This is a genomic window from Burkholderia sp. Ap-955 (genome assembly GCF_011753045.1).
Taxonomy (GTDB): Bacteria; Pseudomonadota; Gammaproteobacteria; order Burkholderiales; family Burkholderiaceae; genus Burkholderia; species Burkholderia lata_D.
In genome coordinates this window covers 1-57671 of record NZ_VWWH01000012.1, presented here as the reverse complement: position 1 = coordinate 57671, position 57671 = coordinate 1, and the positions used below count along the sequence as shown (strand labels likewise).

Annotated in this window: 51 protein-coding genes and 3 pseudogenes (1 of these 54 running past the window's edge); 18 read left to right on the top strand and 36 right to left on the bottom strand. The window is 63.9% G+C overall.

Annotated features, from left to right (window positions below; all coding sequences use genetic code 11):
• From F3J15_RS09775 to F3J15_RS09755, 5 genes and pseudogenes are all read left to right on the top strand, one after another.
• Positions 1-315, top strand: partial view of a hypothetical protein gene (locus F3J15_RS09775; protein WP_166890231.1) — the 3' portion only. Its footprint begins 9 nt before the window's first position; the window shows 315 of its 324 coding nt (coding positions 10-324); its start codon lies off the left edge, out of view; its stop codon occupies positions 313-315.
• Between the two features lie 30 nt (positions 316-345).
• Entirely contained in the window at positions 346-777 is a 432-nt protein-coding gene (locus F3J15_RS09770) for a chromate resistance protein ChrB domain-containing protein (RefSeq protein WP_166890228.1), read from the top strand.
• On the top strand, positions 767-2029 hold the full coding sequence (locus F3J15_RS09765; RefSeq protein ID WP_240158771.1) for an MFS transporter: 1263 nt from the start codon (positions 767-769) through the stop codon (positions 2027-2029). Before F3J15_RS09770 ends, F3J15_RS09765 begins: the two co-directional genes overlap by 11 nt.
• Before the next feature lie 33 nt (positions 2030-2062).
• Positions 2063-2230, top strand: a pseudogene (locus F3J15_RS09760) (DUF1259 domain-containing protein); the annotation flags it as partial.
• Positions 2231-2329: 99 nt separating this feature from the next.
• Positions 2330-3370 carry a YncE family protein gene (locus F3J15_RS09755; protein ID WP_166890222.1) on the top strand — a complete coding sequence of 347 codons (1041 nt, stop codon included), beginning with the start codon at positions 2330-2332 and terminating at the stop codon, positions 3368-3370.
• Positions 3371-3613: 243 nt separating this feature from the next.
• Here F3J15_RS09755 and F3J15_RS09750 read toward each other — a convergent pair whose 3' ends face one another.
• Genes F3J15_RS09750 through F3J15_RS09740 form a run of 3 tightly spaced genes read right to left on the bottom strand, consistent with a single transcriptional unit; the run spans position 3614 to position 5370 of the window.
• The gene (locus F3J15_RS09750) at positions 3614-3799 is read right to left on the bottom strand and encodes a DUF1289 domain-containing protein (RefSeq protein ID WP_205190757.1); all 186 of its coding nucleotides are present in this window, start codon (positions 3797-3799) and stop codon (positions 3614-3616) included.
• A gap of 2 nt (positions 3800-3801) precedes the next feature.
• The gene (gene dmeF, locus F3J15_RS09745) at positions 3802-5085 is read right to left on the bottom strand and encodes a CDF family Co(II)/Ni(II) efflux transporter DmeF (protein WP_166890219.1); all 1284 of its coding nucleotides are present in this window, start codon (positions 5083-5085) and stop codon (positions 3802-3804) included.
• 12 nt (positions 5086-5097) lie between these two features.
• Positions 5098-5370, bottom strand: a complete 273-nt coding sequence (locus F3J15_RS09740; protein WP_089448796.1) for a metal/formaldehyde-sensitive transcriptional repressor — start codon at positions 5368-5370, stop codon at positions 5098-5100.
• Positions 5371-5754: 384 nt separating this feature from the next.
• Between F3J15_RS09740 and F3J15_RS09735 the strand changes: the two genes are divergently transcribed.
• Positions 5755-6171, top strand: coding sequence for a plastocyanin/azurin family copper-binding protein (locus F3J15_RS09735; RefSeq protein WP_166890201.1), 417 nt, complete (start codon positions 5755-5757; stop codon positions 6169-6171).
• A 190-nt stretch (positions 6172-6361) separates the two neighbouring features.
• Here F3J15_RS09735 and F3J15_RS09730 read toward each other — a convergent pair whose 3' ends face one another.
• The 12 genes from F3J15_RS09730 to F3J15_RS09675 form a co-directional block, all read right to left on the bottom strand.
• Entirely contained in the window at positions 6362-7822 is a 1461-nt protein-coding gene (locus F3J15_RS09730) for an amino acid racemase (RefSeq protein ID WP_166890198.1), read from the bottom strand.
• Positions 7819-9093: a dicarboxylate/amino acid:cation symporter gene (locus F3J15_RS09725; RefSeq protein ID WP_166890195.1), complete on the bottom strand. Its 1275-nt coding sequence runs from the start codon at positions 9091-9093 to the stop codon at positions 7819-7821. Before F3J15_RS09725 ends, F3J15_RS09730 begins: the two co-directional genes overlap by 4 nt.
• A gap of 183 nt (positions 9094-9276) precedes the next feature.
• A complete protein-coding gene (locus F3J15_RS09720; RefSeq protein WP_166890191.1) occupies positions 9277-10191 on the bottom strand; it encodes a LysR substrate-binding domain-containing protein in 915 nt (304 codons plus the stop codon).
• Positions 10192-10424: 233 nt separating this feature from the next.
• A complete protein-coding gene (locus F3J15_RS09715; RefSeq protein WP_089448799.1) occupies positions 10425-10745 on the bottom strand; it encodes a high-potential iron-sulfur protein in 321 nt (106 codons plus the stop codon).
• A gap of 141 nt (positions 10746-10886) precedes the next feature.
• Complete coding sequence (locus F3J15_RS09710; protein WP_069249680.1) at positions 10887-11228, bottom strand: cytochrome C oxidase subunit IV family protein; 342 nt, start codon at positions 11226-11228, stop codon at positions 10887-10889.
• A gap of 7 nt (positions 11229-11235) precedes the next feature.
• The gene (locus tag F3J15_RS09705; RefSeq protein WP_166890188.1) at positions 11236-11955 is read right to left on the bottom strand and encodes a heme-copper oxidase subunit III family protein; all 720 of its coding nucleotides are present in this window, start codon (positions 11953-11955) and stop codon (positions 11236-11238) included.
• The gene (locus F3J15_RS09700; protein WP_166890185.1) at positions 11952-12563 is read right to left on the bottom strand and encodes a cytochrome c oxidase subunit 3; all 612 of its coding nucleotides are present in this window, start codon (positions 12561-12563) and stop codon (positions 11952-11954) included. The genes F3J15_RS09705 and F3J15_RS09700 overlap by 4 nt, the downstream gene beginning before the upstream one ends.
• A complete protein-coding gene (gene ctaD / locus F3J15_RS09695) occupies positions 12560-14320 on the bottom strand; it encodes a cytochrome c oxidase subunit I (protein ID WP_166890182.1) in 1761 nt (586 codons plus the stop codon). Before ctaD ends, F3J15_RS09700 begins: the two co-directional genes overlap by 4 nt.
• 31 nt (positions 14321-14351) lie before the next feature.
• Positions 14352-15500, bottom strand: coding sequence for a cytochrome c oxidase subunit II (locus F3J15_RS09690; protein WP_089448802.1), 1149 nt, complete (start codon positions 15498-15500; stop codon positions 14352-14354).
• 104 nt (positions 15501-15604) lie between these two features.
• Entirely contained in the window at positions 15605-16120 is a 516-nt protein-coding gene (locus F3J15_RS09685; protein WP_069249685.1) for a hypothetical protein, read from the bottom strand.
• 216 nt (positions 16121-16336) lie between these two features.
• On the bottom strand, positions 16337-16846 hold the full coding sequence (locus F3J15_RS09680; protein ID WP_069249686.1) for a DUF1269 domain-containing protein: 510 nt from the start codon (positions 16844-16846) through the stop codon (positions 16337-16339).
• 204 nt (positions 16847-17050) lie between these two features.
• A complete protein-coding gene (locus F3J15_RS09675) occupies positions 17051-17266 on the bottom strand; it encodes a DUF3820 family protein (protein WP_011350052.1) in 216 nt (71 codons plus the stop codon).
• 123 nt (positions 17267-17389) lie between these two features.
• Between F3J15_RS09675 and F3J15_RS09670 the strand changes: the two genes are divergently transcribed.
• Complete coding sequence (locus tag F3J15_RS09670; protein ID WP_069250279.1) at positions 17390-17578, top strand: hypothetical protein; 189 nt, start codon at positions 17390-17392, stop codon at positions 17576-17578.
• A gap of 265 nt (positions 17579-17843) precedes the next feature.
• On the opposite strand, the gene F3J15_RS09665 is transcribed toward F3J15_RS09670, so the two are convergent.
• Together F3J15_RS09665 and F3J15_RS09660 are read right to left on the bottom strand one after the other, a co-directional pair.
• Entirely contained in the window at positions 17844-18185 is a 342-nt protein-coding gene (locus F3J15_RS09665) for a hypothetical protein (protein WP_166890179.1), read from the bottom strand.
• A gap of 335 nt (positions 18186-18520) precedes the next feature.
• Positions 18521-19387, bottom strand: coding sequence for a LysR family transcriptional regulator (locus F3J15_RS09660; protein ID WP_166890176.1), 867 nt, complete (start codon positions 19385-19387; stop codon positions 18521-18523).
• 154 nt (positions 19388-19541) lie between these two features.
• On the opposite strand from F3J15_RS09660, the gene F3J15_RS09655 reads away from it, so the two are divergent.
• The 3 genes from F3J15_RS09655 (at position 19542) to F3J15_RS09645 (ending at position 22234) form a co-directional block, all read left to right on the top strand.
• A complete protein-coding gene (locus tag F3J15_RS09655; RefSeq protein WP_345891490.1) occupies positions 19542-20573 on the top strand; it encodes an NAD(P)H-quinone oxidoreductase in 1032 nt (343 codons plus the stop codon).
• Positions 20574-20625: 52 nt separating this feature from the next.
• Positions 20626-21273 carry a flavin reductase family protein gene (locus F3J15_RS09650; protein WP_069249689.1) on the top strand — a complete coding sequence of 216 codons (648 nt, stop codon included), beginning with the start codon at positions 20626-20628 and terminating at the stop codon, positions 21271-21273.
• 157 nt (positions 21274-21430) lie between these two features.
• The gene (locus F3J15_RS09645) at positions 21431-22234 is read left to right on the top strand and encodes a hypothetical protein (RefSeq protein WP_166890173.1); all 804 of its coding nucleotides are present in this window, start codon (positions 21431-21433) and stop codon (positions 22232-22234) included.
• A gap of 369 nt (positions 22235-22603) precedes the next feature.
• Here F3J15_RS09645 and F3J15_RS09640 read toward each other — a convergent pair whose 3' ends face one another.
• From F3J15_RS09640 to F3J15_RS09630, 3 genes are all read right to left on the bottom strand, one after another.
• Complete coding sequence (locus tag F3J15_RS09640; RefSeq protein WP_166890170.1) at positions 22604-23113, bottom strand: flavin reductase family protein; 510 nt, start codon at positions 23111-23113, stop codon at positions 22604-22606.
• A 139-nt stretch (positions 23114-23252) separates the two neighbouring features.
• Positions 23253-24281 (bottom strand): methionine synthase, encoded by a 1029-nt coding sequence (locus F3J15_RS09635; RefSeq protein WP_166890395.1) that lies wholly within the window; start codon positions 24279-24281, stop codon positions 23253-23255.
• A gap of 26 nt (positions 24282-24307) precedes the next feature.
• Positions 24308-25294 (bottom strand): DUF1852 domain-containing protein, encoded by a 987-nt coding sequence (locus F3J15_RS09630; RefSeq protein WP_166890398.1) that lies wholly within the window; start codon positions 25292-25294, stop codon positions 24308-24310.
• A gap of 304 nt (positions 25295-25598) precedes the next feature.
• Between F3J15_RS09630 and F3J15_RS09625 the strand changes: the two genes are divergently transcribed.
• A complete protein-coding gene (locus F3J15_RS09625) occupies positions 25599-26507 on the top strand; it encodes a LysR family transcriptional regulator (protein ID WP_166890167.1) in 909 nt (302 codons plus the stop codon).
• 408 nt (positions 26508-26915) lie between these two features.
• Here F3J15_RS09625 and F3J15_RS09620 read toward each other — a convergent pair whose 3' ends face one another.
• Both F3J15_RS09620 and F3J15_RS09615 read right to left on the bottom strand, forming a co-directional pair.
• Positions 26916-27578 carry an OmpA family protein gene (locus tag F3J15_RS09620; RefSeq protein WP_089448807.1) on the bottom strand — a complete coding sequence of 221 codons (663 nt, stop codon included), beginning with the start codon at positions 27576-27578 and terminating at the stop codon, positions 26916-26918.
• A gap of 125 nt (positions 27579-27703) precedes the next feature.
• Positions 27704-32344: a YadA-like family protein gene (locus F3J15_RS09615; protein WP_166890165.1), complete on the bottom strand. Its 4641-nt coding sequence runs from the start codon at positions 32342-32344 to the stop codon at positions 27704-27706.
• Positions 32345-33786: 1442 nt separating this feature from the next.
• On the opposite strand from F3J15_RS09615, the gene F3J15_RS09610 reads away from it, so the two are divergent.
• Together F3J15_RS09610 and F3J15_RS09605 are read left to right on the top strand one after the other, a co-directional pair.
• Positions 33787-34623 (top strand): response regulator, encoded by an 837-nt coding sequence (locus tag F3J15_RS09610; RefSeq protein ID WP_166890162.1) that lies wholly within the window; start codon positions 33787-33789, stop codon positions 34621-34623.
• Complete coding sequence (locus F3J15_RS09605; RefSeq protein WP_166890159.1) at positions 34616-36964, top strand: sensor histidine kinase; 2349 nt, start codon at positions 34616-34618, stop codon at positions 36962-36964. The genes F3J15_RS09610 and F3J15_RS09605 overlap by 8 nt, the downstream gene beginning before the upstream one ends.
• Before the next feature lie 135 nt (positions 36965-37099).
• Here the strand turns inward: F3J15_RS09605 and yjfF are convergent, their stop codons facing one another.
• From yjfF to F3J15_RS09575, 6 genes are all read right to left on the bottom strand, one after another.
• Positions 37100-38188 (bottom strand): galactofuranose ABC transporter, permease protein YjfF, encoded by a 1089-nt coding sequence (gene yjfF / locus F3J15_RS09600; protein ID WP_166890157.1) that lies wholly within the window; start codon positions 38186-38188, stop codon positions 37100-37102.
• Positions 38185-39225, bottom strand: a complete 1041-nt coding sequence (locus F3J15_RS09595; protein ID WP_166890154.1) for an ABC transporter permease — start codon at positions 39223-39225, stop codon at positions 38185-38187. Before F3J15_RS09595 ends, yjfF begins: the two co-directional genes overlap by 4 nt.
• On the bottom strand, positions 39222-40736 hold the full coding sequence (locus F3J15_RS09590) for a sugar ABC transporter ATP-binding protein (protein WP_166890151.1): 1515 nt from the start codon (positions 40734-40736) through the stop codon (positions 39222-39224). The genes F3J15_RS09595 and F3J15_RS09590 overlap by 4 nt, the downstream gene beginning before the upstream one ends.
• Positions 40737-40810: 74 nt before the next feature.
• Positions 40811-41773, bottom strand: a complete 963-nt coding sequence (locus F3J15_RS09585) for an ABC transporter substrate-binding protein (RefSeq protein WP_089448813.1) — start codon at positions 41771-41773, stop codon at positions 40811-40813.
• A 214-nt stretch (positions 41774-41987) separates the two neighbouring features.
• On the bottom strand, positions 41988-42143 hold the full coding sequence (locus tag F3J15_RS09580; protein ID WP_166890149.1) for a hypothetical protein: 156 nt from the start codon (positions 42141-42143) through the stop codon (positions 41988-41990).
• Positions 42116-43102 carry a serine hydrolase gene (locus F3J15_RS09575; protein ID WP_205190755.1) on the bottom strand — a complete coding sequence of 329 codons (987 nt, stop codon included), beginning with the start codon at positions 43100-43102 and terminating at the stop codon, positions 42116-42118. The genes F3J15_RS09580 and F3J15_RS09575 overlap by 28 nt, the downstream gene beginning before the upstream one ends.
• Before the next feature lie 367 nt (positions 43103-43469).
• Between F3J15_RS09575 and F3J15_RS09570 the strand changes: the two genes are divergently transcribed.
• A complete protein-coding gene (locus F3J15_RS09570; protein ID WP_166890145.1) occupies positions 43470-44516 on the top strand; it encodes a DNA topoisomerase IB in 1047 nt (348 codons plus the stop codon).
• Positions 44517-44661: 145 nt separating this feature from the next.
• On the opposite strand, the gene F3J15_RS09565 is transcribed toward F3J15_RS09570, so the two are convergent.
• Complete coding sequence (locus tag F3J15_RS09565; RefSeq protein WP_166890143.1) at positions 44662-45117, bottom strand: hypothetical protein; 456 nt, start codon at positions 45115-45117, stop codon at positions 44662-44664.
• Positions 45118-45162: 45 nt separating this feature from the next.
• On the opposite strand from F3J15_RS09565, the gene F3J15_RS09560 reads away from it, so the two are divergent.
• The gene (locus F3J15_RS09560; protein WP_166890141.1) at positions 45163-45453 is read left to right on the top strand and encodes a hypothetical protein; all 291 of its coding nucleotides are present in this window, start codon (positions 45163-45165) and stop codon (positions 45451-45453) included.
• 308 nt (positions 45454-45761) lie between these two features.
• Positions 45762-47231 (top strand): glycine betaine/L-proline transporter ProP, encoded by a 1470-nt coding sequence (gene proP, locus F3J15_RS09555; protein WP_166890139.1) that lies wholly within the window; start codon positions 45762-45764, stop codon positions 47229-47231.
• A 77-nt stretch (positions 47232-47308) separates the two neighbouring features.
• Here the strand turns inward: proP and F3J15_RS09550 are convergent.
• The 5 genes and pseudogenes from F3J15_RS09550 to F3J15_RS09530 all read right to left on the bottom strand — a co-directional run.
• Positions 47309-47701: pseudogene (locus F3J15_RS09550) on the bottom strand (alpha/beta hydrolase); the annotation flags it as partial.
• Between the two features lie 201 nt (positions 47702-47902).
• Positions 47903-49255 carry a TRAP transporter large permease gene (locus tag F3J15_RS09545; protein ID WP_166890137.1) on the bottom strand — a complete coding sequence of 451 codons (1353 nt, stop codon included), beginning with the start codon at positions 49253-49255 and terminating at the stop codon, positions 47903-47905.
• Positions 49256-49259: 4 nt separating this feature from the next.
• Positions 49260-49832: a TRAP transporter small permease gene (locus F3J15_RS09540; RefSeq protein WP_166890135.1), complete on the bottom strand. Its 573-nt coding sequence runs from the start codon at positions 49830-49832 to the stop codon at positions 49260-49262.
• Positions 49829-50815 (bottom strand): TRAP transporter substrate-binding protein, encoded by a 987-nt coding sequence (locus F3J15_RS09535; protein ID WP_166890133.1) that lies wholly within the window; start codon positions 50813-50815, stop codon positions 49829-49831. Before F3J15_RS09535 ends, F3J15_RS09540 begins: the two co-directional genes overlap by 4 nt.
• Positions 50816-51507: 692 nt before the next feature.
• A complete protein-coding gene (locus F3J15_RS09530) occupies positions 51508-52725 on the bottom strand; it encodes an FAD-binding oxidoreductase (protein WP_166890131.1) in 1218 nt (405 codons plus the stop codon).
• 558 nt (positions 52726-53283) lie between these two features.
• Between F3J15_RS09530 and F3J15_RS09525 the strand changes: the two genes are divergently transcribed.
• Positions 53284-53862: a DUF4337 domain-containing protein gene (locus F3J15_RS09525; RefSeq protein ID WP_166890128.1), complete on the top strand. Its 579-nt coding sequence runs from the start codon at positions 53284-53286 to the stop codon at positions 53860-53862.
• A 173-nt stretch (positions 53863-54035) separates the two neighbouring features.
• Here the strand turns inward: F3J15_RS09525 and F3J15_RS09520 are convergent, their stop codons facing one another.
• The gene (locus F3J15_RS09520; protein ID WP_240159240.1) at positions 54036-55244 is read right to left on the bottom strand and encodes a Shedu immune nuclease family protein; all 1209 of its coding nucleotides are present in this window, start codon (positions 55242-55244) and stop codon (positions 54036-54038) included.
• A gap of 267 nt (positions 55245-55511) precedes the next feature.
• On the opposite strand from F3J15_RS09520, the pseudogene F3J15_RS09515 reads away from it, so the two are divergent.
• Positions 55512-56139: pseudogene (locus tag F3J15_RS09515) on the top strand (tyrosine-type recombinase/integrase).
• A gap of 127 nt (positions 56140-56266) precedes the next feature.
• On the opposite strand, the gene F3J15_RS09510 reads toward F3J15_RS09515, so the two are convergent.
• Positions 56267-57130, bottom strand: coding sequence for a short-chain dehydrogenase (locus tag F3J15_RS09510; protein ID WP_166890125.1), 864 nt, complete (start codon positions 57128-57130; stop codon positions 56267-56269).
• Positions 57131-57671: the final 541 nt, after the last annotated feature.

Genomic DNA, 57671 nt, shown 5'->3' with positions numbered 1-57671 from the left:
TTTGGCGGGATGGTCCCGGTCGCGATGGCATTTGCCCTGTCCGTTGCGCTATCCGGTTGTGACAGAAGCGCGTCCGATCAGGGGGCCGGCGAGACCGTCACGCTTGAGCACTTGCCAGCGCCGGTGAGAACGACAATCGAGCGTCAACGGGAAGGCGGCAGCGTCGGTGTGATTCAACGGCGCTCGAAGAACGGCGAGTCGCGGTATGTCGTGACGATTGTGCAAGGCGGCCAGGAGCAACGCTTGATTCTGGCCGAGGGCGGCAAGCTCGTCAGCAGCCGTCCGGCCGGTGACGATGAAGAGGACGACGACTGACGATTCAGCCGTGCAGACAGGAGAGGCGCCATGAAGTGGATTACACGGGAACGTCCGAAAATCGATCGCATCGCCTGTCCGTGGCTCATCGCCCGGTTCATTGATGATGCCCCTGAATTTCTCTATGTGCCCGGTGCAGATGTGCTGCGCATCGCCGGCGAAACGGGTGCGATCCCCTACGACGTACCCGGTGTTGAGCTCGGCCACCACGGCGAACACTGCAGCTTTGATGCGTTTCTCGACAAGTACGCGCTTCGCGACCCCGCGCTGCTCAAGCTCGCCGAGATCGTGCGGGGTGCGGACACAAACAGGTTCGATCTTGCCCCGGAGGCAACCGGCTTGTATGCGATTTCCATCGGGCTGTCGGGAAATTTCGCCGACGATCACGAGCAGCTGCGGCACGGGATGGTGATGTACGACGCGCTTTATACGTGGTGCCGACGTGATGCACATGCCTGGTGAGCGTCCGGCCGTGTCGCACGCGGTTCGCCTTTCGCGCTGGCTGATGCCGGCTGGCGTAGAGCGCACGGCATGGATTCTTCTCGTCAGTCGCGGCCTGCGAGGCTTCTGCGACGGCTTCATTGCGGTACTGCTGCCGGCTTACCTGCTCTTGCTCGGCTTCGCGCAAATCGACGTCGGGCTGATCAGTACCGCGACGTTGGCGGGTTCGGCCGTGGCGACAATCGCCGCCGGCATGGTCGCCAGCCGCTTTCCGTCACGCCGGATGCTGACGCTGGCCGCCGTTTTGATGGCTGCCACCGGCATCGGCTTTGCCGGCTTGTCGACGCTTTGGCCGCTGCTCATCGTGGCCTTCGTTGGCACACTCAATCCGAGCTCGGGCGATGTCAGCCTGTTCCTGCCGCTCGAACAGGCGAGACTCGCCGAAGCGGCGAACGGCAATGCGCGGACCGCATTGTTCGCGCGCTACAGCCTGATCGGCGCGGTATCGGCCGCGCTGGGTTCGCTCGCAGCTGGCCTGCCGCTGTGGCTCGCTTCGCACGCAGGCATCTCGCTCCTCGAGGCAATGCGCGCGATGTTTCTCCTGTACGCGGTGACGGGGATCGCGGTCGCCGCGTTGTACCGCCGGCTGCCGATCACGGAATCGCGCCGGGCGACGGCCGCTCCGCCGCTTGGACCGTCCCGGCGGATCGTCACGCGTCTGGCGCTGCTGTTCAGCATCGACGCGTTCGCCGGCGGACTCGTCGTCAATTCGTTGCTGTCGCTCTGGCTGATGCAGCGCTTCGGCCTGTCGATTGGCGCGGCCGGGCAATTCTTCTTCTGGTCCGGCTTGCTCTCCGCCGGTTCCCAGCTCGTCGCCGCGCCGCTGTCGCGCAGGGTCGGCCTGTTGAACACGATGGTGTTCACGCACATCCCGTCGAGCCTCTGCCTGATCGGTGCGGCCTTTGCGTCAACGCTGCCGGCGACGCTGGCGCTCCTGCTGATGCGCAGCGCGTTGTCGCAGATGGATGTGCCGACGCGCACTGCCTACGTGATGGCTGTGGTCACGCCGGCGGAACGCCCTGCCGCGGCCAGCTTTACGTCAGTGCCGCGCAGTCTTGCGGCCGCTGTCGCGCCAACGCTGGCGGGAAGCCTGTTCGGACTCGGGTGGCTCGGCGTGCCCCTGGTCGCATGTGGCGCATTGAAGATCGCCTACGACCTGTCGTTGCTTGCCGCGTTCCGTCACATCAAACCCGACGAAGGGGCCAAGCCGTAGCCGGGCGGAATCGCGAGGTTCCGTCGCGGGGAGCCGCTCGAAGCAATCTTCGGTTCGAAAGGCCAGACGAACAACGGGATGTTCAAGGTCGTGATCGGCAAGCCGTCAAGCATGCATGGCGTCAAAATCGGCAACGAGATGGGCGTCAACACGTGGGCAGCGTTCGCCGGGGCGGACGACGAGGCGGTGGTAGACGGCGACGCACAGGCAGCTGTCGCGCATTGACCGTCGGAATTGAGCAGTACCGCCGCGCTCGGCTTGAGCCGATTGCGGCGGTGATGGTTGTCGCAGGATCGAGTGATGAAACATCTCCGGAATTCACGCCTTGGCCTGCTTCTGCTGGTCGGGCTTTCAGTGTTGCTCTCCGTGGCGGGCCTCGTTGTCTACCGCGCCCATTCGGAGGCAGCCGATCTCTCGCTTGGCAGTCTGCCGTTGAAGCACGTTGCGGATGTCCCATTGCCCGGACGGACGACACGGTTCGACTACGCCAGCCTGGACACGAGTCGCAACCTGCTGTTTATCGCGCATCTCGGTGACGGGGAGATCGTGGTATTCGATACGCGCGCGTCGCGCGTGATTGCCCGGATCGGCGACGTTTCGTCGGTGCATGGTGTTCTCGCTGTTCCCGAGCTCTCGCGTGTGTACGCATCGGCGACCGGTACTAACGAGATCGTCGCAATCGACGCCTCGACGTTGAAAATCGTCGCGCGTATGCCAGGCGGGCGCTATCCCGATGGGATGGCTTATGCGCCAGACGTGAGCAAGCTCTACGTGTCCGACGAATACGGGGAAACGGAAACTGTCATCGATGTACGAACCAATCAGCGCGTTGCAACGATTCCGCTTGACGGCGAGGCCGGAAATACGCAATACGATCCGGTCTCCCGGCACATCTTCGTGAACGTCCAGACGCGCCGTCAGCTCGTCGAGATCGATCCGGCGACCAACCGGATCGTGGGGCGCTTCGATCTGCCTGGCGCCAAAGGCAATCACGGTTTGTTGATCGATCCGCGTGAGCGTCTCGCCTTCATCGCATGCGAAGGCAACGACAGGCTGCTCACCTTTAGCATGCGCTCGAAGCAGGTCATCCAGTCGTTCGCTGTTGGCGGCGAACCCGACGTGCTGGCATTCGACTCGACACTATCAACGCTCTACGTGGCAGGCGAGGATGGTGTCGTTTCACAATTTCGCTTCAAGGCGGGTACCGGCGAAAAAATCGGCGAGGGCCGCCTCGGGCCGAATGCGCATATCGTCGCAGTCGACCCGGCCACACACCGGTCGTACTTCCCCCTGAAAAGCGTTGACGGGAAACCAGTGCTGCGTGTGATGGAACCTGGATAAGCGCGACAGTGGCCCCGGACGAGGCATGACGCCCAGACAAAAGGAATCTGATTTTCCGGGATATTCTTTGAAGGGTGGACTGAACACCTTGTCGCGCCTAGATCACGCTATCCCGGCAAAAAATGCATTGAAATCAAGGGGAGGCCTGGTGGGAAGAATTGACGAGGTGCCGGCCACGTCGACCGGCCGATGGCCGCGTGACGACGGCACTTGCTGAAATAGTCAAACCCAGCGCAACTGCGTTCAGTCGGTTGTCGTCCGGGGCAGCTTTGCCTGCCGTCGAGCCCGATCATTCACGATCTGGTGACGCCGATGATCCGTCATCTTCTTCCACCCGCGGGCTTCGTCCCGCGTGCGCAGGCACGCCACGCAGTAGCCGGTCCTGCCGTCGAACGAGCACACTTCGACGCAAGGCGATTTGACCGCCATCCTCAGTGCCCCCTCACGGCGGGCACGACTTCGACGGTCACGTGCGACAGATCCTCGAAGCGCTGAAGCAGGCCGTGATAGAAGCGCGAATCCCGTGCCGCGTCGTCGGTCGAGACGGACACGACCGCGCTCATGTGCCCCGGTCCGAGGCGCCAGACGTGCAGATCGTTGATCCTGTCGCCGTTGCCTTCGATGGCCGTGCGCACGTTGTCCGCGAGCCGACGGTCCGGATTCATGTCGAGCAGAACACGGCCCGTGTCGCGCATCAGGCCATACGACCAGTTCGCAATCACCAGCGCACCGATAATGCCGGCGAGCGGATCCATCCAGACCCAGCCGAACGCCCGCGCGAGCAGCAGGCCGATGATCGTCAGAACGGAGACTGCCGCATCGGCAATCACGTGAATGTAGGCGGAGCGGATGTTGTGATCTCGTGTTGCCGCAGCGGACGTACCGTGATCATGTTCTTCGAACGCGAGTTCATGCTCGCGGTCGTTCAACCGGACGATGGCCTTGAATGCGTGGGGTTCGGGGATCGCGTCGACCGACTCCAGATAACCACCCCGGTTTTCCATCGCGAATGTTTGCCGGGTACCGTCCGGACGGATCGTCGTCACCGACACGGCTTTCGCATCGACGAGCGTCGTATCGCGTGTGGCAGGCGTCACACGGAACACGGGCGGAACCCCCTCCTCGAACACCGACACGAGGAATGCGCCCTGCCGATCGACGATCGTGTGCACGTCCTCTTCGTGCGCGTGATCGTCGTGACCGCCATGAGCGTGCCCGTGATGATGGCCGTGACCATGACCGTGGCCATGGTGACCACCGCTCAGCAGCCAGACGCTCGCGATGTTGACGAGCAGGCCGGCCACAGCAATTGGAATCGCTTCGCCGAAATGGATCGGCACCGGGGCGAGCAAGCGTGCGATCGCCTCATACCCGATCAGCAGCGCGATCATCGCGAGCACGATCGCGCTCGTGAAGCCAGCCAGATCACCAAGCTTCCCCGTGCCGAACACGAATCGCGGGTCGCTCGCATGCTTGCGTGCATAGGTGTACGCAAGCGCAGCAATCAGCATTGCGCCAGCGTGCGTCGACATGTGCAGCCCGTCGGCGATGAGCGCCAACGAGCCGAAGATCGAGCCGCCGACAATCTCGGCCACCATCATCGCCGCGCACAGCCCGATCACCATCCAGGTCCTGCGCTCGTTTTCCGCGTGCGCGGCGCCCAGGAAAATATGGTCGTGCCCCGCACCAAACGCGGCATCCTTGAATTCGCTCATCGCTGCACTCGATTACTTGAAATAGCTGTGAACGACTTCGATCAGCTGTTCGGTCGCGCTGCCTTCGTCCTCGTGCCCCTCGGCATCGACGAGGTGGCTGCGGATGTGATCCTCGAGCACGACCGCGAGCAGCCCGTTCATCGCGCCGCGGCTGCTCGTGATGCGTTGCAGGATTTCATTGCAGCCGCGCTCCTCTTCCAGTGCGCGCTCGATGGCTTCAACCTGCCCCTTGATGCGGCGCACGCGATTCAGCAGCTTCTGCTTTTCCTTGACGGTGTGGCTCATGATGGCTCCTTCATATAGCGGGGGGGAGTATATTCCAATACCCGATTCCATATAGGGAGGAGGGGTATATGTCGGGATAACGCAAGATTGGCGCCGAGAGGCCGGATCGGCCGATGACGCGCCACATTGCAGCAGAGACCGCGTAGCGCAAGCCGGCGTGCACGATCGGCCGGCGACGTTCCTGTGTTGCAAGAACGCCCCACGCAAAGGACGCTTGACCGACCCCGGGAATAAACGCCTCACAGCGCACGTTTACAGCACGTACCGCCCCAGGAAAGCATTCATGCCGTCGCACTGGCAGGGGTATCTGCGTGCGCGGCATATCACATGCGGCATTCGCCGAACGCCTGGCGGGCGCAGTGTCTCGTTGCACAGGGAGCCGTCATGAACACCACTTACCGAATCGCCATCCTCGCCGGCGTGACTGCGCTCGGCATGACCTCGCCTGCCAGCCGGGCAGAGCAAACCGTCAACGCGACGTTGCTGTCGAGCGCGATCCAGCTCGAGACACACAACGTGAAAGCGGGTCGCGTCACGCTTGATGTCAGGAATGCCGCGGACAACAACATGGAGCACGAACTCGTCCTGCTCAGGACCGATCTCGCGGATGATGCACTCCCTGTCCGCAAAGGCCAAGTGCTGGAGCGCAAGTTGAAAAAGATCGGCGAAGTCGAAGACATCGCACCGGGCAAGAGCAAACGCGCGTCATTCACGCTCGTGCCCGGACGCTACGCGCTGATCTGCAACAAACCGGGACACTATGCGGCCGGCATGCATACCGTGCTTGTCGTCACGCCGTGAATCGCCTGGCCGAACCGAAGGCGCCTGATACCGATGCCGTGCGTGCGGAAAAGAAGACTTCGCCACGTCGCGCGGCGTGTGCGTCGTCGACGTGGACACCGCTTCACGTCATCCATCGGCGCGTCCTCTGCGTCACGCCGATCGATCGGCGCCCGCGCACAGGTCCGCGATTCGTCACACGGAAACCGGCTCAGCCGGCCGCCGCCATCGCATGGGCAACGCACGTCCGGGCCAGCACGTCGGTCGGGTCGACCAGCGTTGCCCGACTGCCGTTCCGCGTCACGTATTCGCCGCCGGGCAGCAGGATCGGCAATTCGGTACACCCGAGCACGATCACGTTCACGCCTTCGGCAATCAGCGCATCGATTGCGGCACCGATGTCGTCCTCGCACTGTCCGGTCGTGAAGCCGGCCTTGACACCGTGCGTTCCGTAGATCGCTTCCATCACGCGCGCCTGCAAGGCCGGCGCCGGTGCGACCTGGCGGAGTCCTTGCGATTCCAGCGCCTTCCTGTACACACCGCTTTCGATCGTGCCGGACGTCGCCAATACGCCGACATCGCGGAGCCCCGGATACGTGTCGCGCAAATGGGCGACCGTCACCGTCAGCATGTTGACGATCGGAATGCCGAGGGTCGGCTGGATCCGTTCGACGAAGGCATGCGCGGTGTTGCACGGAATCGCGATGATATCGGCGTCGCCCGCTTCGAGCCGCTTGCAGGTCGCGTACAAGGCGATCGTCGGGTCCGTGCCGCTACCCACCAGGTTCTCCGTCCGGTCCGGAATCTGCGGATTCTGCTCGACCAGCAGCTTGATATGGTCCTGGTCGCGCGCCGCCGGCGTGTTGCGCACGATCTTGTCCAGGAAATCGACCGTCGCGGCCGGGCCCACGCCGCCGACCACGCCGATCTTGAACGTCGATGCACGGGAGCCGAGCGGCGCCGATACCGCGTACTGCGCGTAGGCGAGATTCGAATCGATCAACGGCACCGGCAACGGGCCGATTTCGTCCGCGACCAGCGCAATCTCGGTGAGCCCCGGGACGATGACCTGCACGCCCTGATCGACCAGATCCTCACAGGCTCGGCGCAACAACTCGACCGGCCGACCTCGAAGCGTGCCGCGCTTGATGCCGTCGGCACCGTAGACGGCTTCGGTCACGAGATCGACGCCATCGTACGAACGCGGATAGACGATGTCGAATGGCGGCGACGGGAAATACGCATCGAAAAGCCGTTTGTCCCGCACGTAATCGGAAGCGAGTACGCCAATGCGCGTCGCGCCGGGATACTTGCGTTGCACATGGCTGCGAACGGCTTCGACGATATCCACGATAGGCAGCCGCGTATTCGCCTTCAGCTCGTCGATGAACGTGTGGCTCAGAAAGCACGGGAGCACGACCGTCGTCACGCCACGCTGCTCGAACGCCCGGATCATGTCGAACACGTACAGCTTGCGTTCGATGGTCGCCGCACTGCCCGACCCCGCGCCATTGAACGGGTATTGCTCGAAAATCGCTTCGATATGCTCATCGTCGGAAGACGCCGGCGTCGCCTTCACCATCTTGAAGAACACGTCGGCACTCCCCAGCGGCCCGAGACCGCCGACCACGCCGAATTTTCGCCGGGTGTTCACGCTGTCCGTGCCCATCATGCATTCAGCTCCGGCTCGTCGAATACGGCGGCGTTCGACTTCACCGCTCGCCGGCCCTCCCACTTCGCGATCACGGCCGTCGCCACGCTGTTGCCGATCACGTTCGTCATCGTGCGCCCCATGTCGAGGATCTGGTCGATCGCGAGGACCATCGCGACGCCGGCCACCGGCAGATGGAACATCGGCGCGACCGCCGCGACCACGACCACCGAGCCGCGCGGCACGCTCGCCATTCCCTTGCTGCTCAACATCAGCACCAGCAGCATGAACACCTGCTCCGACAGCGGCATGTGCACGCCGAACGCCTGGGCGATGAAGATGGCGGCAAACGCCTGATACATCATCGAACCGTCGAGGTTGAATGCGTAACCCAGCGGCAACGTGAAGCCCACCACCTTCTTGTCGACGCCGAACCGCTCGAGCTGCTCGGTCAGGCGCGGATAGGCGGCCTCGCTACTCGCGGTCGAGAAGGCGATCAGCGCGGGTTCGCGCACGGCCTTCAGCAGGCTCACGACGCGTCGCCCGAGAAACGCATAGCCGGCGCCGATCAGCAGCATCCAGAGGACGAGCAAGCCGAGATAGAACGCGCCGATCAGCTTTCCATACGTGTAGATCACGTCGAGCCCGCGCAGCGTGACCGACGATGCGATCGCACCGAATACGCCGAGCGGCGCCGCGCGCATCACGTAATTCGTCAGGCGCAGCATCACCGGCACCATCCCGTCGATCGACTGGATCACGACGCCGACGCGCCTGTCGTGCTTCAGCGTACTCAGCGCGACGCCGAGAAAGACCGAGAACACCAGGATCTGCAGGATGTCGTTGCGCGCCATCGCGTCGAGCAGGCTGGTCGGGAACGCATGCGTGATCACGTCCCGGGCGTTCAGCGCGGCCGTGTTCAAGCCGGTATTGACCTCGCCGGCGGTTTCCGTGAGGTTCAGGCCGGCGCCCGGCTGCAGTACGTTGGCCATGACGAGGCCCAGACTCAGCGAAATCAGCGACGCGCAGATGAACCACCCGATCGAGCGCAGGCCAATGCGCCCGACGTCCTCGCCGCTGTCCATGCCGGCCAGGCCGGACACGAGCGTCACGAACACCAGCGGCGCGATGATCATCTTGATCAGGCGCAGGAAGATGTCGGTGACGATCGAGAAATAGCCGGCAATCGCCTTGAGCGTGCCCGGGTCCGCGATGTGGGTGTGGCAGAGATAGCCGGCGACGACTCCGAGAATCATGCCGACTGCGATGCTTAAGGTAAGGCGATTTTTCATGTCCATCCGTCCGTGGTGGCACCCGTCCGCCGGAAGGCGGACCGCCGCTGCGATGAAGGCAGCGCGACGCGGGTCATGCGTCACACTTGCCGTTGGAACGAATGGTAGGGACCGTCGATAAAACCGTGATGCCGGTGCAACATGGCGGTATGCGAGTGCCGCATAAGGCGGGAAAACCCTGACTCAGCCGAGCCGCGAAGGCGCCGCGCGCAGGTGCTGCCAGAGGGTGTCCAGGAATTCACTGCGATTCGACCCATCGCGATACACGCGCAGTTCGACGTCGAGGTTCCAGGCCGCCGGGCCGGCCGGCACGAGTTCGCCGGCCGCCAGTTCCGCTGCGATCGCGCTCCGGGGCAGCCACGCGACACCCTCGCCTTCCATCACGAGTTTCTTCAGCACCTCGGCCATGTCGGATTCGTAGTGCAGTTGCAAGGCCGGTGCATCCGGTGCGCGACCGAGCAGCAGCGCGAGGCATCGCCCGAAGTAGCTGGTCTCCGTATAGGAGATCAGCGGCAGCGGATGCTGCTTCGTCCCGGGAAGGCGAAAGGCCGGCGCCGATCGACGGTCGGGCCTGCATGCCGGCATCAACGTATCGAGGCCCACGGTCAGGTGTTCGTATTTCACCGGATCGAGATGGAGCGGCAGTTCCGGATGGTGATACGCAAACATGAGCTCGCAGTTGCCGTTGACGAGCATCAGGATCGAATCGTGGACGTTGGTCGGAATGACGCGCGCCCGCACTTCGCCGAAATGCGGCGCGAGCGCCTTGAGCCAGGCCGGCAGGAAACTCAGCGCGATCGTGTGGCCCGCGGCGATCTGCAGGCTCTTGCCGGCGATCCGCTGCTCGGTGCGGATGATGGCACGCGTGTCGAACAGGCGGCTGAGCACGTCTTCGGCCGTCTCGCGGAACAGGCGGCCCGCCGGCGTCAGCACCGGCGGAAAGCTGCTGCGATCGATCAGTTCGGCCCCGATCCACTGTTCGAGCGACTGGATGCGGCGGCTGAAACCCGACTGCGTGACGTTGCGGAACTCCGCTGCCCGGGAAAAGCTTTGATATTGAGCGAGGGCGAGGAAATCCTCGATCCATTTGATTTCCATGTTGGCCTTGGAGGATCGCGGTGGGATCGGCCTGCGCGTCACCGAAGTCAGGGGGATGCGCGGGCCGGCGGACGCTCACATTGTATGTGCTCGATCCGGCGCCTCGCGTCGGCGTTTGCCATGGCGCCCGTGGCCGACCTGAACGTCGTCGTTCTGCATCGTCGCTGACGGGACGATGTTCGCGGGCGACAACGGCGTTTCGGCGGGACGGCCGCCAGCCCGTCCCGCCCTTGCTACGCCTTCTTCGTATAACTGTTGCACCAGCCTTTCGCACTGACCTGCTTGCCGCCGAAAACGGCGCACGCCCCCGTCGCGGCGCCGGCCTTGCCCTGGAAGAACTGGCAATTCGCACAGGTGTCGCCCGCGTGGAACTTCGGGTATTTCGCGTGATCGACCCGGCCGGCATCCGCCTTGTAGCCGAGCGCCTGGGCATTGGCATCGGTTTCCTGCACGACGCCGGCCCCGGCATCCGCCGCCGTCGCGCGGCGTCCAACGGCGAGCGAGGAGGCGAGCACGGAGGTGACTGCAATGAAACGTCGACGTGAAAATTTCATGGAATCCTCCCTTCAGGTTTGCATGAACGGATGTCCGGGAAGCGCCGTTCCCCGATGAAGGAACGCCGTCTGCTCCGAATCGGCGCCGGTCGATCGCGCAGGCATCGCGCCCATCACGCCGACGCACGATCGACGACGGAATCAGCGAAAGAACAACGCCCGCATCCCGAACGTGTGATGCGCTTCCGCCGCCATCAGCACCATGAGCACGAGCAGGCACAGCGGCGGGATCAGGATCGCGTACACGAGCGCCAGCCGCTCCCACATCATGTGCATGAAGATCGACACGATGAGCCCGGCCTTCGCGATCATCAGCACGACGATCAGTACCCAGCGCATCAGGCCCTGCACGTTGAAGTAGTCGACCAGGTACGACAACGTGCTCAGCACGAACAGCAGGCCCCAGATCTTCAGGTAGAGGCCGATCGGATGCTGCTGGCCGTGCGCGGCGTCGGGTCGATCGGCGGGATCGATGTGCTCCATGGCTGCCTCACCACAAATAGAACAGCGCGAAGATGAACACCCATACCAGGTCGACGAAGTGCCAGTACAGCCCGGCGATCTCGACGATCTGGAAGTTGCCGTGTTCGGTGAATCCCGGCTGCCGGATCTTGCGCGCGATCAGCAGCAGGTAGATCACGCCGCAGGTCACGTGAAAGCCGTGGAAGCCGGTGATCGTGAAGAAGCACGCGCCGAACTGCGCGGCGCCCAGCGGGTTGCCCCAGGGCCGGATACCTTCGTGGACGATCAGCTTGGTCCATTCGAGAGCCTGCATCGACACGAAGCTCGCGCCCAGCAGCGCCGTCGCGAGCAGCAGCGCGCCGGCGCGCCTGGCGTTGCGCCGGTAGCCGAAGTTGACCGCCATCGCCATGGTGCCGCTGCTGGTGATCAGGATGAACGTCATGATGGCAATCAGCAGCAACGGCACATCCAGGCCGCCCACCGTGAGCCCGAACACCTTCGACGTGTCGGGCCACGGCGCCGTGGTCGACATGCGCACCGACATGTAGCCGATCAGGAAGCTGCTGAAGACGAAGGTGTCCGACAGCAGGAAGATCCACATCATCGCCTTGCCCCACGGCACCCGGAAGGCTTCGCGGTCGGACGCCCAGTCCGTGACGATGCCGCGCCAGCCGTCGGGCCGCGCGTCGACGGTCGGCACCGCGGACGATTCGGCAGCGGATTCGGTGTGGACGGTGGGCGCTTTCATGGCGCGGCTCCGTATAGCGGCCCGCAGACGGCCGCGACGATTCCGGGGGTCAACCACCACATCGCCGCCAGCAGCACGAGCCAGACTGCGAGCAGGAAATGCCAGTACAGCGCGCACAGCGCGATGGACCGTTGGGCCCGGAACGGGTCCGCGCGCCGGAGCGGCGCGATCGTCACGCCCCACGCCACCAACCCGCCCAGCACATGCAATCCGTGCAGGCCGGTCAACAGGTAGAGGAAGCTGTTGGACGGATTGACGGTGACGGTCTGCCCGGCCGCCGACAGCATGTGCCACGCAACCAGTTGCCCGATCACGAACACGGCCGCCAGTACGCCGCCGGATACCAGCCACACCGTGCGGTATGGGCCTATCCGCCGGGCTCGCTGCATCGCGATGCTGGCCAGCGCCAGCGCGCCGGTGTTCCACCATAGCAACGCCGGATGCGGGATCGGTTGCCAGTCGGGTTCGCGCATGCGCATCGCATAAGCGAGCAGCAGCAGCGAAAACAACGTCGTCGCCACCGCCATGAACACGACCAGGCCGGTGCGGCCCGCATTCGGCAAACCGGGTGGCGCATCGGGAACGAACGGGCGCGGCAGCGTGGTCATTTGTGTGTCTCGCCGGGGTGGAGCGTCGGGTGGGCCGCTTCGGGCTCGGGCACCGTCGCGGGCGGCTGGTTTTGCGGCACGAAGTCTTCCTCCTGCCCCGGCGGACTGTATTCGTATGCCCAGCGGTAGACGACGGGAAGCGTGGGGCCCCAGTTGCCGTGCACGGGCGGCGTTTGCGGCGTCTGCCATTCGAGCGTGGTGGCCCGCCACGGGTTGCCGTCCGCACGCCGGCCGTGGCGGAGGCTCCACGCGAGGTTGAACAGGAACAGCAGCTGTGCCGCCCCGACGATCAGCGCGACGATCGTGATGAACGTGTTGAGCGTCTGCGCCGAATGCGGAATGAAGCTGTAGCCCTGATACGCGTAATACCGCCGCGGCATGCCCAGGACGCCGAGATAGTGCATCGGGAAGTAGATCGCGTAGGTGCCGACGAAGGTGATCCAGAAGTGCGCGCGCCCGAGCGTGTCGTCGAGCAGGCGGCCCGTCACCTTCGGATACCAGTGATACAGGCCGCCGAACACCACCAGGATCGGCGACACGGCCATCACCATATGAAAGTGCGCGACCACGAAGTAAGTGTTCGACAGCGGGATATCCACGCTCACGTTGCCGAGGTAGAGCCCGGTCAGCCCGCCCAGCACGAAGGTGCTGACGAAGCCGATCGCGAACAGCATCGGCACGGTCAGGTGGATATCGCCGCGCCACAGCGTCAGCACCCAGTTGTAGACCTTGAGGGCGGTCGGGACGGCGATGATGAGCGTCGTGGTGGCGAAGAAGAAACCGAAGTACGGATTCATGCCGGCGATGAACATGTGGTGCGCCCACACCACGAAGCTCAGCGCGCCGATGATCACGATCGCCCACACCATCATCCGGTAGCCGAAGATGCTCTTGCGCGCGTGCGTGCTGATCAGATCCGACGCGATGCCGAAGGCCGGCAGCGCGACAATGTAGACCTCCGGATGCCCGAAGAACCAGAACAGGTGCTGGAACAGCAGCGGGCTGCCGCCGGCATGCTTGAGCGTCTGCCCCATCGACACCACGGCCGGGATGAAGAAACTGGTGCCGAGCGTCCGGTCGAACAGCATCATCACCGCCGACACGAACAGCGCCGGAAACGCCAGCAGCGCCATGATGGTCGCGATGAAGATGCCCCATACCGTGAGCGGCATGCGCATCAGCGTCATGCCGCGCGTGCGTGCCTGCAGCGTGGTGGTCACGTAGTTCAGGCCGCCCATCGTGGCCGCGACGATGAAGATCGCCAGCGACACGAGCATCAGCACGATGCCCCATTCCACGCCCGGCGTGCCCGGCAGGATCGCCTGCGGCGGATACAGCGTCCAGCCCGCGCCGGTCGGCCCGCCCGGCACGAAGAAGCTCGCCACCAGCACCAGCACGGCCAGCAGGTAGACCCAGTAGCTCAGCATGTTGAGAAACGGGAACACCATGTCGCGCGCGCCGAGCATCAGCGGGATCAGGTAGTTGCCGAAGCCGCCCAGGAACAGCGCCGTCAGCAGGTAGATCACCATGATCATCCCGTGCATGGTGACGAACTGGTAGTAGTGGTTCGCGTCGATGAACGAAAACTTGCCCGGAAAGCCGAGCTGCAGCCGCATCAGGTCTGACAATACGAGGCCGACCAGGCCGATCGCGATGGCCGTCAGTGCGTACTGCACGGCGATGACCTTGTGGTCCTGGCTCCACACGTAGCGGGTCCAGAAGCTGTGCGGGACGTGGTCGGTGTGCGCGTAGGTCATGGCGTGTGCTCCGTCTGATTCGTCCGTTCCGCTAGGGCTGGGCCGCGGTGCCGGCGGGCGTCCCGCCTTGCGCCTTGATATAGGCCACCAGCGCGGTCAGTTCCTGCTCGCTCAGGTCGAAGTGCGGCATGATCGGCGAGAAGCCCTTCACGACACGGGCCGTCGGATTGCGGATGAACGCGCGCAGATAGGCTTCGTCCACCTTCGCGGTGCTGCCGTCGGCCATCGTTTCGGTCTTGCCGTACAGGCCCTTCCAGGTCGGGCCCACGAGCGGGCTGCCGTCCACGGTGTGGCAGGCGACGCAGCCCTTGGCCGCCGCGAGCGTCTTGCCCAGGTTGGCCAGCGCCTGCGCGCTGCCGCCCGCCGCGGCCGGCGCGGCCTGCACGTGGGCCATCTGCTGCTGCGCGAACGTGGTCTGCTGCGCCAGCCAGCGCGAGAACGCGGCTTCGTCTTCCACCACCACCACGCCGCGCATGCCGGCGTGCCCGATCCCGCAGAGCTGCGCGCACAGGATGTCGTAGCGCCCTGCCTTGGTCGGCGTGAACCAGAAGGTGGTCACCATGCCCGGCACGATGTTCATCCGCGCCCGGAACGGCGGAACGTAGAAGTCGTGCAGCACGTCGCGCGACCGTGTCAGGACCTGGACCGGCCGGTTGAGCGGCAGGTGCACCTCGGGACTTTCGATCAGGTAGTTGTCACGGCCGTTCGGGTCGGCGGGGTTCAGGCCGAACGGGTTGTCGTTGCTGATGTAGCGCACGTCGGTCGTGCCCAGCTTGCCGCCGGGCCCGGCGAAGCGGAAGCGCCATTGCCATTGCTGACCGAGCACCTCCATCTGCAGTACGTTGCGCGGCGGCCGGATGTAGTCCGCGTAGACGAACAGGCCCGGCGCGAGCAACGCCGCCACGCCGACGATGGTCAGGCCGATCAGCCACCATTCCAGTTTCCGGTTGTGCGGTTCGTAGGCCGCCCGGTGCCCGCTGCGGTGGCGATAGCGCACCAGGGCGACCACGATGAACAGATTGATGGCGATGAAGAATGCGCCGGTGATGACGAGCGTGATCGTCAGCATGTCGTCCATGCGCACCCAGTTCGACGCGATCGGCGTGATCCACCACGGGCTGGCAAAGTGAAACCCCACCGCCAGCACGATGATCAGGACCAGGGCAATCGCAAGGACCATAGGCCGCCTCGCTGCATGTCACTCACCGGCGCCGCCGACGCCCGGTTCCATATCGCCCGCGGACGCCGCGTGTTCACGCTCGGCGCGGCGGGAAACGCGATGTGTCAGTCGTCCGCGTTCTGCTTGCGCAATCGCTCCAGCCTGCCGTAGGTGATGGCCGCAACCACGCCGAACAACAGGTTCGCCAGCAAGGGCCCGGAACCGCGCTCGGAGACGAACCACGGGAACACGGCCGTCATTACGTAGAAGTTCCACCCATACGCGACGATCCCGAACGCCAGCCCGATCGCGGCTTCCATGCCCACGCTCGAATCGAGGCGGAAAGGCGCCATGATCGCGGCGAGCATCATCCCCATGATCGCGCCGAGCACGTAGTGCAACAGCAGCGCCATCGCCACGATTTCGAGGTTGAATTGCGTCATCTGGCCGAGCGCGCTGCGGCCCATCACCATCGCCGCGATCTTGTGGGTCGGTTGCCACGGGCTCGAGCCGAGCACCAGGGTCGACCAGATGAATTCCAGCGCGATCACCAGCGCGCCGCCCGCGAGACCGGCCACGGCAGCGGCAACCCAGTCGGGCGTACGACGCTCCCAATGGTGCGATTGAATGTGCAGTTCCATACGACCTCCTTGTTGACGCTTCGACGTCGGCGCTTCGGTTCCAAAGGCGTCACGCGCGTCGGGCCTGCGTCGCCTGCGCGATTCGGCATGGCGGACAGGGTTGCCTACGCAACGTGTGCACGACCCGCTCCACGCGCGGCCCGCGGTCGCGGCCGCACGCTCGACGAAGCGCGACGATGCAACCGGGTGTCGGGCAGGCCGGCTTGCTGTCGCGCGTCAGGGGAAGATCGGTGACGTAGGTTCGGCGCCTTCCAGGTCCGCCTTCGGAAAATGCTGAGCGACCATCTCTTCGATTTCCTGCTCTCGCAATGCCGGCACGTCGGCCATGATCAGGATCTGGCCTGCCTGGATCGCCTCGCGAAATCGCTGGAGTCGCGCGTTCGGTTCCGAGATGCCGATCATCGCGGCGGTCCACGCCCCGAAACCCGCACCGGCCAACGTCAATCCGACGACGGCACCGCCCGCGATCACGAGCTCCGCCGGAGGAAATACGAGCGCGACGAGGCCGATCAGCGCACCGGCCGCGCCGCCGAGCGCGACGCCGCGCTCGAGTGCATGCACGACATCGCTGCTTTGCAGCAACGATGCTTCGGGCAACTGATCGAGTGTGACGCTGTGGTCGGCGAGCACGTGGATATGGCGCCAGACGATGCGTGCGCGCAATAGATCATCGACGATGGCCTTCGCCATCTGGGTATCAGGTACGAGGAAATAAAGGCGTCTCATGTTGGCACCCCTTTTCTTGCCATCAACGCGTCCACAATGTTTTCTATTCTATGTCAGCATCGGCGACGCGCTAGGTGCATGCGCGCCACGGACGCGGTCGCATGCGGGCATTCGGCGCGCGTGGCAGGTGGGGTTGAAGCACGGTGGTGATCGTCGATCACGATCGATCGATGCGGGGCCCCGGACATTCGCCCCCGATGGGCGCTATCCGCGTTTGCGCAACGGCGCCAGCAAGTCCCGCAGGCCGTTGTGGTCGATCTCGTGCATCAGCGCGAGCTGCCGGCCGATTTCGCCGCGCGGAAACCCTTCGCGCGCCAGCCAATTGAGGTAAGGCCCGGGCAGGTCGGCAATCAGCCGGCCTTTGTATTTCCCGAAGGGCATGGTGACGGTGACGAGGTGTTCGAGGTCTGGATTTTGCATGCGGGTATTGTGCATGGCTTTTCGGTCCTGTCGCAGACCTCGCGAAAAGGACTCAGCGAACTGCCTGCGCCCCTTTTCTCGCCTGCTAGACTGGAATTCCCCCTGCACACGATGGAGGGAATCATGTTGTCCGTCTACGTCGTGAAGACCGGCGAGCAGTTCCTCTGCACCGCCGAGGATGGCGATATCGGCATGGCGCCGGCAGTCGAGGATGCCACGTCGTTTGGTTCGTATGAGGAAGCGGAAAAGGCGGCGCACGTGCATGCCGACCCCGGATACGAAATCGTCGCCGTCTGCGTGATCAGGCACTGACAGGGCGCCCGCTGTCGGGCGCCCTGCGACGAGATGCGGCTCGCAGTTCCGCCGGCGCCATGCGACATGGGTGGCGCGATGGGCTTTGCCCGGAATTTCCCGGGAACGGATTGCGTGTCGGGATTCTCACGAGGAAATCGCCGCGCGCGTCGGCAGTCCCGCCGTGTGCGCTCCGACGCAACGCGCCTTTCCTGAAACGCGTGGCATCCGGCGCGCATTCCCCGTATGGGGCGCGGCGAGGACTCGGAGCGTCGTTGCTCCGCTTTTATCGTCTGGGCCCTTTCATGCCCTCCGACTCCATGGCCGCATGCCACTCCTCATTCGCCTCGATCGGGTCCATCGCTTCGTCGACCGAGGCCGTCGCGCGCTCGGCGGCCGCTCTGGCTTCGTCTGCCGGGGAGGCAAAATCATCGTCGCCTTCGCGATCGCCATCGCTGTCACCGTCGCCCGGGGGATGCAGCATGTCCTTGAGCATCGCGCTCAGCTCCGACGTGTCCCATGGCAGCCCACGCCGGATCCGATCCTTGATGTAGTGCCTCACTTCCGCGTCCTGCTCCACGGTCAGCGGCAGCCCTCGGAAGGTGCTTTGGGGGCCAGCGTCGATCATCGCTTTCTCCTGTTTCTAGGGCATTTTCAGTGTACTCGCCATTGCGAGCACGTGAGCAGCGATTACGATGCGCTTGCGGCGGATCAAACGTGTGGGCTCGGCGGGCTGCGCTTGCGGCCAAGCATGGGGCGCCGCCCCTCGCATCGGGCGGCATTCGTCCAACGACGGACATCCCGCCTTGCACTGAGACGGACATGTGTGCGTCCGCTCCGCCCGCATAACGGGCTGTCTTGTGCCGATAAACTCAATTGGGGCGTAGGCCTTGATTGCCGCTTATCCGGTCGTTCAGGGGGAAGAAGTGACAACCTCCACCGCCACGAGCAGGGTATTCGCTGCTATCCGCCGAACGCAACGACGATCTCGTCGATCGTCACGCGGATGCGCGCCGTATGCCGCAGATCCTGATGCGTGACGAGCCAAACCTCATACGACGCGTCGTTTGTACGGTCCGGCCAGATCCGTACAAGGCCGTCTCGTTCGCCCATCGGCACGGGTATCTCGCTGATGCCGAGCCCTGCCTTGAGTGCCGCGCGCAACGTCAGGTTCGTGTTCAGCCGTGCGACGATGCGGCCGTCCGTCAGCGGTTCCCCGACGAACGCCGGCACCCGCGCCTTGGCGAAATACGGCTGGTAGACGACGAGATCATGCCCGGCGAACCGCTCGCCCGGCACCGGTTCGCCATGGCGCCGCACATAGTCGGGCGACGCGAACAGCCCCACTTCCCAGCGCGCCAGGCGGCGGGCGAGCAGATCTGGATTTCGGGGCTTGACGGTCCGGATCGCGATGTCGGCTTCGCGCTTCGCGAGATTGAGGAGCAGGCTCGTCGTGTCGAGCATCACCGATACGTCCGGATGCTTCGCATGCAGGCGCTCGAGGGCCGGCATCACGAACTCGTGGGCCAGCGCATCCGTCGTCGATAGCTTCACCTCGCCGGCGAGCCGCTTGTCCACGCCTTGCGTGTGGCGCACGAGATCGTGTGCGGACTGCTCCATCGCCTCGGCTGCACGGATCGCGATCCTGCCGACCGGCGTGAGCTCATAGCCGTTCGACGTACGCAGGAACAGCGTCGCGCCGAGCGCGTGCTCGAGCGCCGCAAGCCTGCGGCCCACCGTGGCCTGATCGATGTCGAGCGCGCGGGCGGCGGCCCGCAAGGTCCTTTCCCGATGGAGCGCGACGAAGATGCGCGCGTCGTCCCAGTTCATGTCGCCCCCGGCGTGATGCAAATTTGCATCATACGTCCAGCAATTCGCTGCACGTCAAGCGCAGGCTGCGCGACTACACTTTTTTCAACCGATGCGGCGATTCGGCGGGTCGCTCGAATCCGCGGCGCATCCGGCATTTTAAAAGGATGAAGTTGTGTCACACGATACGAAAGGCATTCCCGCGGCGATGACCGCGATCGACATTACGCGACCGGGCGGCCCGGATGTGCTGGCACCCGTGCAGCGTCCTGTTCCCGCGCCGGCCGACGACGAAGTGCTGATCCGCATTCATGCGGCCGGCGTGAACGGTCCTGACGTGCTGCAGCGCAAAGGGTTGTACGATCCGCCACCGGGCGCGTCGGACATTCCCGGGCTCGAAGTCGCGGGCAAAATCGTGTCCGTCGGGCGCGATGTGACCCGGTTCGCGGTCGGCGATCTCGTCTGCGCGCTGGTGCCGGGGGGCGGCTATGCGGAGTACGCCGTCGCGCACGAGAGCAACACGCTCGCGGTTCCCGATGGTCTCACGATGGTCGAGGCGGCCGCGATCCCCGAAACCTTTCTGACGGTATGGCTGAACCTGTTCCAGCGCGGCAAGTTCAAGGCCGGCGAAAGCGTGCTGATCCATGGCGGCGCCTCGGGGATCGGCACCACGGCGACGATGCTCGCGAAGGCGTTCGGCGCCTCGAAGATCATCACGACGGTCGGCTCCGACGCGCACCGCACCGCAAGCATCGCGCTCGGTGCCGATGTCGCGGTTAACTACCGCAACGAGGATTTCGTCGAGGAAGTCATGCGCGCGACGGAGGGGCGCGGCGTCGACGTGGTGGTCGATATCGTCGCCGGTGACTACGTCGCGCGGAATTACGCGGCGGCCGCGATGAACGGCCGCATCGTGCAGATCGGCGTGATCAAGGGGCCCGCGCCAGCACTCGACCTGTTCCCGATGCTGGTGAAGCGCCTCACGCACATCGGCTCGACGCTGCGCTCGCGCACGCACGAGGAAAAGGCGGAGCTGATCGAGGATCTCAAGCGATCGGTGTGGCCGCACATCCGGCGTGGCGCGGTGAAGCCCCTGATCTATCGGACCTTCGATCTCGACGATGCGCGCGGCGCGCATGCTCTGATGGACTCGGGCACGCATATCGGCAAGATCGTGCTGACGACCCGGGCGGCAGGCGTAGACTGACGCGCAGCTCCGGCCACCTGACTTGCCATTACTCACCTCTCCGCTCAAAACCATGACTGATGCACGCTACCACTACTACGAACCGTCACAAGGCCATGGATTGCCGCACGATCCATTCAATTCGATTGTCGGTCCAAGGCCCGTCGGATGGATTTCCACGCGCGGCAGCAACGGCATGCTGAATCTCGCGCCATACAGCTTTTTCAACGCCTTCAACTACCATCCGCCGATCATCGGCTTCTCGAGCATCGACGCGAAGGACAGCCTACGCAACGTGCAAGAAACGGGGGAGTTTGTGTGGAACCTCACCACACGCGATCTCGCCGAAAAGATGAATGCAACGTGCGCAATGGTGCCTTACGAAGTTGACGAGTTTGAAGTGGCCGGGCTGACCCCCGCTCCGTCTCGGCAAGTCGCCGTTCCACGCGTGGCGGAGAGCGGTGTCAACTTCGAATGCAAGCTCACCGATGTGATCCAGCTTCGCGATCACAAAGGCACGCCTGTCACCACATGGCTCGTGCTGGGAGAAGTCGTGGCTGTTCACATTCGCCAGGACTTGCTTAAAGACGGCACCTTCGACACCTTCGGCGCAGGCATCATTCTTCGGGCAGGCGGCCCATCGGCCTATGCGCTCGTCGCACCCGAGAGTCGATTCGATATTGGGCGCCCGCCCGGGGCGAATCCCCCCGTCGCACGATGACGGAGGATGGCGCAGTCGGCTCGTGAAGGGCCGTTGGACCTCGGAAGCTGCGTTGACTTGATCGCGGGCCAAGCGGCTGTTGAGGGTCGAAAGTGCCTGTTCGCCGAGCCTGACAGCAGACGTTCGGAACTATACTGGGCAACCAGAGGAGGCTTCCATGACCGATCACGACAGACTGCATCCACTCCGTCCGCTCCTGAAAAATTGGGTTTGGGAGCATGGTCGAATCGGGACTCGCTATCTGGACTGCGTTGATGGCGAAATCAGGTTTGACGAGGGCAAGAAGTCGCATTTCGCGGCCGAGAAATATATCTATGTGCCCCTTGGCAAGGGCGCTGAAGGCGATGCATCTGCGGAGGGGCCTGCGATCCACGACGCTGGACTTGCGCGGTTTTTGCGGGCCGCGCAGTTGGGTACGCCGGAGGAAGCCGGTTCTGTAGCGGATGTCCAGCGCGCAGTGCAGGACTGCGTGGAGATTGGCCTGTTCAGCGCATATCAATGGGAGGCTCGAAAGGCGTTTGCCCGATACGCGCAGGAACCCATGTTCGATGACGAGATCCGCGCGGCGGTTGTCGATGACATCCGGCGTATTTACGCCGGCATGCGGGAGCAACTAGCGCTGTACGATTTCAGTGTGCTCCACGGCTTGCCCATGCCGCTGCTTATCGGCGACACGCCCTTCATCGACTGGCGCGTGCGTGCCAGTCCGGCGCTTCCGTTTGTATCGCTCCCGCTGGGACCTTACTGCCTGCTGGTAGGCGCGCCGTCAGGCAGGAAAAGCCGCATCGCCCCGGTCGTCTGGAAGGCCGCTGCCGCCATGGGCCCGTTGAAGGATCACAACCGCCAGATCGAGGAGCAGGCACGTCTGTGGCTGGTGGCGACCACGGATGACCAACTCGTCGCTGCGCAAAGTCGCATTGCCGCGGCCGCAGGCGCCAGGCAAGGGAATGTGAAACCCTGACCGAAGTTCACCTTGAGCAGATCGTCGGCGGTGGCTGAGTGATGAGCGGTAGTCCGTTGCCTCGTCGGGCGGTTACGGCCTGCAAATATCGTCGGATCACCGGGTTTCCCTGTTTTGCCGTACGTTGCAACGCGGTAACGTCGCCGTGCGGCCACCAACAGTCGGTCAAAAAACACATTGAATGACCGTTCAGGCCGTGCTTTCGGCCACCGATCACTTTCGGCATCGTGAAGACCGGCAGACCACCTGCCATTCTCCGGGGTGTGATTCAGCGCCCTGCGTCGTCTCGTCCGGCTCGACCCATTCGGGCCAGGAGCAGGCTGGCGGCATGGAAGAACACGTGCGCGGGCGCTGAGCGCAGGAAAGCATTCAACCCGCGCCATGCGCGGCGAGGTTGCGATATTGCCCTTTGAAATACAGCAACGGCCGCGTAGCAGCCGCTTCCTGCAGGTCCAGCGCTTTCACTTCACCGATCACGATCAGGTGATCGCCCGCGGCGTGTTCGGCGTAAATTTCGCAATCGAGCCAGTGAAGGCTGCCGGCAATGATCGGATTCCCCAGCGGCGATTCCTGCCATTCGACGTCGTGCCATTTGTCCGTGCCTCGCCGGGCGAATTGGTTTGAAATCCTGACTTGTTCGTCCGACAGGATATTGACGACGAACCGACCTGCCCGGCGAATGCCTGGATAGCTGGCCGAACTGGACATGACGCTGAACGACACCAGCGGCGGGCTCATCGACACGCTGTAGAAAGACTGGCACGTGAAGCCGACCGGCTCGCCATCGACGTGTGATGCAATCACCGTGATACCGGATGCGTAATGGCCAAGCGCTTCGCGAAAGCGCGAAGGCTCGATGGCCGTGCTGGAAAGTGACATGGTAGATACCGAATACTGGGTGCGGTTCGGAAATGTCAAGGCGGTGTATCCGACAGATTCAGGGAGCCGTTTCAATGCACTCCCTGAAATCCACACGGCCTTCAATTTCCCGATCACTACGTCCGACGTCAGCTCGGAACTAGTTCGAGAGTTCCTTGCGGACGATTTCCGCACCCGCGCTCAAGGCACTCAGCTTGCTTCTCGCGACTGCACGCGACAACGGAGCCATGCCGCAGTTGGTGCAGGGATAGAGCTTGTCGGCATCCACGAACTGAAGTGCTTTTCGCAACGTACCGGCGACTTCCTCGGGGGTTTCAATGGTATCGGTCGCCACATCGATGGCCCCGACCATCACCTTCTTGCCCCGAATGAGTTCGATCAGATCCATCGGAACGCGCGAGTTGTGACATTCCAGCGAGACCATGTCGATACTGGATTTTTGCAGCTTGGGAAAGGCTTCCTCGTATTGCCGCCACTCCGACCCCAGCGTCTTCTTCCAGTCCGTATTGGCCTTGATGCCATAGCCATAGCAAATATGCACGGCGGTTTCACACTTGAGACCTTCGATCGCTCGTTCCAGGGTCGCGACGCCCCAATCATTCACCTCGTCGAAGAAAACATTGAATGCGGGCTCATCGAATTGAATGATATCGACGCCGGCAGCCTCCAGTTCCCTGGCTTCCTCGTTCAGGATCTTTGCGAACTCCCAGGCCAGTTTTTCGCGACTCTTGTAATGATCGTCATACAGCGTATCGATCATCGTCATCGGCCCCGGCAACGCCCATTTGATCGGCTGCGTGGTTTGCTGGCGCAGGAACTTGGCATCTTCAACGAAAACCGGTTTCTGCCTGGCCACCGCATCAACGACCGTCGGCACGCTGGCGTCATAGCGATCGCGAATTCGAACGGTCTTGCGGTTCTCGAAATCGACGCCGCTGAGGTGCTCGATGAACGTGGTCACGAAATGCTGGCGCGTTTGCTCGCCGTCGCTGACGATGTCGATGCCCGCATGTTGTTGCTCTTGCAACGACAGACGCAACGCATCCTGTTTGCCCTCGACCAGCCCCTCGTCTTGCAATTTCCACGGTGACCAAAGTGTCTCGGGTTGTGCGAGCCACGAAGGTTTAGGCAAACTGCCGGCGGTTGAAGTGGGTAGAAATTTTTTCACGGTAGACGACCTTGCGTTTTTGTTGGTCAAAGAGCGTAGTCCGCAGACCACTGCTCAAGAATGGCCTGGTATGGCTTGATAAATTGCTCTTCAACAAACCTGCCCTGTTCGATAGCCAGCCGGCTACGCTCTTCCCGATCGTAAACAATGCGAGTCGACGAAAAATCCTGATGCTTCAAACTGGGTTGGTATGATTTTCCTGCCGGAGAATTCGCATTGTAAATTTCAGGACGGTAAATTTTCTGGAAAGTATCCATCGTGCTGATGGTGCCGATGAGCTCCAGATTGGTGTAATCATCCAGCAAATCACCGGTAAAATAAAAAGCCAGCGGCGCGACACTATTCGGCGGCATGAAATAGCGCACCTTCATCCCCATTTTTTCGAAATACTCGTCAGTCAAGGAATACGCGTCCTGCCGGTATTCGATACCCAACACAGGGTGCCGATTTGCGGTCTGATGATAGGTCCTGCTGCTCGAAACGCTCAGGCATATAACGGGCGGTTTCGTGAAATTATCCGTGTAGGCGCTCGACTTCACGAAGGACTTGAACAGATTCCCGTGCAGGTCCCCAAAATTATCCGGCGTGCTGAAGCCGTGCCGATCCTTGTTGTGCTCCAGCAATACCACGCTGAAATCATAATCTCGCACATAAGAGGAAAAATTATTTCCCACGATGCCTTCAATGCGTTTGTTGTTTTTTCGATCGATAATATTCGTTTTCAATATTTCGATCAAGGGCAGCGCGGCGCTACTCCTTTCATCGCCGATATTCATTTCGACCGAAATGATTTCAAGCTGGACGGCATAACGATCGCCTTCAGGGTTGTCCCAATGCGCCAACGCATTGAAGCGATTGTCAATCATCCTGAAGGTATTGCGCAAATTCTCCTGACGACTCTTTCCTCTGGCGAGGTTGGCAAAATTGGTTGTGATGCGCGTATTGTCCGAAGGTTGATAGTCTTCATCGAAACGGACACTTTTAATAGCAAATGTAAACTCTTTAATCGTCATGATCTTGCGCTCCGATTCCCGGAATGAAAACCGCATCTGCTCCATGCCTTTCGATGCGGCTCGCTTTTCTGTTCCGACGCTTTGCTCAGTAGTCTCATTTGCCTCGACATTCGGACGAATGCGAGGTTGGGCCATGGCCGACTGGATATGAATCGATTTCAACCAACCATGAGCCCTGCTCACGGTGCGGTGTGTCTGGTTCACATCGGAAGAAAAGTATCTGGCAGCGATGATATAGTCTCCATTGCATGAATAAAAATGGATTTATTTCATGCAAGCATTAAATTTGCTCATGGAGTGGTCAATGCTGGATCGCAATCATCTGATGGTTGTGCGGGAAGTGGAGCGGCAGGGCTCGCTCACGGCCGCCGCCGATACGCTCAATCTCACGCAGTCGGCGCTCAGCCATGCGGTGAAGAAGCTGGAGCAGCAGCTCGGCACGCCCGTGTGGACGCGCGAAGGACGTACCATGCGGCTCACGCAGGCCGGACAGTACCTGCTGAGCCTCGCGAACCGGTTGCTGCCGCAATTCGAACTCGCCGAGGAGCGCATGAGGCAGTACGCGCAGGGCGAGCGCGGCACGTTGCGGATCGGCATGGAATGCGCGCCGTGCTATCAATGGCTGCTGAAGGTGGTGTCGCCGTATCTCGCGCACTGGCCGGATGTCGATGTGGACGTGAAGCAGCGCTTCCAATTCGGCGGCATCGGTGCGTTGATCGGCTATGAAATCGACGTGCTCGTCACGCCCGACCCACTCAAGAAGCCCGAATTGCATTTTGAGCCGGTGTTCGATTACGAGCAGGTGCTGGTGGTTGCCGATGATCACCCGCTGGCCGGAGAAGCGTATGTCACGCCGGAACAGCTGACGCACGAGGTGCTGATCACGTATCCCGTCGAAACGGACCGGCTCGATATCTACACGCAGTTCCTCACGCCCGCGAACAGGGTGCCGAAGCGCCACAAGGTGATCGAGACGACCGACATCATGCTGCAGATGGTGGCGAGCGGCCGTGGCGTGGCGGCATTGCCTCGCTGGCTCGCGGAAGAATATGCGGGCTGGATGCCGCTTACCCCCGTGCAACTTGGAAAGAAGGGGATCGCGAAGCAGATTTTCCTCGGCACGCGCAAGACCGATGACGACGTCGATTATCTTGCGGCGTTTGTAAAGGCTGCGCGGGAGTGGAAATGGGCGGAAGCGAAGATGCGAGACTAGTTTTGCATCGGGACATGAACAAAACCAATCGCTACCGCAACGGGTCGCTTTCCGCGCCTTCGTGCTTGTCTACCCGCGCTGCAGTCGAACCCGTTTCAGCCACGCGATCATTGCCGCCCCGCACCCCGGCCGCCGTCTCTCACTTCCCTTTTCACGCAGCAGCACCGGGCATCGCTTGCGCCCTATGCAGCTACACGTTGGCAGGCGCCGATGAACCCACGACATCGGCACCCGTCAACCGGCCCGCATGCCGTCGCGCCGCATCGTCGTCCAGACGACGGCGGCACCGCACACGCGCGTCGTGACGCGTTGCCGGACCCGACCGCCAGCGTCCCCGGACGGCACCGCTGTCGCAAGCGAGCCGTCCGGTTGCGACGGCCACGCCTGCGGCAAGCCGGTGGCTACGTCTTACTTCTGCAGCGAGATTTCCACGCGGCGATTGCGCGCCCGCCCTTCGGCGGTCTCGTTCGACGCGGCCGGGTTGGTTTCTCCATGCCCCGACGCCGCGAACGAATCCGCCTTCAGCCCGTGTTCGCGCAGATACCCCGCGACGGCATCGGCGCGGCGCTTCGACAGGGCCTGGTTGTGTGCATCCGAGCCGGTCGAGTCGGTATAACCGTCCACTGCCACGCGCGAGAAATGCTTGTCGCCCTGCTGGTTCAGCAGCGTGTCGAGCGCGGCGGTGGCGGCGGACGTCAGCACGGCGGAGTCGGTCGCGAAGTACGCATCGCCGGTCAGGCTCACCTTCTCGACCGCGGCGGGCGCCGGCGCGGCCGCCGCGGCGACCGGCGCGGGTGCCGCACCGCACTGGAACACCATCGAGTGCGGATCGGCGCCGTCGCGGTACGGCGTCGTGGAATCAACCGTGCGCACGGCCTCGTTGCCGCACATGCGCGTCGCGACCTTCATGCAGGTATTGGCGCTCGACAGGATGCCGTGGCAGTCGACGCGGAACGTCCGGATGCCGTCGCGGGGTTGAAGTTCGTACGCGTTGTACGTCGGCCCCGATGCGCTCGAACAGGCCGCGAGGGAAACGACGGACGCCAGCAGTGCAAGATGAATGTTTTTCACTTGATTACTCCGAAAATGCGAGGGGCGCAGCGCGGGCGGCGCAATGGCGCAGCCGCCTCCGCGTGCGTGTGCGTTCGACGCGGTCCGCCCCGGCAGTGCGTGCCGGCGCGAACCGCGGTGCGCGATTACTTCCACTGATACAGCATGCCCGCGCCGACGACGCGCTGGCTGCCGGCGAAGCCGCCGTTGAGCGTCGCCTTCAGGTTTTCCGTGACGCGCGCCTGCACGCCGACCGCCATGGCCTTCTGCCCCTGGAACGTCGCCGTACCGACCCCCATCGCGAAGTTCGAGTCGCGGTCCATGTGCGGGATCGACGCCATCGCGGCGGTGGCCGCGATCCCCTCGCGTGCCATCGAATCGGTCTGCTGGATCTGCTGCTGCATCTGCGTGAGCTGGTTATTGACCGTGTTCAGCGACTGCGTGAACTGGTTCGACACCGCGTTCAGCTGGTTCACGTTCACCGCATCCGTGCCCTGCGTACCGGCCGCGACGTTGACCACCTGGCGCGCCGATTCCGCCGAACCGACCGCGACGACGTTCGAGCGTCCGCCATCGTTGCTGCCCGTGCCGATCGCGGTCGAGTTGTTGCCGGCTGCCGTCGCGCCCACGCCGATCGCGCTGGAGCCGTTGCCTGACGCGAGCGCGTTGTTGCCGACCGCCGTGCTGTTCGAGCCCGATGCCACCGCCCCCGAACCACCCGCCGACGAATTCGGGCCGGTCGAACCCGGCGGCACGTTCGTGCCGGTCGGATTCGTCGTGTACTGGCCGCCGAGGTTCGTCGTGCGCTGGTCGATCAGCGTCGTCAACTGGTTCGCGACCGAATCGAGCTGCGACACGTTCACCGCGTCCGTGCCGTTCTTGCCGGCCGCGAGGCCCGTGATCTGCCGGTTGCCGATGTTCACTTCGCCGGCCGACGATTGCGGGCTGCTCAGCCCGTACGCTACGTAGTTCGTCAGCGCGCCGACCGTCGTCAGCGAACCTGCGCCCAATGCCACGCTGTTCGCGAACGTCGCGGACGCACCGGCGCCCAGCGCGAGCGCATCGGTTGCGTTGCCGAGCGCGCCGGAACCCAGCGCGACGCTGCCCACGCTGACCGCCTTCGCATTTGCGCCTTGCGCGACCGACTGCGCGCCCAGTGCCGTCGCGCCACTGCCGAGCGCGATCGCGTCGGCCTGCGCGGAACTCGCCGCCTGCCCGATCGCGACGCCGCCCGGGGCGGTCTGGTCGACGATCGCGCCGTTGCCGATGCCCACGCCGTTGTCGCCGTTGACGACCGTCGTCGGCCCCACCGCGACCGATTCCGCGCCGACGGCGAGCGAGTCGGCCGCCGTCGAATTCGCGTGGAAATACTTCTGGCCCGTGACCGCGAACGACTGCAATGCACCGGCCAGCTGCCGCACGGTCACCGCATCCTGCTGCCCGGTGCCGTCCGCGACGTTGGTGATCTGGCGATACGTCTTGCTGGTCGCGTCGCCGACCGATACCGCGCCAAGCAGCGTCTGGTCAGTCGTGTTGAACGGGATCGATGCGGTGCCGTTGCGGAGGATGCCCGACGACGGCGTCGTCGCGCGGTCGGATACCGACCCCGCACCTAGCGCGATGCTGCCGTCCACCTTCGAGATTGCGTTCGGGCCGATCGCGACGCTGTCGACGCCGACCGCCTGGCTGTCCGGCGCGGTCGAGTTCGCGTGGAAATACTTGATGCCGTGCGCGTTGATGTTGTCGATCGCCGAGCCGACGTTGTTGTTGATCGTCGTCGAACCGTCGCTGTTGTACGTCACGTACGACGGGGCCGAAATCGTGCCGGTCGTCGGATCGTAGGTGGCCCCGCCGCCGATCGCGCCCGCCGTGCTGTTGCCGAGGTTGGTGTTGTTGCTGGCGATCGAGCTGAGGCTGGTGGACAGCGAGCCGATGCCCGTCGACGTCGCGGTGGACAGCGACGTCAGGTTGCTGTTCGTCGAACTCAGGCCGGTGGACAGCGAATTGATGCCCGTCGAGGTCGAGGTGGACAGCGACGTGATCGAGCTGTTGGTCGAGCTCAAGCCGGTCGACAGCGAGCTGATGCCCGTGGACGTCGACGTGGACAACGACGTCACCGTGCTGTTGGTCGAGCTCAGGCCGGTCGACAGCGAGCCGACGACGGTCGAGGTCGACGTGGACAGCGACGTGACCGTGCTGTTGGTCGAACTCAGGCCGGTGGACAACGAGCTGATGCCCGTCGACGTCGACGTGGACAGCGACGTCACCGTGCTGTTGGTCGAGCTCAGGCCGGTCGACAGCGAACTGATGCCCGTGGACGTCGACGTCGACAACGATGTCACCGTGCTGTTCGTCGAACTCAAGCCGGTGGACAGCGAGCTGATGCCCGTGGACGTCGACGTGGACAGCGACGTCACCGTGCTGTTCGTCGAACTCAGGCCGGTGGACAGCGAGCCGACGACGGTCGAGGTCGACGTCGACAGCGACGTGACCGAACTGTTGGTCGAACTCAAGCCGGTGGACAGCGAGCTGATGCCGGTCGACGTCGACGTGGACAGCGACGTGATCGCACTGTTGGCCGACGACAGGCCGGTAGACGTCGAGGTCGACAGCGACGTGACCGCGCTATCCGTCGAACTCAGGCCCGTCGACAGCGAACTGATGCCGGTCGATGTCGAGGTCGACAACGACGTGATCGCGCTGCCGACCGTCGACAGCCCCGTCGACGTGGAAGTCGACAGCGACGTCACCGTGCTGTTCGTCGAACTCAGGCCGGTGGACAACGAGCTGATGCCCGTCGACGTCGACGTGGACAACGACGTCACCGTGCTGTTGGTCGAACTCAGGCCGGTGGACAGCGAACTGATGCCGGTCGACGTGGACGTCGACAACGATGTCACCGTGCTGTTCGTCGAACTCAAGCCGGTGGACAGCGAACCGATGCCCGTCGACGTGGACGTCGACAACGACGTCACCGCGCTATTGGTCGAGCTCAGCCCAGTCGACAGCGACGACACGCCGGTGGACAACGACGTGATGCTCGATGCGGTCGACGTCGACAGCGAATTCACCGCCGTGTTCGTCGCGGCGAGCTGCGACCCGTTGATCGCGTCCGTGCTCGACGAATCGACGCGCCCGGCCGCGACGTTGGTGATCTGGCGTTCCGCGTTCGGCGCGCCGACGCTGACGACGCTGGTCGGATTCGTGCCCTTGTAGTTATACGTAATGCCGCCGAGCGTTCCGGTCGCGGTCGGATGCGGCACGTCCGTCACCGAACCGGAGCCGAGCGCGACATCGTTCGCATTCGTCGCGACGGCCGACGCGCCGAATGCGACCGCACCGGCCGCCGCCGCAGTCGACGTGTTGCCGAACGCGAGCGAGCCGGTGCCCTGCGCATTGTTCGAATTGCCGATCGCCACCGCTCCGTTGCCGTTCGCGGTGTTGTTCGAACCGAGCGTGACCGCGCCGGTGCCGATCGCGCTGCTCGGATCGCCGATCGCGACCGCGCCGTTGCCGCTGACGGTCTGGCCGAAGCCGAGCGCGACGGCGCCCGTGCCGCCCAGCACCTTCGACAGGTTGCCGCCGGCAATCGAACCCGCACCGGCGGTTGCCGCGACCGAGTTGCTGTCGCCGATGGCCACGCTCGACGTCGCCGCCGCCACGCTGTTGATGCCGACTGCGGTCGCATTGGTGGCAGACGCGGTCGCGCCCGGGCCGAGCGCGCTCGCGGATATGCCGGTCGCCAGCGCGAGATTGCCCAGCGCGGTCGCGTATTGCTGCGTCGCAGTCGCCTGCACACCCATCGCGATCGAGCTGACCCCCGACGCATTCGCGCTCAGCCCGAGCGCCAGCGCCGAATCGGCGCCGGCTGTCGTATTCGAGCCCAGCGCGATCGAACTGGTGCCGAGCGACTGCGTGCCCGAGCCCGGTACGCCGGCCGTCCCGCCCCAGCCAATCGCGATCGACGACGTGCCCTTCGCCCCGCTGTTCACCCCCATCGCCACGCCCGAATTGCCGGAAGCCAGCGCGCCGCTGCCCACGGCAACGGCGGCCGCGCCCGAGCTAGTCGATTGGTTGCCGAGGGACACCGAGCCCGTCAGGTCAGCATGCGATGCATAGCCCAGCGCGACGCTTTGCGCGCCGGCCGCGCTCGCCCCGAGGCCGAGCGCCGCCGCGTACTGGCCGGAAGCCAGCGCATTGTTGCCGAGCCCGATGGCCGACACACCGGTCGCGGCCGCACCGCTGCCCATCGCCACCGACCCGCTTTGCGTCGCGCTCGACAGGTTACCGATGGCAACCGAGTAGTTGCCCGAACCGATCGCCTGCACGCCCATCGACGCGCTGTTGACGCCGGTCGCCTGCGCATTGATGCCGACAGCCGTCGAACCGTCGCCCATCGCATGCGCCCCCGGGCCGAGCGCCGTGGCCGACAGCCCCTGCGCCGTCGCCAGATTGCCCAGTGCGGTGGAGTTCTGCTGCGCGGCACTCGAGCCGACGCCGATCGCGATCGACGAGATGCCGCCGTTTGCGGCGCCGCCATCCTGCGCGTACTGGGCATGCGCGCCCACATGGAACAAGCCGAGATACGCCGACGCCATCAGCATCGCGAGCCGTCGCGGCGACGGGGCAGAACGCATGCTCGCGCGTGTCGCGACATCGCCGACCGCCGCGCCCGTCGTCGTACCGCTCGACGACGCAACGCGCTTGCCGCGCGCGTGGTCGAGTTCCGAAGCCGCAACCCAGGCTCCCAATGCTTCGTTCCAGATCGACTTGAACGACTTGTTCATCTTGTCTTCCCTCGGTTCTCATGTGCTGGATGACGCAACGGTGAACACGGCAGTCGGCGAGAACGTCCTCTGCACATTCCCGTCCGCCTGACGACGCCCCGCCACTCACTTTGGATCACTAATTAAACAGCCGGGTAATGCTGCACGACACGCGCGATGGATATCGCGATCACGCAATCGCGCGCCGCCCGTGTCGGTAGACACGAGGCGAGGCAACGATCGCCGGTTATCGAATCATGGAAGCCGACACGGCAAGCCCGGCGGCTCGACGCTGGGCGTGCGGTTCATCCGCGCACGCGCGCGCCATCGCGCCGAACCCGCGACGACCTCGAATTTCATGGAAAAGCGTCATTCAGACGCCGGATGGGCGGAAGCCGGCCCGCACCCGGGGACGGCCCGCCCTGTTTCATTCAGGAGGAGGATGACGCCGTGCGATCCCCGGGACTGAAGCATGCGCCACCGGTTCGTGCGAACCGGTGCGTTGGCCTGTCATGCCTGTTGTGTTCATCGTTTTCGTACCCGCCTGATTCGAAAGCGTGCCGCGCGCGACCGTCCCCCGATGGATCGAACCCTCGGACGGCCCACGCGCAGCCACTCACCCTTTCCGTCCGGCATTCAAACGCATTTCCGGAATCCCGGAACAGCATCGACGACTTGCCGGACGACCCCTGCACCGAATTAATCGATCGAATTTCCTTGATGATTTCGTCTCGACAGGTGCCTCATGCCCAACCGCATTCCAGAACTCACCAATTTCTCTTATATAGCAACGTATTCGGTGAATGATGAAATTTGCATTACCCTCGTGCCAGTTATTTGTTCGCCGATGCCATCCCATATCATGGGATCGAACATCGATCAATGTCTCGTTGGTATCGCATGCATCGTAATAGAACTTCGGCATGTGATCCGCGCGATCCTGACCGTTTGAAAGAACCGATTCCAGCCGCGCCAGGGCTAGTGTGCTGGCATCCTCCAGAACGAACCTTTTCCCGAGCGGAAAAAATCTTTTCCCGAGCAGACAGCATTTACATTCATACGTTCAGACGCAAAATATGCTTTCATGACTAACATGATTTCGACCGGTCATCATAAAAAAATTAATCTGGCAATCCACAATTTCTTCATTCTCTTCACATAGAAGACGTCGACTTCGAGACGAACGTCAAACTGATTCCCGACCCCTTCCAATTCCAATTATTCCGAATTGAACCGGCAATAAAGACCGATCATTAAAATTCGATTCGGCATGTTTTTCCACTTCCGTTTCTTCCGGCCGGGCGCCGTGGCGGCGAACACGCAACACCCCGCCGCACAAGCCCCCACATGCCGCACGGAATCCTCACAAGGTGACCTGTTGTCGGCATATAATTTTTCGCAACAATCGTGCAGAGCGCGATGCTTTCACATTGACCGGCCACCCTTCCATCGCATCCGCAACCATGTCATCCCGCTCGTCCAGTTCGGCGTCGCCTCGTCCCACGCCGGATCTTGCTGACGCACATATTCTTGTCGTCGACGATCGCCCAAACGACCTGCGGCTCCTGACCGAAATCCTGCGTGCCGCACGGTGCCGGATCAGCGTCGCGTTCGACGGGCTGCAGGCGTATCACCGTGCCCAGGCGATCGCGCCCGACCTGATCCTGATGGATGTCCGGATGCCGCGCATGGACGGCTTTGCCGCGTGCCGGCTGCTGGCGTCGACGCCGTCGACGCAATCGATCCCGGTCATCATCCTGACGGCCGCGGGCGATCTCGAGGATCGCATCGCGGGGCTCGAAACCGGTGCGATCGACTACATCATCAAGCCGTTCGAGCCGACCGAAGTGCTGGCCCGGATCCGCAATCACCTGAAACGCGCGCGGCGCAGCCAGCCGTTCGCGCATCTGCCCGAGCTGCCCGACAACCCGGATGCGGCCCTCGTGCGCGCGGCGTCCGAGGTCCTGCTGCGCGACCTGCGCCATCCGCCGGCGCTCGAGGAGCTCGCCAAACAAGTCGGCACGCACGAGAAGCGCCTGTCCCGCGTGTTCCGCGACCATCTCGGCCAGACCGTATTCGAATATCTGCGCGACACGCGCCTGCGCGCCGCGATGCACTTCCTCGCGGGGACGTCGATGGGCATCGGCGACATCGCCGAGGAAATCGGCTTTTCCACGCCCGGCAACTTCGCCACCGCCTTCCGCGAACGCTTCGGCGTCACGCCGTCCGACTGGCGGCGCCAGCGCCATGCGGTCAATGCCCCGCCCGCCCCCCCCGGGGCGCACCATCACGATGCATAGGCGCCACGCGGCATGGGCAGCCGGATGTCGCGCGGTGCTGCTGCTTCTGCTCGCGATGGCCGTCACCTGCGCGACGGCGCGCGCCGCGTCGACGCCGAACCCCGCCCAACTGGACGCCGTGTCGGTATTCGAGGACGCGAGCATGACGATGTCCGCCGATCAGGTCGCCGCACGGCTCGCCGATCCGGCGCATGGCACGCCGGTGGCCGGCACGTCGTCGTTCAACGTCGAGTTCTCGCGATCGGCGTGGTGGATCCGCGCCACGCTGACCAACCGCGACAGCGCCGCGCGCCCGCTGGTGCTGGTGATTCGCGACGCCCGCGTCGACCGGGCGGACTTCTATCTCGGCCAGAACGGCCGGTGGACGCTCGACAGCCGCTTCCCGGCCGCTGGCCCCGGCGGTGATGCCGCCGCGCCGTCATCGCGCTACCCGGCGATCGACGTCACGTTGCGCGCCGGCGAAAGCCTCCCAGTGCTGATCCGCGTCACGTCGCGCAAGGAAATGCGGCTCGCGCCGGCCGCGTTCACGCGTGCGGCGTGGGATGCGCTGGAACGGCGCGCGACGATGTGGGACTTCGGCTTCTTCGGCGGGCTGCTCGCGCTCGTGTGGTGCGCGCTGCTGATCGGGTTCTTTTCGCGCAGCGGCGTGTTCCATGTGCTGGCCGCGGTGGCGCTCGGCACGACGCTGTTCGAAGCGGCTTACCGGGGCTATATGGCGATGGCGTTGCCGCCCGCGCTGCGTGAATGGTCCGCGCGCGGCGAAGTGATCTTCGCGTACCTGGCGGTGTCCTGCTTCATCGTCTTCATCCTGATGGTCGCCCGGCGCGAGCAGGCGAAGCTGCCGATGCGCGCGATCTACATGGCCTTCCTCGCGCTCGAAGGGGTCGGCATGATCGGCGCCGCGTGTGGCGACCTGCTGACGTTCACGTGGTTCTGCCTGCGGCTGAACGCCGTGCTCGGGATCGTCAACATCAGCCTCGCGCTGCTGCTCGCGATCCGCCGGACGCCGACCGGCCGCGTGATGCTGATCGCCATCGCGATCGCCACCTTCAACATGCTGATCCGCGTGCTCGACGGCATGAACACGCTGCCGCCGGCGCTCGCCTGGCTGAAATCCGACATCTTCCCGAACCCCGTCATCGCGATCGTCGGGCTCGCCACGCACCTGCTGGTGCTGGCCGCATGGATTCATCACGTCGGCCGCCAGCGTACCGAGGCGAGGAAGCGGCTCGAACACTGGCAGCTCACCGAACAGGATCGGCTGCGCGACGAAGTCGCACGACGCACGCTCGCGCTCAACGACGCGCTGCAACAGGTGACGACCCACATGCAGCAGAAGATCGAGACGCTCGGCTACGTCAGCCACGACCTGCGCGCGCCGCTGTCCACGATCAACGGCTACGCGAAGCTGCTGCTGCAAGGCGCGACGCGCGGCCAGGCGCGGCTGATCCGGTCGATCGACCGCAGCATCCGCTACCAGCTCACGCTGATCGATGAACTGCTCGCGTTCACGAAGGCCGAGCTGCAACCGCTCGGCGTGACGCCGGACACGACCGACCTGCCCGGCCTGCTCGACGACATCGGCCACTATGCGGTCGCGCTGTGCGCGCAGCAGGACAACCGGTTCGTCTACCGGCCGGCCACGCCGCTGCCGCACATGGTGTCGATCGACGGCATGCGGCTGCAGCAGGTGCTGCTCAACCTGCTGTCCAACGCATCGAAGTTCACGCACGACGGCACGGTCACGCTGTCGATTCATGCCGCGCGCGAAGGCGACACCTGGCGACTGCTGTTCGAAGTGGCCGATACGGGCATCGGGATCGACATCAGCGGAAACCGCGACATCTTCCGCGCGTACCAGCAGGTGCAGGCCGTGAACGGCGGCACCGGGCTCGGCCTGTTCATCGCGCAGCGCATCGTCGGCGCGATGGAGGGCGAGCTGGCCGTCGCCAGCCAGCCGGGCGTCGGCACGGCATTCTCGTTCGCGATCGTCGCGCCGGCTGTCGGGCACGCGCTCGTGCCGGTGTCGGAGCTCGTCCGGCGGTTTCAACCGGACGGCGAGGCCGAGCCGGACGTCCCCGCGCCCGCGATGCCGTGCCCGCCCGACGATGCGCTCGACCAACTGATCCTGCTGGCCGACAACGGGCAGCTGACCGATATCGAGGAATGGCTCGGCCCGTATGCGGACGAGCCGGATTACGCGGCCTTCGTGCGGGACGTGCGCGAACACCTCGATGCACTGGATCTGGACGCGATCGGGAAACTGGCCGGCTCGCTGAAACAGGCGCGCCGCGCCGCGACGGCATTCGACGCCGAAGCCGACGCGGCCGGGCCGGCCTGACAGCACCGGCCACCGCGTCGCGTACGCGCCGATCGGGCACCGGCCGGCCGCCGGATGCGACAGCCCGCGCATCGGCACCGCCCACCGTCGCGTCAGCACGCTTCGTGCCGCGCCCCCCCGCCGGACGGATGCGCGCTACAGCCGCCGCATCGTCGAAACCAGTGCGGCGCCCTCGTCGGGCGATGCCGGCCGCGCCCGCACCGGGTCGCGTTCCCGTCTCGGCGCACCGAGCCCCGTGCCGCCCGTGCGCCGCCGCGCGGCGTGCCGCTCGATCACACGTTGCAGCACGCAGAACACGCACAGCAGCGCGCCGATCACGATCCGCGTCCACCACGAACTCAACGTGCCGTCGAACGTGATCAGCACCTGGATCGTGCCGAGGATGCCGACGCCGAACACCGAGCCGACCACGTAGCCCACGCCGCCGGTGAGCAGCGTGCCGCCGATCACGGTCGCGGCGATCGCGTCGAGCTCCATGCCCTGTGCCTGCAACCCGTAACCCGACAGCACGTACAGCGTGAACACGACGCCGCCGAGCGCCGAACAGAAGCCGCTCAGCGCGTACACGCCGACCTTCGTGCGCGCGACGGGCAGCCCCATCAGCAGCGCCGAACGCTCGTTGCCGCCGATCGCGTAGACGTTGCGGCCGAAGCGCGTGAAATGCGCGACGTAGATCGCGCCGGCCAGCGTCGCGAGCGCGACCAACGCGCCCGCGCTCAGCGTGCCGCCGCCCACCGGCACGCTGATGCCCCCGATCGCATGAAACACCGGCTCGTTGATCGTGATCGACTGCGTCGTGATCAGGAAGCACGCGCCGCGCGCGAGAAACATCCCGGCCAGCGTGACGATGAACGGCTGCAGCCGGAAATAATGGATCAACGCCCCCATCGCCGCGCCGTACAGCGCGCCGAACGCAAGCACCAGCGGCACGATCACCCACACGGGCCAGTGCAGCCGCTCGGCGCCCACCGCGCAGAAGATCGTCGTCAGCGCGACGACCGAGCCGACCGACAGGTCGATGCCGCCCGACACGATCACGAACGTCATCCCGATCGCAACGATCAACAGGAAGGCGTTGTCGACGAGCAGCCCGGTCAGCACCTGCATCGAGAAGAAGCCCGTGTAGGTCACGGACCCGAAGCCGAACAGCGCGGCGAACAGCACGATCGTCACGACGATCGGCAGCGTGCGCGGGTCGGCGAGCCGGCCAAGGAATCGGTTCATCGCGGCGTCGCTCCGGTAGTGGCGCGCGAACGCGCGGAAGACAGCAGCCGTGACGCGTGCCGGACGACCAGCGCGCGCGCCGCGTCCGACTGGATCAGCGTCACGACGATCACGACGACCGCCTTGACGACGAGCGTCGCTTCCGGCGGCACGCCGATCGAATAGGTCGTGTAGGTGAGCGTCTGGATGATCAGCGCACCGAGCACCGAGCCGGCGAGGCTGAAGCGGCCGCCGAGCAGCGACGTGCCGCCGAGCGTCACCGCGAGGATCGCGTCGAGTTCGAGCAGCAGCCCCGCGTTGTTGCCGTCGGCGCTGCGCACGTTCGAGCTGGCCAGGATGCCCGCGAGCGCCGACATCACGCCCGAGCACAGATACACGCCGAACACGACCGCGCCCGAGCGCAGTCCGACGAGCCGTGTCGCGACCGGGTTCACGCCGATCGCGCGGATGAACAGCCCGAGCGCCGTGCGGTTCACCAGCAGCGCGGTCCCGGCGATCGTTGCCAGCGCGATCCACACCGCGCACGGCACGGCCGCGAGATAGCCGCCGCCGAGCGCGAGGTAGCCGGGCGCGCCGATCGGGATGATCTGGCCGCCCGTCAGCAGTTGCGCGACACCGCGGCCGGCCACCATCAGGATCAGCGTCGCGATGATCGGCTGCATCCCGACGAACGCCACCAGCAGCCCGTTCCATGCGCCGGCCAGCAGCCCGACGCCGAGCGCGGCGGCCAGCGCCACGCCGACCCGCGACGGGTCCGCGTCGAGCACGATCGCCGCGGCCGCCCCTGCGATCGCGACGATCGCGCCGACCGAGATGTCGATCCCGCGGGTCGCGATCACGAGCGTCATCCCGAGCGACACGATCACGAGCGGCGCCGCGCGGTTCAGGATGTCGACCGGCGCGCCGAACAGGTGGCCGTCGAGCAGCGCGATCGACAGGAAGCCCGGGCGATGCGCGACGTCGAGCGCGAACAGCAGGACGAGCGTCAACGCCGGCCATGCGAGCGGATGACGAAACAGCGTGCGCAGCAGCGTCATGACTGGCCTCCCGCGATCAGCCGGTACACCTGCTCCTCGGACGCATCCGCGCCGGTGAGTTCGGCGACCTTGCGACGGTCGCGCAACACCGTGATCCGGTGGCTCACGCGTACGACTTCACTGATCTCCGACGAAATGAACAGGATCGCGAGCCCCTGCGCGCACAGCGCGAGCACGCGTTCCATGATGTCGAATTTCGCGGCGACGTCGATGCCGCGCGTCGGCTCGTCGAGGATCAGCAGCTTCGGTTCCGTCGCGAGCCAGCGCGCGAGCAGCACCTTCTGCTGGTTGCCGCCCGACAGCAGCCCGATCGGCTGCTCCGCGTCGCGCGCCTTGATGCCGAGCCGCGCGATGTACGTATCGGCGAGCTCGCGCTGCCGCGCCCGCCCGATCAGCCGCCACCAGCCGCGCCGCGCCTGCAGCGCGAGAATGATGTTCTCGCGGATCGACAGCGCGGCGACGATGCCCTCCTTCTTGCGATCCTCCGGGCAGTAGGCGATGCCGTGCCGGACCGCGTCGTGCGGCGACGCGAGCCGTGTGCGCGCGCCGTCGATCTCGATCGCGCCGGTGTCGGCGCGCTCCGCGGCGAATGCCAGTTGCGCGGTTTCGGTGCGCCCCGAGCCGAGCAGCCCGGCCAGCCCGACGATCTCGCCGGGCCGCACGTCGAGGTCGAGCGGGCTCATCATCCCGCGCCGGCCGACCTGCTGCATCGACAGGAACGGTTCCGCCTCGCCGGCGGTGCGCTCGACGGCCGCGGCGCCCGCCTGCAGCGTGTCGGACATCCGTTCGCGGCCGGTCATCTTCGCGACCAGCACGTCGACCGGCAAGTCGCGCGCCAGATACTCGCCTTCGCGCTCGCCGTTGCGCATCACGGTGATCCGGTCGGACACCGCATAGGTCTGCTCGAGAAAGTGCGTGACGAACAGGATCGCGATGCCCGATGCCTTCAGCCGGCGCAGCACGTCGAACAGCCGCGCGACCTCGCCGTCGTCGAGGCTCGACGTCGGTTCGTCGAGAATCAGCACGCGCGCGTCGACCGACACGGCCCGTGCGATCGCCACCATCTGCTGCACGGCGATCGGATACGCATCGAGCGAGCGCGTGACGTCGAGCGACAGGTCGAGTTCGGCCAGCGCCGCGCGCGAACGCGCATGAATCGTGTTCCAGTCGATCGCGCCGCGCCGCATCGGCTGCCGGCCCGCGAAGATGTTCTCCGCGACCGACAGGTTCGCGCACAGGTTCACTTCCTGGTAGAGCGTCTGGATGCCGGCCGCCTCGGCTTCGCGCGGCGCGGCGAAATTCACCGGCGCGCCGCCGACGCGAATCTCGCCTGCGTCGTGTGGATGCACGCCGGTGAGCACGTTGATCAGCGTCGACTTGCCCGCGCCGTTCTGGCCCATCAGCGCATGGATTTCACCCGGAAACAGCCGGAAGTTCACGCGCTGCAGCGCGTTCACGCCCGGAAACGACTTGTCGATGCCGATCATCTCGACCACCGGCGGACTCTCCATGCATCCTCCCTCGAAACGGTTGGCGCCCGGGCGGCCGCGACACCGCCGCCCGCGCCGGATCGTCGGTACGTGGCTCAGTACTTGCGGGTCGGCAGCACCTGCGCCGCGACGTTCATCGGGAACACCGTCTCGTTCGTGACGATGCGCTTCGGCAGTTGCTTGCCGGCGACCACGTCCTTCACCGCGGTCATCAACTGCGGGCCGAGCAGCGGGCTGCATTCGACGTCGACGTTGATCTTGCCGGCCACCATCGCCTGGAAGCCGCCCTTGGTCGCATCGAACGACACGACGCTCACGTCCTTGCCGGGCTTGATGCCGGCCTCTTCCATCGCCTGGATCGCGCCGAGCGCCATGTCGTCGTTGTGCGCGTAGACGACGTTGATCTGCTTGCCGTAGGTCTTCGCGAACGCTTCCATCACCTGCTTGCCGCCGGCGAGCGTGAAGTCGCCGCTTTGCGACGCGATCACCTTGAATTTCGGATTGCTCTTGATCACTTCGAGCAGGCCGGCCCGTCGGTCGTTGGCCGGCGCCGAGCCGACCGTACCCTGCAGCTCGACGATGTTGATCGGGCCCGGATCGTTCTTGTAGTGCTCTTCCATCCAGTGGCCGGCGCGCCGCCCTTCCTCGAGGAAGTCCGAGCCGATCATCGTCACGTACAGCGACGGGTCCTTCACGTCGACGCCGCGATCGGTCAGGATCACCGGGATGTGTGCGGCCTTCGCTTCGGTCAGCACGGGCTCCCAGCCCGATTCGACGACCGGCGAGAACGCGATCACGTCGACCTTCTGCGCGATGAACGAGCGGATCGCACGAATCTGGTTCTCCTGCTTCTGCTGCGCGTCGGAGAATTTCAGGTTGATGCCGGCGTCCTTCGCCGCGCCCTTCACCGACACCGTGTTCGCGGTGCGCCACGCGCTTTCCGCGCCGACCTGCGAGAAGCCGAGCGTGATGGGTTTCTGCTGCGCGTGCGCGCCGCCGGCCAGCACCGCTGCCGCGGCGACGATCGCGCCGGCCGCCAGCTTCCTGATGAATGTCATGGTTCGTCTCCGATGATGTCGTTGTCTGCCGCTGCGCTGTTGTGTTTCTGCTTGGCGCAGGCGCGGGTCGGGGCTGTGCGCCGGCCGGGGCTTCGCGTCGGCCCGGTCTGCATGCCCCGCATCAGTCTAGAAACAAGTCCGATAACCTTCTAATGAAATATTGGATTGGGGAGATGTCGGATTCGGCATACGTATAAACACCTAAACGGGCGGTTCAACCCGTTCTAGCCGGCCTTGGCCGCGTTTGCGCGACCTTTGCACGGGCCGCCTCGACCAGCGTGACGAGCGTTTCCATCTTCGTTTCTCCCATCTGCTTCGACGTGAGCCGCGCGTCGACGAGGCTCACGATCGCCAGATCGAGCGACGGCACGACCACTGCGTACTGTCCGAGATGGCCGTCGGCCCAGAAGGCCCGCCGCGACAGCAACGCGTCCGGCCGCGCGCGCCGCTCGCCGAGTCGCTCGTCCACCACAGGTAGCCGTAGCCACCGGTACGCGTGTCGGAATACGGCCGCGTCGATTCGACGACCCAGTCGGCCGGGACGATCTGCCGGCCGCGCCAGCGGCCGCCATGCAGGTACAGCAGCGCGAAGCGGGCAAGATCGCGCGCGCTCATCGCGAACGGATAGGCCGGATAGCGCGTCGCGCTGCCGCCCGACACGTAATGCCCGTCCGACGGCGTGTAGTCCTGCATGCCGACGGGAATCGCGATCTCGGTGAACAGCGCATCGAAGATGCGCGTGCCGGTGCTGCGCTCGTAGATCGCGCCGACCGTATTGAAATCCCAGTTGTTGTAGTACCAGAACGTGCCCGGCGGGTGACTGCCGCGCTGCGGCCGCAACGCCTTCATCGGCACGGTTTCGTACGTCGCCGCGTGATAGACGCCCGAGCGCGCCTGCAACAGCATCCGCACGGTCGCCTGTTTTTCGGCGGGCGAAAGCGCCGGCGCGGTGTCGTCGATTCCGAGCTGGGCGAGCGTATCGTCCAGGCGCATCTGGCCGCGCGCGACCGCAATGCCGACCAGCGCGCTCAGGAAGCTCTTGCGTGCGGAATGAAGGTTCGACTTGCGCGCGACGTCGCCCCACTGCGCGATCACCGCTCCGTCGTGAACGATCATGCCGGACGTCGAGCCTTGCGCCTTCGCATACGCGACGGCGCGGTCGATGCCGTCCGGCGAGAAACCGTGCGCGGCGGGGGCGGCCTGCGTCCATTCGGCGGCCGGAAAGACCGGCGACGACGCCTCTGGCGCGGATGGCGGTGGTGTAGTCGGTGTCGGCGGCTCGGACTGACATCCGGCAACCAGCGCGACAACGCCGGCAATGATCGGCACCCGCCACGCGCACCACCGGCGCGTTGCTGCGCGGCTTCGTAAAACGCTCGTTCCAGCCGACATCGTCGGTCTCCGCGGTCGCTTCGATGTTCGTTTAACGTGACACGGCGGCGAATCCGTCGCGGTTCAGCCCGGTTTCGCTGGCCGACGTGGCGCGCCCTCGAAAACGGCTCCCGGCATATTACCGAAGCTGGCTGACAGCACGATCGGCATCACAGCCGCAGCAGGGCCGGGAACGGCGCACGATTCTTGCTGCGCGGTTGGAACATACGAACGAGCAGGAGAACAACATGCGCGCAGGATGTCGACCCGGAATGCAGTGGGACGATACGCAGATCGGCACACCCGGCGATCGACGCGCCGCAGCATGAATAAGCGCACGACATCGCAGTCGAAGGCGTGCATGCCCACCGGGCCGCTGCGTCATGTCGACGACCGTCGCCCCGGCTATACGCGCCGGCCGCTCCGCAACGGCTTCGCGTATTACGGGCCGGACGGTGTGCGAGTGCGCGATGCCGACGAAATTGCCCGTATCAACGCGCTGGCGATTCCACCCGCGTACACCGACGTGTGGATCTGCATGGACCCGCGCGGCCATCTGCAGGCCACGGGCCGCGATGCACGCGGACGCAAGCAGTATCGCTATCACCCGCTGTGGCGCGAGACGCGAGACGCGAACAAGTACACGCGGATGGCGGCGTTCGCGCGTGCGCTGCCGCGCATCCGCGCGCGCGTCACGCGCGATCTGGCGTTGCCGGGTATGCCGCGCGACAAGGTCGTGGCGACGATCGTCCGCTTGCTCGACACGACGCTCGCGCGGATCGGCAACGCGGAATACGCGCGCGAAAACGGCTCGTACGGTCTGACGACGCTGCGCAAGCGACATTTGAAAATTCAGCCCGGCCAGGTGCGGCTGCGCTTCGCCGGCAAGAGCGGGATCGAACACGACGTGACGGTTGACGACGCGCGGGTCGCGCGGATCGTACGGCGCTGCGCCGAGCTGCCCGGGCACGAGCTGTTCCAGTATGTGGACGACGACGGCGCCCGCCATCCGGTCGGCTCGTCCGAGGTGAACGACTACCTGCGCGAAGCCGGCGGCGCGGATTTCACCGCGAAGGATTACCGGACCTGGGCTGGCAGCGTGCACGCGCTCGGGTTGTTGCGGCGCACCGAGCATCGCGGCGTCACGCACGCGCGCAAGCAGATCGTCGAGACCGTGCGTGCGGTGGCCGAGCTATTGCGCAACACGCCGGCCGTGTGCCGGCGCTGCTACATCCATCCGGCCGTGCTCGACGCGTTCGAGGCGGGCACGCTCGCCGCGCTCGCGGTCCGGCGTACGCCGCGCGGCTTGCGCGCGGATGAAGCGGCGTTCGTGGCGTTGCTCGTCACTGCCAGCCGGCGAGCGGGGAGATGATCCCGCCCGTCGCACCGAGGCCCGGTCGACGCAATCGGCGCGGCGTGAACATCTCGGAATCGGCGTAAGTATCAACACCCGCGCACCAGAAGACGAACCGGGCACGGCCACGGGGCGGCGACGTTCCGGGCACCCGTCTCCACGGTCAACGGGCGAACAATGGCTTGTGTCCCGTCGCTTTCAACGCGGCATTGATGTCATCGCGTGTATTGACGGCACGGCCGTCCACGTTGCAATCCGATTGCACCGGCTTTGCGCCGGCGGCAAATCCCACACCGCTCAGCTCGGTCGCGACCCATTGCGGATGATGCTTTTCCAGCGCGAACGTCATGATCCCGGCCTGGTCGTCCGTCAATATCAATCCGCCATCCTTCTCCGCCAACGCAACGCATAAAAATGCGGCATCGTGGTCCTTGAGCAGGTCGACCACAAAATAGCGATAGTCCTTCATCTCCGGCTCACGGTCGTTCAATCGATGTACGGCCGCCAGTATTTGGGCGCGGTCAGGGTCGCTCTTGTCCAGATCGCGGGCAGACGCCACGTTGGCGAGGGTCGCGCCGAGAATCAGTGCGCATGCAGCAAGCTTGGATACCTTCATCATCAACAATGTTCGAGAATCAACCAATCGTTCAGGGGCGATCCGTCATTGAGCGGTGGCGCGGCCGTTCAGGATATCGGCGACAGGCTCGTCCATTTCATCGACCCGGACACGCGCGGCGTGTTCCGCCTGCCGATCGAACCGCATCGTACACCGTCGGGCGACGCGCGCATCGTTCATCCGGAGCATCTCGACCGTCGGACGGGTTTTGACGCGCGATCTTCCGTTTCGACGAACGCCCATACCTCGACGTCAGAGGACGCTCGTCGGCATATCGCGTCGCTGACCGCCGACCTCGCGCGACGCCCGAGTCGTTGCCACTCCCCCTTTCACGCGTGACCGATGCGAACAGATGCCGGCCGACACGCCGTCCGGCGCCCCGGTCGACCGGACGTGCTTCAGTGCAACCAGCACTGCCTGAACCCGATGTCGTTTACCACCGGGTTCCGGGCGCATGACCGATAGCCGCTCGCGCCCGTTTCCCTAAACTGGTTCGCACAACACACCTGCCCGGTGTCGTCCGCTGCGCGCGTCACGCCACCGGCATCGAGGCATCCCCGAGACATCTGCCTTCGCTGTCCGTCGGCCCGTACGCCCCCGCTGCATTCCTGCCGGCCGCGCCGCCAAGGCCATTCCAGGAGAGTTCATTGAGCCCGTCGCAAACGCGCCCCGCGAAAGCCCGATCTTCGCGCAAGTCCGTCAAGCTGGATGACATCACGATCGTCGACCCCGCCGTCCTCAAGCGCGCGGTCGGCGCCATGGCGTTCGGCAACGCGATGGAATGGTTCGACTTCGGCGTGTACAGCTACATCGCCGTCACGCTCGGCAAGGTGTTCTTTCCGTCCAGCAGCCCGTCCGCGCAGCTGCTCGCGACCTTCGGCACGTTCGCGGCCGCGTTCCTCGTGCGCCCGCTCGGCGGCATGGTGTTCGGCCCGCTCGGCGACCGTATCGGCCGCCAGCGCGTGCTCGCCGCCACGATGATCATGATGGCCGTCGGTACCTTCGCGATCGGCCTGATCCCCAGCTACGCGTCGATCGGCATCATAGCGCCCGTGCTGCTGCTCGTCGCCCGCCTCGTGCAGGGCTTCTCGACCGGCGGCGAATACGGCGGCGCAGCCACCTTCATCGCCGAATTCTCGACCGACAAGCGCCGCGGCTTCATGGGCAGCTTCCTCGAGTTCGGCACGCTGATCGGCTATACGCTCGGCGCGGCGACGGTCGCACTGCTCACCGCGTCGCTGTCGCAGGAAGCGCTGCTGTCGTGGGGCTGGCGCGTGCCGTTCTTCATCGCCGGCCCGCTCGGCCTCGTGGGGCTCTACATCCGGCTGAAACTCGAGGAAACGCCCGCGTTCAAGAAGGAGGCCGAAGCACGCGAAGCGGACGAACGCACGCGGCCGAAGCAACGCTTCGCGACGCTGCTCGTCGAACAGTGGAAGCCGCTTCTGCAATGCGTCGGCCTCGTGCTGATCTTCAACGTGACCGACTACATGGCGCTGTCGTACCTGCCGAGCTACCTGTCGGCGACGCTGCACTTCCGCGAATCGCACGGCCTGTTCCTGGTGCTGCTCGTGATGGTGCTGATGATGCCGATGACGCTCTACGCCGGGCACCTGTCGGACAAGGTCGGCCGCAAGCCGGTGATGATGGCCGGCTGCGTGGGCCTGCTCGTGCTGGCCGTGCCGGCGCTGATGCTGATCCGCACCGGCGGCATGCTGCCCGTGTTCGGCGGGATGCTGATCTACGGCGTGCTGCTGTCGACGTTCACCGGCGTGATGCCGTCGGCGCTGCCCGCGCTGTTCCCCACGCGCATCCGCTACGGCGCGCTCGCGATCGGCTTCAACCTATCGGTGTCGCTGTTCGGCGGCACGACGCCGCTCGTCACCGCGTGGCTGGTCGATCGCACCGGCGACCTGATGATGCCCGCGTACTACCTGATGGGCGCATCGTTCATCGGCATCGTGTCGGTGCTCGCGCTGCGCGAAACGGCGCGCCAGCCGCTGCCCGGCTCCGCGCCGTGCGTCGCGAGCCGCGCGGAGGCACTGAGCCTCGTTCGCGGCCGGGCCGACGAAGCGCGCGGGCGGGACAGGAAGCTCACGCCGGTCAGCGAACGCGCGTGATACGGGCGCGGGTAGCGCTGGCGCTCATGACGTGACGCGACGCCGCGCGACATGCACCGGCGTCGCGCGCGTGAGCGTCAGCCTGCCGACAGCCGCTGCGCGTCGAACCAGTCGAGCAGCCTGCGCGTGACGAACGCGGGATTTTCCAGATTCGAAATGTGACCGGCGTCCGGCACCAGCGCATGGGTGCACCCGATCACGCTCACCATCTTCACGGTTTCCGACGGCGGGCGTGCCATGTCGCCCGCGCCGCACATCAGCAGCGTGCGTTCGGCGTCCAGTTCGGCAAGTGCCGGCAGCGTGTCGGGCCGGCCGAAGATCAGCCGGCCGAGCGGGACGATCGATTGCCGCAACCGGTCGGCCGGCAGGTTCGCGAGCGCGTCGCGAAACGCGGACGGCACCGGGCCCGCCAGATTCACGTCCGGCCGGAAGAACAGCGGCACGATCGCATCGAGCAGCGGCGGCGCGATCACGCGCGCCCGGCGCTGTGGCGCGAGCTGGTGGATTGGCGCGACGACCGGTCGGCGGGCGGTAACGGCGAGCCGGATGCTCGGCAGGATTGAGCGTTCACGTACGTCCCGGTGCCTCGAAAGACCACCGCAAAAGCGACCGCGGCGCCGGACAACCTCGGTCGTCCGGCGCCGCGTCGGGCGAAGCACGCGATTCAAAAATCAGAACACCGCGTGCCCGCTGATCAGGCTCGGCAGCCAGGTCGAGAAGAACGGCAGGTACGTGACGATGTTGATCGCACTGAAGATCGCGAGGTAGTACGGCCACGCCATCTTCGTGGTCTCCCCGATCGACACGTTGCCGATCGCGCAGCCGACGAACTGCACCGAGCCGATCGGCGGATGCACGAGGCCGAGCGAACAGTTCAGCAGCAGCATGATCCCGAACTGCACCGGCCCGACGCCGCACGCCATCGCGATCGGCAGGAACAGCGGTGTCGTGATCAGGATGTGCGCGGCCATGTCGACGAACGTGCCGAGAAACACCTGGATGATGTTGATGTACAGCAGCATCAGCCACGGCGCGGCGGTCGACTGCTTCAGCAGCCCTTCGATCGCATCCGGAATCTCCAGGTACGACATCTGGAAGCGCAGCATGTTGGACACCGCGATCAGCAGCAGCACGACGCCCGTCGTGCGCGCCGCATGCGACAGCGCGCGGCGCAGCTTCTCGGCCGTCAGCGTCCGGTAGACCACCGCGGTCAGCACGAGCGAGTACACGACGGCAATCGCGGCGGCTTCGGTCGCGGTGGCGATCCCCTTCGCAACGCACACGAGGATGATCGCGATCACCATCAGGCCGGGCACCGCGCCGACGAAGCTGCGCAGCACCGTATACCAGCCGGGGAACGCGGGCAGCGCGGACGAACCGTCTTCACGGCGCGGATAGCCGTGACGCACGGCCTGCCAGTACGCGGCGGCCAGCACGAAGCCCATCACCCACAACACCGGCAGCAGCCCCGAGAACAGCAGGTCGCCGATCGACACGCCGCTCACCGGCTGGCCGTGCAGCATCCCGGTGATGCCCTGCGCGGCGAACGCATAGATGATCATGTTGGTCGACGTCGGCATCAGCGCGCCGGCGAGCGACGCATGCGTCGTCACGTTCACTGCATACGCGGCGCTGTAGCCTTCGCGCTTCATCAGCGGAATCACCACGCCGCCCATCGCCGACGTATCGGCGGTCGGCGAGCCCGACACGCCGCCGAACAGCGTACAGGCGACGACGTTCGCCATCCCGAGGCCGCCGCGGAAGTGGCCGACGGTCGCCTGCGCGAAGCGCAGGATCCGGTCCGCGATGCCGCCATGCAGCATCAGTTCGCCGGAGAAGATGAAGAACGGCACCGCGAGGAACGAGAACGCGTTCATTCCCGAGATCATGGCCTGCATCGCGGTCGCGATGGGCAAGCCTTCGACCATATAGGTCAGCACGCAGGCGATGCCGAGCGCGAACGACACGGGCACGCCCAGCACGAGGAAAATCAGAAAACTGACGGACAGGATCGCGAGTTCCATGGCGTTATTGTCCCGGCGAAGAACGACGAAGCGCGAGCAGGTGCTCGAGCGAGAAGAGGATGATGGCGATCGCCGCGGGCATCGCGATCAGGTAGCGCACGCCTTCGGGCAGCCCGATGATCGGGATGCGGTCGCCCATCGTCTCGGCGGCCATGCTGCCGCAGCCGATCATGATCATGATCGCGAACGCGATCAGGCTCAGGTGCTGGATCGCGATGACGACCGTGCGCGCCTTCGGCGACAGCCGGCGCACCAGCGAATCGAGGCCGATATGGCCGCCGTCGCGCACCTTCATCGCGGCGCCGAACATCGCGATCACGATCACGAGCAGCAGCGCGATCGGCTCCACGAAATCGGGCGCGTTCTCGAACACGTAGCGCATCACGACCGCGTAGAACACCAGCACCGTCAGCACCGCGAGGCACGCCGACGCAATCACGGCCAGCACGCGGAACAGCACGTCGTTCACGCAGCGCAATAGCGGTGCCGTGTGCGGCCGCGCCGGCGCCGCGCCGTCGGGGGCGGCGCCCGGCGAGCCCGCGGCCGCCGCGCTGTTCAGGGAAGTGCGACGCGTCACTTGGTGGCCTCGATCTCGTCGACGATCTGCTTCATCTGCGGTGTCTTCTCGTACTTGGTCCACAGCGGCTGCATTGCCTTCACGAACGCCGCGCGGTCAATCTGCGCGGCCGGCAGGATCTTCGCGCCGCCCTTCGTCACCAGCTGCTGCGCGGACGCCTCGCGCGCGGTCCACAGCTTCTGGTAGTACGGCACCGAATCGGCCGCCGCCTTCCTGATCGCCGCCTGCTCCTGCGGCGACAGCGTGTCCCAGACCTTCTTCGAGAACACCAGCACTTCCGGCGTCATCGCGTGCTGCGTCTCCGAGTAGTCGGGCGCCACTTCGTAGTGCTTGGTTTCCTCGTACGACGGCAGGTTGTTTTCGGCCGCGTCGACGAGGCCCGTCTTCAGGCCCGTGTATACCTCGGCGAACGGCATCGGCGTCGGCGTGCCGCCCATCGCCCTGATCTCGTCGACCATCAGGTCGGACGGTTGCACGCGCACCTTCAGCCCCTTCATGTCCGCCGGCGAGCGCACCGGGCGCTTCGCGTAGATCGAGCGCGCGCCGCTCTCGTAGAACGTCAGCGCGATCATCCCCTTCGCGGTGAACGCGTCGAGGATCTTCTGCCCGGCCGGGCCATACATCGCCTTGCGGAAATGATCGACGTCGCGGAACAGGAACGGGAACGACGGGATCAGCGATTCCGGCACGATCTCGTTGAACGACGCGCCGTTCACGCGCGCCATGTCAATCGCGCCGATCCGCACCTGGTCGACCGTGTCCTTCTCCGAGCCGAGCGCGCTGTTGCCGAACACCTTGATCGAATCCTTGCCGCCCGTCTGCTTCGACAGCTCGTCGCCCATGAACTTCACGGCCATGTTGGTCGGGAAGTTGTCGCCGTGCACGTCCGCCGAGCGGAACACGCGCGCCTGGGCGGACATCGCGAAACCGGCCACCAGCGCGACGGCCAGGGCGATACGGGAGCGGTTGAATCGGTGCTTCATCGTCAGTCTCCTTGATGGTTGTGCTCGTTGTTGCGCGGCGATCCGCCGGCATGCGCATTCTTCGGCGCCGTGCTCGCTGACCGCTGAGTCATACGTCGTATGACGTGTTGACGCGAATGTACGTCGGTTAATCGTTTAACTCACTTGGTGCATACCCGTAGAGGCTCTGTTATGGCAGGCTTTTGGGACATTTCAGGGAATCGTTTTCTCTGTTTAGACGAATTTGCGCGAAACGTTTTTTGGGAATGGGTTCGCATTCAAGCCGGACGGCCAGCCGACGGCTTTTACCATTGCCGGAAATCTAACTTTCGCTTCGTTTTCAATTGTTGTAGGATGTCTGATCACGAAGCCGGCATGCCGGTGCGATGTCATGAATACGGGCCGGCCGAACACAGCCGCGGAAGGAACTACGGGGAATCCGGGCAGGGACAGGCGCCTACGCCTGCCCCGCCGTAGGGCGCCAGAGTATTTGCGACTGGCGCCACGGTTTTGCGACTCGGTGTGACTAAGTTACTGCGACTGCCCTACGCATTGTCGACAACACCCCGTGATGTCGCCGCCCGGATTCATCACTAATATGTCGCATGTTCGCGTAGAGCGCGCGGCTGACACCATGCTTTTCCGACTTTCGACCAAGTCGATGTAACCGACTTGGCTCGAAACGATCGCTGAAGAACAAGTCGGTGCTTGAGTCATCTTGCACCGTAGAAATGCCGGTACTGCCACGCGGCCCGCCTGATTAACTCGTCGTCCGGCCATGGGCCGGTTCCAAATCTGCCGACCGATAGAGCCGTTAGATCGATCGGAGGGGCACCGTCAACGATCCACGCGGCGAGCATCTCCCCCAGTGCCGGGGCGATGGAGAGTCCAGCAACATTGCAGCCGCTCGCGAAGTAAAACCCCTGAATGGCGGGCGCGGGGCCGACGATGTGCTGGCCATCTGCCGTCATCGTTGGCAGCCCGCCACGATGCTCCCGTATCTCTGCCTTCAAAAGGATCGGAAGCTGGGCCTCGACGTCCCGAGCGTAGTGCCAGAGAATCTCGGCGTCGAGCGACAGATCCTTGATGTCGAAGTTGGCGTCGAAGCCATTCATGTCGAAGAATCTCGGATTTTCCTCGTAGACTCCCCAGAGAAATCCTCCATCACAAGGTCTCATATACACCGCAGCATCCATAATTCGGACCATCGGCAATTCGGCTCGGGCATCGGGCACGGGTTCGGTGACGAACAATTGCTGCGCTGTCGTAACAAGAGGCACTCGAATTCCGCTGGCTTCAGCCACTTGTCGCGTCCAGGCGCCGGCTGCATCGACAACGACCGGGGCTTGTATGCGACCGTATGCGGTGTCGACCCCGGCCACTGCGCCGTCCTCAATCAGGACGCGCGTCACCGCCGTGTTGGGCAGTAACACGGCTCCGTTTGCCTGCGCTGCACGAGCGAAGCCGACGGCCAGTTGCGCGGGATTGAAATACATGTCATCGCCGATGCGCATCGCCGCAGCCACTCCCGTTGTTTGAAGAAACGGATTGAGCCGGTGAGCCTCGTCGATGGAGAGTGCCTCCACGTCCAGGCCGTGGCGCTGGCCGCGCAGGATGTCTTCCTGAATGACCTCGGCATCCACCGGTCGCCGTGCTACCTTGACGCTGCCCGAGTGCACCCAATCCAGGGGCTGGCCGGTATCCTCAGAGAATTGTCGGATCCTGTCAGCCGCCAGCTTGATCAGGTCGATCATTAAGTCACTCTTGCGCATGCAACTCACCATGCCAGCAGCTCGCGGAGAGGTCTGTGAGCCGATTTCGAGGCGCTCGACCAACGCGACCCGGAGAGCGCCTCTCTTTGCTACGTGGAAGGCCGTCGCCGCTCCTAGCCCGCCTGAGCCAATGACGATCACATCTGCCGATTCGATCATTGATGCATCTCCTGTCTATCACGCGGGCCGAACTACCAAGCGGAAGGGGCCTTGACACATGATAGACCTCGGAACTGAGGCGAAGGCGGCCGTGAACTGACGGACGGCTGTTGGAAGGCGACAGCTGGCATCGGCCGCGAAGGTGGAAACGACCACAACGTGTCAGCACGCGATCGCGATCTCATCGGAAATCGACGAAGCGTTCCAACTATTGCGTGTCGAGCCCGTGGGGCTTGCCGGAATGAATGGCCGATGTGCACTCGAAAGCCGCCGTTTTGCGTGTGAGGGATCGAATGACGGCAGAGGGTCGACTGCTGTCGACTCATACTGGGGAAGCGGCAATTCATGCACAATGTCGAATCGTCGCCCTTTTGGCGGGAGTCGGCGTTCAAACAGCGCGAGGTTCCGCAGACCATTGACCGTTCGTTCACACTTTCGCACGAACGGACTGCCCCACCTGAGCTGCGACCCAGCGATAGTGCTACCACTTTTGCTGCACGCTCCTCACGTGTTTGCGAACCGCGTACAAGCCCTTCAACTCATGCGAACGTTCTTGTTATGCCAGAAGATTTCGAAGTTCACGGCCCGCACGATCATGCAGTAGAGCACCCTGCGGCGCATGAAGAAAACCACGGAGCGGCGCGCATCGCCGTGATGACTGCCGTCCTCGCCTGCGTCGGCGCGATTTCCGCTTACCAGAGCGGTGCGGACGAGAATTTCGCGTTGCTGCACAAGAACGAGGCCGCGATCCAGAAAACCGAGGCGGCTAACCTCTGGGCCTATTACCAAGCAAAGGGCGAGAAGCAGAATCTAGCCGAGCTCGGAGCGGCGTTGAGCCAGGAAGCGTCGCCGCAAAGAAAGCGTTTCGAAGCAGACGCGGCGCGGTATCGCGAAGAGAAGGAGCCGATCCGCAAGCGCGCCGAAGCGCTCGAGCAAGAGGTCGTGAAGAGCAATGCTGCAAGCGAGGAGCGGCTACACCGACATCATCGTTGGGCGCAGGCCACTACCATCATCCAGATCTCGATCGCACTTGCTGCGATCACGATCCTCACGCGGCGGAAATGGATGCAACACCTGTCGATGGGTGCTGCCGCGATCGGCATCGTACTGACAGGGCTGGCGCTCTTCGGTGTGTAGCGGCCCGACGAGCGCTTGTCGGCCAGGAAGAGACACGCGTCGAATCTATTTAGCAGACGTTCAGATGGCAGGTCCACCCAACAAGTAGTCATTCCATCGACGAAAGTCCGAGTCACCTTTGCGCGGCTTAGAAGAGGTCGCCCGCTTATGGAGGTAGGGCTGACTGTCCGTGGTCAGGTTCGGCTTTCCGTGCCGTGCGTCGACGTCTCACCTGATGTACGCTCGGCTTCTGATTGAACGATAAAGCTGCACCTTTCGAACAGCTCATCAAACGTCAGTATGTCAATGGAAGAAATGCTATTCCGGTAAAGCTCGAAGGACCGGAGTTGATCTCTATTCACGCCGTGCTCCGTGACGAATTCATTGAGAGAACCAACAACGACGAAGGCTCGCGGCTTGAAGTTGAACACCTCTTCGCCCGTGGGGACACCGAGTGTGTCGGTCGGTTGGATGTACTCGCTCAGACTCCTCATCGCGGAGGCGACAGTGGCTTGTACTTGCGCGACCGCGCCAGACAGCTCTTTCGACGGAGCCCAGCACCCTGAGCGGTACTGAGTGGAATCGAGTAGCTTTGTCGCGTGCGTCTTGATCTCTACGAAGCAAAGCGAACTGACGACACCTTTTGTTTTCATCAGGCCGTCGGCCCGCTTTCCGCGGTTGATCAAGTCGTGCCCTTCGACGACTTGCTCCAGTTTCTTATTGTCGAACCCGGTGACGAAGAAGTAGCTAAGGCCATAGCCGAATATCCACCGATTCCGTTCAAAAAAGGCTTGCCATAGTGCTTCATCCCCCTTTACGCCTTTAGCCACCTTCACTTGATCGAAGTAGGTCGGCTCTTTCAGCAACCTTGCAAACGTAGCAACTTGCCTCTTGCGATAGCCGAGAGCAACCACATCTTCTCTCGTGATCGCCTGACGGACGACTTCTGAGAAGATGTCTTGGTTGTCGTGAACTAAGCTCGCAGCTTGTTCCTTCGATAAGACAAGTCGCCTCAGTTCAGTATCAGTGATATTTATTTTATCCTGCGACGCAAACTCGACGGACGCAATGTTCTCAAAGAAAGCAAGAAGTTTAGGAATCTCTTCGCCAACAAATGAGAAATGAGTTTTATGTGGCGTACCTGTCTGGCCATTGAAGGCCTGAATTGTCAGGACTCGCAAGTCTCTTGTAGACTCAATAAACTTGGCGACAATCTCAGTGCGACCTTTCTCGGTGCGTCGCAGCACGATTTCCTTTTTCACTGTTGCATAGTGAAGCCCGTCCGAGTCAATTACCTTTGAGGCTATCCGCACTGCCTCATGTGCATCGATATAGATCCGCGGACTAATGTAGGTTTTTCCCGGCAACTTGTTATGATGAATCTGCTGTTCGTCGTCCATCATGCCCCCAAGGCCTCGTTGTAGCAAATCGAACCTGCACCACAAACTACGGAAATGCGGCCAAAGACGTCTACAGCTGCGGGCCGGTTGCCGACATATTGTACTTACAGTTGAACTCTTCCAGCAAAACGCGAGCGGGCAACTTCAGCGGCCGGTATGCAATCGAAAGCTGTCGCGTTCGGTCGGTGCTCCGAGCGACCGCGAAGGGTCGGCCTGCGACCGCCCGACGCGGCGCACACTCAATCTCCATTCACTTGAAAGGAGATTGTTATGGAATCCGAGAGTGTTGTGGTTGTCCCCCCGCGTCCCGTGGAACAAGGGCAAGATTACCGGGCAGAAGCCGCCGTTAAAGCTTCGGGAAATCTGGGCGATTCGGACGAGACTTCCGATGGCGTCAAACGTTCGTGAGCTCGCGATGTTCAATCTCGCGATTGATAGCAAGCTGCGGGCGTGCGACCTTACGCGGTTACGGGTCTAGGATGTCCGTCACGGAAGCCAAGTTGCGTCGAGAGCGACAGTCATGCAGCAGACGACCCAGCGGCCAGTGCAATTCGAGATCACGGAACAGACTCGTGAGAGCGTCGAAGCGTGGGTCGAAACCCGGGGACTGAAGGCGGCGGATTTTCTGTTCCCAAGCCGGATTCATACGTCACCGCACCTGTCGACGCGGCAATATGCCCGGGTGGTACACCGCTGGGTCGCATCGATTGGCCTCGACGATACCGCATACGGTACCCACACGATGCGCCACACGAAAGCTTCGCTAATCTACCGGCGCATGAAGAACCTTAGGGCGGTGCAGTTGCTGCTCGGTCACACAAAGCTGGAAAGCACAGTTCGCTACCTGGGAATCGAGGTCGACGATGCCCTCGAGATGGCTGAGCAGACCAAGGTTTGATGGCATGCCGGCCGGCGAGCGGTCGCTTGCCGGCCATGAAGCGACCTTCGCTGCCAATGGTGCTGAGACACTCCAGTGTCGGTTGCGCCCACGAAAACCGCCCTTAGACCGCATGAAACCGGCTGGGCTAACTCGAAACCGATTTTTTTGCCAACTCCTCCTTTCTTAATTTAATATTACTATGCAGCGCGGCTAAATTTTCACTCGCCTCGCGGATCTTTTTCTCTCGATTTTTTATTTCAATTATTTGATCAAGCATTAATTCTATTCCAGTCTTGATTACAGGGAACGCAATCAGGCACTCATCATCCGAAAGCTCATGCACCCCTACACTCATAATTCCGTATGCAGTCCGATTCTCCACAAGAAACTCCGGCAGATACCCTTTTAGCATTAAGATCTTTTTGTCCATATGGCATCGATCGAAGTTCTCGTGATCCCAGCCTTCGTCGCTCGCCGCTTTATTTTTTGCCTCGGCGATTAGACTTTCAAAAATTCTTCGAAAATAGACGAATGCGCCGACACCTACGCCATGCGCAGCAAGCCCAATTCCACGAGAAAGCTCATGGAATCGGTTGTCCCCTAGGATTGTGCGGTATTGCCGAATATGGGGCGCGGCAATATCGGCTATAGAAGGAAACTGGCCAATCTTCTCCAACGTCCCGTCATAGACCCGAAATACGAACACTGCCGTATGCTCTCGATTGCGCGGACAAAAAAATTCGAGCTTAAAGAGACGATTATCACGTATAGACTTAGGCTGAACCTCTCGGGTCACGCTAAGTGCAGGGTATTTATTTCCAGTGAAAACTGTATGTCGCTTACAATCAGGACAGTACATGTCCAAAGCGCCTCGGTAGTCTTCGAGTTGGATGAGCCATTCGCTTTGATCGGCGTGCAGCTTCAGCTTCTTATAAAGCGGAGTTTGAAGGCATAGCTCCTCAGGATCTGAAGGAGGAACTGACGTGACCTCGGTTCGTGCGTTACTCAAGATGACCCCTAGTAGAGTAATGGTTTAGGAGCTAGTGAGACATATCGGATGCCACATATTTTGCCCTGATCGCAGCTTGCCCACAAAGGACTGGCGACTTGTCGGTCAATATTTCGATTGTAATCTATGGGCTACTCCGGAAGTGGCTCTTCACAGACCGAGCAATGGCGGCTCCTACCAAAGGGGCGAGCGTGCACACCGGTTGATGGTGAACGTAACATGCGCCGGCCAGCGAGTTCGCCCGAATGGCCGTTTTGCCGCCGACACTTCCTCCGACGCCTAGGAAAATCGAACGACGGCATCGGGTCGGCTGCAGTCAACCGCGTACTACGAAATGCCACTACGTTGGCGCTGCAGTAAGCCAATCGCACAAACTCCGACACACCACCCCAGCATCGGTGGCGCGATTGGCCGTAAGAGGTCAGTTCAAAAACCCCGTGAGGGGGCTGTTTACTTCCTCGGCGAGCTGTTAACCTTGGGCACCAGAACAACGGAAGCCCAAGGATGGAAGCGCCGATCATTGACGACGAACTGTGGATAC

What these genes read in the sequence shown, in the direction of transcription:
- F3J15_RS09770 (WP_166890228.1), top strand. Translation starts at nt 346, where the DNA reads ATGAAGTGGATTACACGGGAACGTCCGAAAATCGATCGCATCGCCTGT.
- F3J15_RS09765 (WP_240158771.1), top strand. Translation starts at nt 767, where the DNA reads ATGCCTGGTGAGCGTCCGGCCGTGTCGCACGCGGTTCGCCTTTCGCGC.
- F3J15_RS09755 (WP_166890222.1), top strand. Translation starts at nt 2,330, where the DNA reads ATGAAACATCTCCGGAATTCACGCCTTGGCCTGCTTCTGCTGGTCGGG.
- F3J15_RS09750 (WP_205190757.1), bottom strand. Translation starts at nt 3,799, where the DNA reads ATGGCGGTCAAATCGCCTTGCGTCGAAGTGTGCTCGTTCGACGGCAGG.
- dmeF (WP_166890219.1), bottom strand. Translation starts at nt 5,085, where the DNA reads ATGAGCGAATTCAAGGATGCCGCGTTTGGTGCGGGGCACGACCATATT.
- F3J15_RS09740 (WP_089448796.1), bottom strand. Translation starts at nt 5,370, where the DNA reads ATGAGCCACACCGTCAAGGAAAAGCAGAAGCTGCTGAATCGCGTGCGC.
- F3J15_RS09735 (WP_166890201.1), top strand. Translation starts at nt 5,755, where the DNA reads ATGAACACCACTTACCGAATCGCCATCCTCGCCGGCGTGACTGCGCTC.
- F3J15_RS09730 (WP_166890198.1), bottom strand. Translation starts at nt 7,822, where the DNA reads ATGATGGGCACGGACAGCGTGAACACCCGGCGAAAATTCGGCGTGGTC.
- F3J15_RS09725 (WP_166890195.1), bottom strand. Translation starts at nt 9,093, where the DNA reads ATGAAAAATCGCCTTACCTTAAGCATCGCAGTCGGCATGATTCTCGGA.
- F3J15_RS09720 (WP_166890191.1), bottom strand. Translation starts at nt 10,191, where the DNA reads ATGGAAATCAAATGGATCGAGGATTTCCTCGCCCTCGCTCAATATCAA.
- F3J15_RS09715 (WP_089448799.1), bottom strand. Translation starts at nt 10,745, where the DNA reads ATGAAATTTTCACGTCGACGTTTCATTGCAGTCACCTCCGTGCTCGCC.
- F3J15_RS09710 (WP_069249680.1), bottom strand. Translation starts at nt 11,228, where the DNA reads ATGGAGCACATCGATCCCGCCGATCGACCCGACGCCGCGCACGGCCAG.
- F3J15_RS09705 (WP_166890188.1), bottom strand. Translation starts at nt 11,955, where the DNA reads ATGAAAGCGCCCACCGTCCACACCGAATCCGCTGCCGAATCGTCCGCG.
- F3J15_RS09700 (WP_166890185.1), bottom strand. Translation starts at nt 12,563, where the DNA reads ATGACCACGCTGCCGCGCCCGTTCGTTCCCGATGCGCCACCCGGTTTG.
- ctaD (WP_166890182.1), bottom strand. Translation starts at nt 14,320, where the DNA reads ATGACCTACGCGCACACCGACCACGTCCCGCACAGCTTCTGGACCCGC.
- F3J15_RS09690 (WP_089448802.1), bottom strand. Translation starts at nt 15,500, where the DNA reads ATGGTCCTTGCGATTGCCCTGGTCCTGATCATCGTGCTGGCGGTGGGG.
- F3J15_RS09685 (WP_069249685.1), bottom strand. Translation starts at nt 16,120, where the DNA reads ATGGAACTGCACATTCAATCGCACCATTGGGAGCGTCGTACGCCCGAC.
- F3J15_RS09680 (WP_069249686.1), bottom strand. Translation starts at nt 16,846, where the DNA reads ATGAGACGCCTTTATTTCCTCGTACCTGATACCCAGATGGCGAAGGCC.
- F3J15_RS09675 (WP_011350052.1), bottom strand. Translation starts at nt 17,266, where the DNA reads ATGCAAAATCCAGACCTCGAACACCTCGTCACCGTCACCATGCCCTTC.
- F3J15_RS09670 (WP_069250279.1), top strand. Translation starts at nt 17,390, where the DNA reads ATGTTGTCCGTCTACGTCGTGAAGACCGGCGAGCAGTTCCTCTGCACC.
- F3J15_RS09665 (WP_166890179.1), bottom strand. Translation starts at nt 18,185, where the DNA reads ATGATCGACGCTGGCCCCCAAAGCACCTTCCGAGGGCTGCCGCTGACC.
- F3J15_RS09660 (WP_166890176.1), bottom strand. Translation starts at nt 19,387, where the DNA reads ATGAACTGGGACGACGCGCGCATCTTCGTCGCGCTCCATCGGGAAAGG.
- F3J15_RS09650 (WP_069249689.1), top strand. Translation starts at nt 20,626, where the DNA reads ATGACTGATGCACGCTACCACTACTACGAACCGTCACAAGGCCATGGA.
- F3J15_RS09645 (WP_166890173.1), top strand. Translation starts at nt 21,431, where the DNA reads ATGACCGATCACGACAGACTGCATCCACTCCGTCCGCTCCTGAAAAAT.
- F3J15_RS09640 (WP_166890170.1), bottom strand. Translation starts at nt 23,113, where the DNA reads ATGTCACTTTCCAGCACGGCCATCGAGCCTTCGCGCTTTCGCGAAGCG.
- F3J15_RS09630 (WP_166890398.1), bottom strand. Translation starts at nt 25,294, where the DNA reads ATGACGATTAAAGAGTTTACATTTGCTATTAAAAGTGTCCGTTTCGAT.
- F3J15_RS09625 (WP_166890167.1), top strand. Translation starts at nt 25,599, where the DNA reads ATGCTGGATCGCAATCATCTGATGGTTGTGCGGGAAGTGGAGCGGCAG.
- F3J15_RS09615 (WP_166890165.1), bottom strand. Translation starts at nt 32,344, where the DNA reads ATGAACAAGTCGTTCAAGTCGATCTGGAACGAAGCATTGGGAGCCTGG.
- F3J15_RS09610 (WP_166890162.1), top strand. Translation starts at nt 33,787, where the DNA reads ATGTCATCCCGCTCGTCCAGTTCGGCGTCGCCTCGTCCCACGCCGGAT.
- F3J15_RS09605 (WP_166890159.1), top strand. Translation starts at nt 34,616, where the DNA reads ATGCATAGGCGCCACGCGGCATGGGCAGCCGGATGTCGCGCGGTGCTG.
- yjfF (WP_166890157.1), bottom strand. Translation starts at nt 38,188, where the DNA reads ATGAACCGATTCCTTGGCCGGCTCGCCGACCCGCGCACGCTGCCGATC.
- F3J15_RS09595 (WP_166890154.1), bottom strand. Translation starts at nt 39,225, where the DNA reads ATGACGCTGCTGCGCACGCTGTTTCGTCATCCGCTCGCATGGCCGGCG.
- F3J15_RS09590 (WP_166890151.1), bottom strand. Translation starts at nt 40,736, where the DNA reads ATGGAGAGTCCGCCGGTGGTCGAGATGATCGGCATCGACAAGTCGTTT.
- F3J15_RS09585 (WP_089448813.1), bottom strand. Translation starts at nt 41,773, where the DNA reads ATGACATTCATCAGGAAGCTGGCGGCCGGCGCGATCGTCGCCGCGGCA.
- F3J15_RS09570 (WP_166890145.1), top strand. Translation starts at nt 43,470, where the DNA reads ATGAATAAGCGCACGACATCGCAGTCGAAGGCGTGCATGCCCACCGGG.
- F3J15_RS09565 (WP_166890143.1), bottom strand. Translation starts at nt 45,117, where the DNA reads ATGATGAAGGTATCCAAGCTTGCTGCATGCGCACTGATTCTCGGCGCG.
- F3J15_RS09545 (WP_166890137.1), bottom strand. Translation starts at nt 49,255, where the DNA reads ATGGAACTCGCGATCCTGTCCGTCAGTTTTCTGATTTTCCTCGTGCTG.
- F3J15_RS09535 (WP_166890133.1), bottom strand. Translation starts at nt 50,815, where the DNA reads ATGAAGCACCGATTCAACCGCTCCCGTATCGCCCTGGCCGTCGCGCTG.
- F3J15_RS09530 (WP_166890131.1), bottom strand. Translation starts at nt 52,725, where the DNA reads ATGATCGAATCGGCAGATGTGATCGTCATTGGCTCAGGCGGGCTAGGA.
- F3J15_RS09525 (WP_166890128.1), top strand. Translation starts at nt 53,284, where the DNA reads ATGCCAGAAGATTTCGAAGTTCACGGCCCGCACGATCATGCAGTAGAG.
- F3J15_RS09520 (WP_240159240.1), bottom strand. Translation starts at nt 55,244, where the DNA reads ATGATGGACGACGAACAGCAGATTCATCATAACAAGTTGCCGGGAAAA.